Origin of the sequence: Mycobacterium sp. URHB0044, assembly GCF_000620625.1 — a bacterium.
Taxonomy (GTDB): domain Bacteria; phylum Actinomycetota; class Actinomycetes; order Mycobacteriales; family Mycobacteriaceae; genus Mycobacterium.
Map to the genome: position 1 here is coordinate 1 of NZ_JIAW01000012.1, position 57671 is coordinate 57671.

A 57671-nucleotide genomic window follows, 5' to 3' on the forward strand; every position below is an offset into this window, starting at 1 on the left:
GAGGTCGCCAACCGGGCGTGGGAGGCGCACGTCGCCGGCGCCACCGAGGTGTGCATGCAGGGCGGGATCGATCCCGAGCTTCCGGTCACCGGCTACGCCGACCTGGTGCGTGCGGTCAAGGCGAAGGTGCCCTCGATGCACGTGCACGCGTTCACCCCGATGGAGATCTCCAACGGCGTGACCCGCAGCGGCATTTCGACCCGCGAGTGGCTGACCAGCCTGCGCGAGGCCGGGCTGGGCAGCATCCCGGGCACCGCCGCGGAGATCCTCGACGACGAGGTGCGTTGGGTGCTCACCAAGGGCAAGCTGCCGACCTCCGCGTGGATCGAGGTCATCACCACCGCGCACGAAGTCGGCCTGCGGTCGAGCTCGACGATGATGTACGGACACGTCGACACCCCCAAGCACTGGGTCGGACACCTCAACGTGTTGCGCGACATCCAGGACCGCACCGGCGGGTTCACCGAGTTCGTCCCGTTGCCGTTCGTGCACCAGTCCTCGCCGCTGTACCTGGCCGGCGGAGCCCGTCCCGGCCCGACGCACCGCGACAACCGGGCCGTGCACGCGTTGGCCCGGATCATGTTGCACGGCAGGATCGATCACATCCAGACCAGCTGGGTCAAGCTCGGTGTCGAGCGCACGCAGGTGATGCTCACCGGTGGTGCGAACGATCTCGGCGGCACGCTGATGGAGGAGACCATCTCCCGGATGGCCGGCTCCGAGAACGGATCGGCCAAGACGGCGGCGGAGCTCGCCGCCATCGCCGAGGGCATCGGCCGTCCGGCCCGGCAGCGCACCACGACCTACGCACCAGCGGCGAGATCCACAGTGGATACACGGCCTGCTGACTTGCACCCGGAAGGGACCGTCATCGTGCCGGATGGTCTTGGTTACGACTCGTTGACCGTCCGACCGCAGATCAGCTCGGGCTACCAATAGGCTTGTAGCGTGGCCACAGGGGACATCGGACGGTTCAACCGGGCCGCGTTCACGGAGAAGCTGCTCGGCTTTGTCGCCGAGCATGGACTGAGCGAACTCACGATGCGGTCGCTAGGACATGCTCTCGGCGTTTCCCATATGGCCGTCTACCACCACTTCCCCGGTGGCCGTGAGGAACTCCTTCAAGTTACGACTGACGCGGTACTTGCCGAAATCGAGCTGCCGGAGTTCGACGGGGCTTGGATCGAATGGCTCGTCCAAACCGGGCAGTGCACCTTCGATGTGCTGAGCAAGTACCGCGGTGTTGCGGCCTACGTGTTTTCGCGGCACCCGGTGTATGTAACCAGCGGTGTCGTTGAGATCATCGACTCGATTCTGGCCAAGCTGCTGTCCGCCGGCCTGTCTGATGTTGAAGCTGTCGAAGTTTGGACCGTGTGCGAAACCTGGCTCGTGGGTCAATTGTGGATCACCGACGCGATGCGGGATCAGCCAGCGACGGCAGCGGCCGGACTCCAGGATCTCCTTGAGAAGGAACCCGACACCGCCGGCAGCGACAGCTTGCGCCGGGTGGCGGACTTGCTCGCAAGAGAGCACGCCAGCAACCACCTGGCGTCAGGGCTCAGGGACTTGCTGACGGGGTTCGCACGACGCATGGGCCGGCTCGATTGAGCCGCGCTCCGTCTAAGTAGTTCTAGGCAAAGGAATGCTGGCGGAGTCACCAAATGTTTCACTGCCGTCGTGCACTCTCGAAATGACGCAGACGTCGGATGCATCAGCGTTGCGTCCTTGAAGACAAACGTATTTCGAGGGCGCGAGCATTAGCGGTCAACGGGGTCAGAAGACCCGAGCTCGTTGCAAGCTACATTCATTAAACAATGTAGCATTACGCTAGGCTCGCGTTAGCATTCTTGCGCACGGAGATGGGTCCTGAGTTCGGAGGCGGCATGGCAACCCCCAAAGAGGAGGTAGTAGGCCCGGATATGGCGTCAGTCGATGCACTCGAAACGGCGAAACCGACATTCGACCGCCTCAACCTGGCGGACTCTGCCTGAGATGGTCGGCAGCATCGGTACGGCGGGCCAGTTGGGACTGCCGCAGCGGGTGGACGTCGCCGTAGTCGGCTCTGGTGCCGCGGGACTGGTCGCGGCCCTCTCCGCCGCTTTGGAAGGAAGCGCGGTCCTGGTCGTCGAATCGGAACCGCTGATTGGCGGTACCACCGCCATTTCCGGTGGCGCGGCATGGGTGCCGAATCATGGTCTTGCGTATCGAGAACTAACGCCGCCGGCAATGCCGGCGGTGCCGCGACGGGAGGCTTCTATGGCGGCGCAGGCTGCACGATTGCTCTGGCCTTGACCTTCGGTCACATCGCGGGCCGTCATGCTGCCTGTCGGTCCTCGAGATGAGTTGAGGGCAAGACGATTGGATGGCCAACCCGCCAGCAGGGATGTCAGGTTCGTGCACAACCACCGCGAAGGAGCACAGCAGTGATTCTGGAAGCAAAGAACCAGTTCCACACCGCAATGGTCGTCGAAGATCTCGATCGGAGCATGCAGGAGTTGACTGGCCTGTTTGGTCTTCGCTGGAGCCCGTGTATCGACACCGAGGTGCCGATCTGGAGCCCTGACGGTGGCGTTCAGCCGATGCGGTTCGAAGCCGTGTATTCAGTTGAGTCACCGCATCTGGAACTAATTGCTGCCGTGCCCGGCACGATGTGGGGCGGTGGTTCACGGCCCATACATCACTTCGGATACTGGGCGGACGACCTTGTCGCAGAGTCGGCGGAGCTCGAAAAGCACGGCCTTTCATGCGTCGCTGGTGCAATGGTCGACGGCGTGCTGTTCGGCTTCGCCTATCACGCGACTCGGGATGGACTACTCGTCGAACTAGTGGATAGATCAGTATTCCCCGACTGGAAAGGCTTCCTCAACGGTGACATTGCGTTTGGCCAGTCAGCCGATTGAGCCATCTGGAACGTTCGTCCAGGCTTCGGCGTGTTCCTTCTCATCGCGTCGAGCGTGATGTGGCAGGACCGCAACGAAACTCAACCCGTCACGTTGGCTGCTTTCACCGGGTCGTCTTGGTGGCGGTGTGGTGCTCGAGCTGGTCTAGTACCTCCTTTAGCGCCGACATGGCAGACCCGTCGCGTTCACCGGCCGCAATACAGTCGCGCATGATCTCGATGTTCTGCTGCTGCACTTTATTGCCGTGGTGGAAGCGGTTGAAGGCAGACAGATCCATCGGCCACGCATCGTGTTCCATTTTCAGCGCCACCTTCCGTTGAACCCTCTCGGTCATCACGTGCTGCATTAGCCGGCCGATCCAGCCGTGCTGGCGCAACCCCATGATTTCGCCCTGTGCGCGGCGATTGAGCTGCCACAAGGATTTGTTGCCTGCAAGCACCTCGGCTCGGGGCCAGCCTGCGAGCTCGCTTATCGCAAACAGTGGGTACGGCAGTTTGCAGACGATCTCAAACAGGGCGCTGTTCATTCGCTGACAGCGCGAGATGCCGCACCGGTTGTACAACTCACGAAACCTCTTGGCGGGCAGCGTTGGTCGCGTCTCGACCACAATCCCGCGCTTGTTCGAACCCTGTACATAGGCCACGTCGGCCTGGGCGAGAAGTTCAGGCCGTGTCGGCGGACGTATCGGCAGCTGCGCTCCGGCAACCTGGTGGGCGAGTAGCCCGAGAGCGCAACTGAGCACCCGCTCCGATGGCAGTCCGGTGAGTCGTATCACGTGGTCGCGAAGGCCGACCGCCACACCACCGAACATCAGTGTGGCGGACGAGTCCTGGAATGCGGCGCCGATGTCTTTGAGCAGCGTGCTGCCTTCGACCGTTCGCATCGCAGAACCGTCGAGCGTGAGCAGGACGTAGTCCAGGGAACGGGCATCGATCTCGGCCGTGGTCGCCACGGCCCGGTAGTCGCTAAAAGTTCTCAGCTGCCCGTCGCGGTAGTTGTAGAGGCGTTGCGGCGATGCCAGCGCAGCCAATCGCTGCGGCCTCACTAGAAACGTGATCTGGGCACCAGCCAGGCTGAGGTGGTAGCCGATTACCAAGCCCATCGCGCCCGCACCGACGATGAGGACGCCGGGTTTGTCATTCGTCACGTGCTCTTCCCTTCAAAAAGTATTAGGGCGCAGGAGGACTCAGCCAGCAGTCGCCGAACTCGTCTAGAGCGGCACCCGCCGGACTTCCAATGTCCCGCCAGCCTTTCTCCTTATGAGCTGGCTGACGCTACACCGTATCATTTATGTAGCATTTTGGTTCATCGCGCGCTATGTTCTAACGAGCCCGTCAAAAGTGACGTGCGACACAACGCAGTCCCTCTTCGCGAAAACCCACCACTGTCGGCACCATCAGCCCGTCCGCACCAACGGTGCGACAAGCCGCCGACAAGACACTCGGTTCGACCTGGGCCCGAAAGCGCCAGTCACGAGGGGAAGTTCGCGGGGGGCTAAGGCATAGGAGTCAGCTCTTGTCCAAGAAAAACAACCATCGATTGACACACAAGTCGCGTACCGGGCGCGTACTGCGCGCGGCGGCGACCATCGGTGCCGCGACAACCATCTGTTGTGGCACATACCCGTTCACTGCTCAAGCCGCGGTGACCTCTGGTCCCGAGGTCGAGGCACTCAAGCAGTTGAAGATGGACTACGTCGCCAACGTCGACCTGAACAATTGGATAGCGTTATACCAGCAGTTCACTCCCAATGCGCTGATCGACGCCAGCGATTCCTTGCCGGGTGGTCTTGGACCGGTCTTTCACGGCCGAGACCAATTCATCGCCTTCAATGCGCTGGTTCTCGGTCCGCTCAGCACGCACCACGAGGCATACAACCCCCTCATAACGGTGGCCGACGACGGAAAGACGGCTACCGGCGTGTGGCAGGTGAACGACCGGCTCTCCGACCCGTTCAACATCATCGGACTACGCGGCCACGGCGTCTACACGGACACCTACGTGAAGAACGGCGACACATGGGTTGAAAGTGGGTTCACCGAGATCTACCACAAGCAATACATCGAGATTCTGCCCGGAATCCTCAACCTCAAGATCTATATCAAGGACGACGGCACACCCTTCCCAGTCGCTGGACCTGAGGCAGGAGCGGACGCGAACCCGGATGTCGAAGCAATCAAGCAGTTGAAGATGGACTACTTCGCCAACGTCGACCTGAACAACTGGATAGCCCTGTACCAGCAGTTCACTCCCAATGCGCTGATCGACGCCAGCGATTCCTTACCGGGTGGGCTTGGGCCGGTCTTTCACGACCGAAACCAATTCGTCGGCTTCGATGCGTTGGTTCTCACTGCGATCAGCACGCACCACGAGGGATACAACCCCGTCATAACGGTGGCCGACGACGGAACGACGGCTACCGGCGTATGGCAGATGAACGACCGGCTCACCGACCCGTTCAACATCATCGGACTACGCGGCCACGGCGTCTACACAGACTCGTACGTGAAGAACGGCGACACATGGCTCGTCGACAAGTCCACTCTCGTCTACCACCAGCAATACATCGAGATTCTGCCCGGAATCCTCAACCTCAAGTTCTACATCAAGGACGACGGCACACCGTACCCAGTCGTTGCACCATCGACCACCAGCACAACGTCCTTGGTGTCGACCCATGTCGAAACCGCGGTTGACGCGGCACCAGCGCCGCTCACAACTGCACCGCTCTCGAGGGCGATACCTCTCACTCTCGATGCGAACGACGTCAACGACCTGAGCACAGGTGATGCAGTCGGCGCAGACGTCACGTCGACCAATTCGCTGGCGAGCAAACCCAGTGGTCCCGTCGACGAACCATCGGGCGGTGAAACGGCTGACCGTGGCTCACAGCCCGAGAAGACCACTACGGCAACCGGTGCCGGTGGTGAGATCGGATTGACTCACGTCACATCGGGCGATACGCATGACGATGTCATCGACACCGAAGAGAATTCGACGACTGCCGTTAGTCCATCGATCGACGCCGTTCGTAAAGATGATTCAGAAGTTCGCAAACCAGTGCAGCCGGCCACCGTCCAGGCGAAGTCGACGACGGCCCATGAGACCTCCGGTGCGGAGACAAATAATCCGACATCCGTGGGCAAATTGACCGCCGGCAGCAATGGAGAGAGCGGAGGCGACTCAGAAGGGTCGGGTAATAGCGACTGAGTACGGCCGGGTCTGAGAACGCTCATCCCGCAAAGGTCCGCGTATCGTGATCGGTCGATAGTGGTTGCTATCAACGCCAGTCCCGTTGTGCAATGGCGTATTTCGGCGTCGATGAGTAGCTCGCCATCACCTGCCCTCGGTCTGGCGACGGATCACCGTCGTCAGGTACGACGTCTCATTGCGCCAAGGTCCGCAAGTGAGGCCCGGTACGTCCCGAACCATTTGTGGTCGCGGAGCCAGGATATGCGACATAGGTCGTTGTGTGTTGCACGCGCCGCCGCTCGCGCACGCGGCGGACATAACCTCCACTTTGCGAAACCTGTGATCAAATGGAGTAATGGCAGCGCCGAAGAAAGCTCGAACGGTGCCCCGGCCCGCTACATCGACTCGGGACCGGATCATCGCCGCAGCCGAACATCTCATCGCAGAGGTCGGTATCGACAATGTCAACGTTGGAGAGATAGCGGATTACGCCGGTATTCACCGGGTGACGGTGTATCGACACTTTGCCGACCGTGACTCCATTCTCGAGGAAGTGCTGTTGCGAAGGTCAAGGCCGGTGTTGGACCGCGCGGCCGCTCGACTGGCCAAGGCGGATCGCTTTCCAGACGATCTTGCGTATGTCCTAGTAGCCGCTGTCGACGAGGCCCGGCAAATCCCGGGAGTGCTCCAGGCAATGGCGCTTGTACAGGAGGGGGACTCGTTCAAGAGCCCCGCCATGTCGGATCGATTCCGGGCAGCTTCGCAGGACGTAGTAAGGCCCTACCTCCTCTGGGCTCAAGAGCGGGGCGAGATGCGGGCGGACCTTTCAGTCGAAGAGACGGTCAGATGGCTAACCCAGGTGTGCTACTCCTGGCTCTACCTCGCTGAAGACGACAGCCCCGCTAGGCTCCTGGAAGTCTGCAAGACCTACGTCATGCCCGCGCTGGTGGCCAGTCGGATTCGTTAGACCGTCGCCTACTTGCCGAACAGTCCCGGCTTTAGCTTCTTGAGCATTTGCATCAACCGCCGCTGCTCGATCAAGCTTCCAGCCGCCAGTGACGGTTTGAGCGCACTGGCAGCGCTGTAGATGATGACGTGATTCACACCGGCATCGACCACCGGGCGCAGTTGTTCGACGATGTGTTCCGCATTGCCGAACGGGATGATTTCGCGCAGTAACTCAACACTGATGTCTTTTCCGTACTCTCGCAGGCTTTCTGACTCGAGCACTTTGGGATCAAGCTCGATGAAGCCGGTGTAGTCGTCGCCCAGTGGGTGCCGCGCTCCCGCCGCCGTCCACGCTGCCGCGGGAAGGGTCAGCGCCATTGCGTGGACCATCGGCTGCGCCGCGATCTGCTGCATCGCTGCCCGGTTGCGCGCCGGCAACGGTGCGAAGTACAGGCTGCGAGTCATTGCGTTGGGGTCACGGCCGGCCTCCGTGGCTCCATTGACGACCTGCGCGGCAGCGTCGTGCCAGGCGTCGACGCCCGTCAGGGGTATGTATAGCCAACCATCGCCGTAACGGCCAGCGACGCGACATGCACGGGGTCCTTGCGCCGCGACCCAGACAGGCGGCGTGGTGCCGCGCCGCTTGGGAAGCGCGAATGTTGCGTCTTTCCAGCGGTGGAACTCACCCTCATGGGTGAGCGGTTTCCCGCCGGACTCCCATGCCTCTCGAATTGCGCACAAGGTGTCTTCGAGCCGACTAACGCGCCGTTCCATGGACTGCCCGTACGGCACGACGTTCTCGTGTTCGCCGGATCCGATTCCAAGCACCGCATGACCGCGCGTCATGTGGTGCAGCGACATCCAGGACCGCGCCAGGTCTGCCGGTGTGCGTCGAATGGCGTCCGTCACTGACATGCCCATTGTGATCCCGAGTCGTCCGGCCCATCGAGCGATGACGACCGTCGGATCGAGGTACGCGTCCAGCGATGGGATAAAACGGGCCATCGGTGACAGTTTCGGATTCCAAGCCGTCGACGGAAACACCGATCTGACGTGATCACCTACCCAAATGTCGTCCGCGCCCATCAGGCGGGCGGAGGCTACGTTCGCGCGTGTTGCCCACAGCGGCGTAATTGGATCGAGGTAGCACCCCACTGTGACTCGTGATTGGTTGCGATCACTCACCATGCACTCCCTTGAATACACCGGTGTACGTGTCGGGACCAGACATCACACGCCCTCCAGCGCAGGTGCGACGCACTCAGCAACCCACTGCAAGTGCTCGAGGTATTCGCTGATACCGCTAACCGGTGGTGGCGCAACCCAGGTGTCGGTCACACCCAACTTGGCTAGCCGACCGCAGTCGTCGATAACCCGTTGTTGCTCTCGCGGACTGCCCGCAGCGTGCGCATCGCGGGCATAATGTCCGTCGCCGCCTAGGCCGATGTTCAGCGCTGCGAGGGAGAAGAACACAGCGAACGGACGGCCATCGAACTCAGGACATGATCGGATGCGGTCCAACTTCTCGGGAATCTCTGCAGGCGGTGTGAGCCAGGGCGACCATCCGTCACCGAAGCGCGCAGCCCGTCTCAACGTCGCGTCGACATCGCCGCCAATCCAAAGCGGAGGGTGCGGCCTTTGAACCGGCTTGGGCTCAAACACGATGTCGGCGAACGAAGTATGCTTGCCCTCGAATCTGGGACTATCGCTGTGCCAGAGCTCCAACATGGCGCCGAGGTAGTCGTCCATGCGCGATCCGCGCCCGCTCCACGGAACCCCGAGTGTGTGGTACTCGTCTTCTTGCCAGCCCAAACCGACAGTCATGGCGGCACGCCCGCCACTGAGCCAGTCGAGCGTGCAAATGGCTTTCGCCATGACGACGGGATTGTGCAACGGGAGCAGCGTCAACATGGATCCGAGCTTGATACGCGTGGTAGCGCCTGCCATTACCGCCTGTGCGGTGGTGGCGTCGAGGAAATGAGTTCCCGTGGTATCGGCGTGATGGGCACCCACTACGAAATGCTCAGGAATGAGCAGACTTTCGAATCCGAGCCGATCAGCCGCCTGCGCGACTCGCACGACATCCGGCCCAGTGAGGGAGAGTTCCCAGGGCTGGGTGAGCGGCGGGGTGTGGACACAGCCGGGCAAGACGACATGGAACTTCACGAGGACCCCATTGGTCTGTTGGTACGCGCTGTACTGATTTGATTTCGACGATCCGCGCAGCGCGAGCCGGTCGAACTTCGACGCTCGTGATGTCGGGGTGCCGTTGGCGATCTGTCAGTCCCGAGTCGCATGTTTCGTAGCTCCGTTCTTCGAACTGCACTGCCAGGAGGCCTCTATCGGTCGGCGCTGCGATTATCCGTGGCTGTGTTGGTGGTGGACAGGCTGGATTGCTGGCAACCCCGAATCAAGACTACAGATTAGACTGGTTGTAGCATTCCGTCTATACCCTTGCATTGCGCCAGGTGCTGATCGAAGTGCCAGTGGTTGGGTGTGGTCCCTCGGCTACATGGAGCGGACGGCGACCATAACAGCAATCTTGGACGCTACAGAATGCCGAATATGTAGTACGCTTCGTGCAGCTCCAGTTTCGGTCCGCAGCCGATCAACGGCCGAGCCGCCTGTCGGCGGTGGGCGCGTAAGCACTCGACCTCGGGAAGGATCATCTGGTCACCATGACCTTGGAAACCGTTACAACGGCCCCGTTTTATGCGCCGTCCGGCAACGAGATCGAGATGTTTGAGGCGGCTCATCGTCAATCGCTGCCGATCATGCTCAAAGGCCCGACGGGCGTCGGCAAGACACGGTTGGTCGAGGCAATGGCTTACCGACTCGGGCGCGAATTGATCACGGTTTCCTGCCACGAGGACCTGACCTCGTCAGACCTCGTGGGACGATTCCTCCTCGAGGGCGACCGCACTGTATGGACCGACGGCCCCCTTACCCGTGCGGTGAGAAACGGGGCGATCTGCTATTTGGACGAGATCGTCGAAGCCCGGCAGGACACGACGGTTGTCCTGCATTCCCTGACAGATCATCGGCGAATACTGCCGATTGACCGCTTGAATATCACACTTCAGGCGCCACCCGAGTTCCAGCTGGTGGTGTCCTACAACCCGGGATACCAGAGCCTGTTGAAGGATCTCAAGGACTCGACTCGGCAACGCATGGTGGGCATCGAGCTTGGCTTTCCATCCGAGGAGGTCGAGCTGGAGGTGCTGCGGCACGAGACGGGCATCCCGCATGCGGCTGCACAGCGTCTGGTGCGGATGGCGGCCGCCATCCGGCGAGTCGAAGCATCGGGCCTACGCGAAGTGGCATCCACGCGCACTTTGGTCACTGCCGGCCGGCTGATGGTCGCGGGCGTCGATGCGCGATCAGCCGCGTGGGGAGCCCTCGGCGCCCCGTTGACCGATGATCCTCAGATGTCTGAAGGGCTGCGGGTCCTGATCGACAGTTATATGGGCGCTGCGGAGTAACACTTCACCAACCGCACGGTTCGTGACGGGTGGCGCGATGGGATGGACAGATGACTGTCGGCAGTCGACCGTGAACTCCGGCATCGTGATGTCGACTAGAGATCGCATCATCTTTGCCGCCGGCGACTGCGTTGACCGTCTCGGACTGGAACGCTCCACCGTTGCTGCGATCGCGGAATCCGCCGGCGTCCATCGTGTGACGATTTATCGCCATTTCGCGGATCGTGAAGCAATCATCGTCGAGCTGCTGGACCAGAGATCTGCACCGTTGATGCAGAGGGCCAAGACGAAACTCGTTGGCTTGGAACCATTTCCCGACAAGCTTGTCGACGCCGTCTCCGGCGCTGTCTACGACGTGCGCATAACGCCAGGTCTGAAACAGGTGATGGGCGTCTGGAATGAGGGCGGCTCATTTCACTCCGCAGGGATGTCCGAACGCTTCAAGCAGCGAGCGATCGACGTCACCTCCCGATATCTATTGCAGGCCCAAGAGCACGGTTACGTTCGAAGGGACATATCGGTCGACGACATGATCCAGTGGCTGCTGGACGTAAGCCTCATCCTCCTACTGTTCAAGCCTGACTACGAGCTGGACGAAATCCGCCACCACATACGAACTTACGGGCTACCTTGCCTCCAAGCGACAGTGTGCCCTGGCTCTTGACCCAACCTCGCCCTAGCGCTGAGGCCCGGTACACGCGCTGTACGCTACATATTGTGCATAGTGTAGCGGCCGCGTATAGTTCGGTCCGTGTTAGGCGGTGATACAGCTCATGTCGACGGGCCACGAGGGGTCCCGCTGGCAACCGATATCGCGCGGTACTCACTGCTCGCAAGCGCCATCGCTGGGCGCAGTCTGGCGGTCAGTGTGGCTGGTGCTACGACCTTGGCCTATACCGATGCTCAAAGGATCTTCGTCCCTGCCGACTGTCCACTGTCCGAGGTCGTCAATGTGGTCGTACTGCATGCCAGCATCCTCAGCGCCGGCACCTGTCGTCCCGACCTGGTTCACCGGCTCAAAGGTCATCCGCGCCTCACGCGGCGCTATTTCGCGCTCGAAGCACGCCGCGCGACAACAGAATTGGGTGGGCTGATTCCTGCCATGTCGATACCCCTGGTCGGCGATACGGAGGCATCGACTCGGTCCGCAGACGAGTCGCTGGCATTTGCCATGAGTCGACGAATGGTCGTGGAGCTACCCACGTCGCTCGGCGAACTACGCCCCAAGGCGTTATTGCGTCGGTTGGAGAACCCGACGTCGTCGACCGCGCCCATCACGCTCAAGTCTGGCGCACCCAAATTCGAAGAGAGCGACGCCGACGACGATGAAGACGCTGAGCGATCACGCTTCCTGGAGCTGATGTCGTCACCGCTGGGCGGTAACGGCCGATTGGCAAGACTGTTCGCAGCCCTGTCAGGTGCCTCGCGCAAATCTGCCAAGGCTGGGGGAGGCGCCAACGACGACTCCCCGACGAAGAGCGTCTACGGCCGCCGCTGGACCGGAGGCGGAGTGCAGGTGCCCACGCGCCTCGCGAGCGCGTCTTCGACCGAAGATGCGCTGTCCGACGGTGGTGCCCGTTACCCGGAATGGGATGTTTATCGACGTCGCTATCGCGAAAACCATTGCGTAGTACGTGAACTCGATCCGATAGGCGAAGGCGACCGGATTGTTGACGCGATGCAGCTGCGCTATCCCCTCGGACGATTCAACTTGGACCTGCGGCGGTCTCGCCATGAGAGTCAGGGCGAAGAACTCGACCTCGATGCGGTCGTGAGAGCGCGGGCCGATGTACGAGCAGGACAGACACCCGACGATCGCCTGTATACCTCCATACGCAGGCTCGGCCGTGACTTGGGCGTGTTGATCCTCATCGACGCATCGGGTTCGACCGCCGAAAAATCGGCGATCGGCCGAAGTGCATCCGAGGCCCAGATGCACGCCGTGGCACGGATTGCCCGCACGCTGGAGATGCGCGGTGACCGGTTGGCGATCTACGGATTCAACTCACGAGGCAGGGCCAACGTCTACCTCTATCCCATCAAACGCTTTGAGAAGCCGCTTGATTCGCGGTGGCGGACGAACATGGCGCGTCTGTCGCCGGCAGGCTTTACGCGGATGGGTGCAGCGATCAGGCACGCTTCGGAGATCCTCGCGAAGCGTTCGGGGACCTCTCGAAAGGTTCTGGTGGTGCTCTCCGATGGGTTTCCCTACGACGACGGGTATGAGGCCGGCTATGCGATGGGTGACACGCGGCGCGCCCTCGACGAGGCGCGCAGCAGCCGAATCGGTTCGGTCTGCTTGTCGCTGGGCTCACAGAGCGGCGATTCAGACCTGCAGAAGGTATTTGGCTCATCCGGCTTCGGTCGCGCCGAGAGCATCGAGGGTCTCGGGACTGACCTCAACCGATTGTTCAATCACGCGATTTTGACCGCGGAGCGCGCGGCCGATCGGTCCAAGTCCAACAAGTACGCCCGCTCACCGCGACGTCGGGCGACGCTTACCCATCTACAGAAGGAACAGGTATGAGTATTACGGAGCCGCGCGGAACGACCCAAGGGGCGGCGGCCAATCCAGCGGAGACGAGGCGGATAACGCCCGTCAAGGCATGGGCGTTGGTTGGCCTCGCATTCACTATCCTGCAGCTGTACATATACATCCGATGGTTTGGCTCACCGCAATTCCATGATCCCCAGACGGGTGCCGACGCGGTGCCCGGCATCGTCAAGTTCTGGGCGTGGTTCGTGCAGATCGCGACGGTCATCGCCATCGGAGCGGCTATCGTGTGGGCCGTTCGCCAGGCGCGACGTGAGCGCCGACTGACCTTCGACGGCATGCTGCTGATCGCGTGGTTCAGCGTGATGTGGCAGGACCCCGTCCTCAACTACATCCGCCCCACGTTCTTCTACAACAGCTACCTGATCAGCTTCGGATCCTGGGTGGAGCAGATCCCCGGCTGGATCAGTCCCGACGGCGGCAATCTGCCATCGCCACTGCTGATGTCGGGTTTCGGTTACCTGTCCTGCCTGTTGTTCAGCATTGCCATCTCAACGGCGATGCGCAAGGCGAAGCAGATCCGACCCAGCATGGGAGTGCTAGGTCTGGTGACCGTCGCGATGACCGCCGGATTCTTCATGGATCTGGCGTACGAGGTGTTCATGGTCAGGACATCTCTCTACGCCTACAACGGCGCCGTGTACAGCTTGTCGCTGTGGGGCGGCGAGCGCTACCAGTTCCCGCTCTATGAATCGCTCTTTTGGGGCTTCGTATGGGCGTCGAGTGGCATCCTGCGGTACTTCCGCGACGACAAAGGGCGCTCAGTGGTCGAACGCGGCGCAGAATCGCTGGCCGTCTCACAACGGACCCAGACCGCTGTACGCACGTTCGCGATCATCGGGTTCCTCAATGTGATCTACGTGATCTTCAACATCGCCATCAACTTCATGGCACTGCAGATAGACCCCACACCTCGGGGTTACCCGACCTACCTGAGAAACGACATGTGCGGCGCTGGCACCGAATACGCCTGCCCGGGCCCAGAGGTACCGATCCCGATGAGCCCCGGCGCAGTGAACCAGCCTGATCCAGGAACGACCGGCTAGCATGACCGGGACGTGATGAGTCGCTCGGCGAGAGGAACCTCCATGCGCGCGATCCGACTCCACGGACCCGGTGACATCCGCCTCGAGGACGTGCCCATCCCACGGCTGCGTCCTGGCACGGTCATGATCAAGGTGAGTCATGCCGGAATCTGCGGCTCCGACCTGTTTCTGCTTCGCGAATCACCCATTCCGCAGGAGTACACCCATCCGCTGACGGGGGAGCGTGGACCGCACATCCTCGGCCACGAGTTCTCGGGGCTGGTGACCGAGGTGGCCGGCGACGTCGGCGACATCGACGCGGGTGCGCTCGTCGCGGTGGAGCCGATTTTGTTCGACGGGTCGTGTGCTGCGTGCCGACGCGGGGACACCAACCTCTGTGACGCCAACGGATTCATCGGAATCCACGGGTGGGGCGGCGGAATGTCTGAGTACGTCGTGGTGCCCGCGGACCGCGTGCACGTCATGCCGCCGGAGCTCACCGCGGAGACCGCCGCGCTGATCGAGCCATTGGCCGTGGCGTGGCGTTCGGTGAGCCGATCGGGGTTGCGGCCCGGTGACACCGCGTTGATCTCGGGGGCCGGTCCGATCGGTCTGGCGCTGCTGCTCGTCGCCAAGGCGCGTGGGGCAGGAGCGATCGTGATGAGTGAGCCCACTGCGTCTCGGCGCGCTGCGGCAGACGGCTTCGGCGCACACGCCGTCGTCAATCCCATGGAAGACGATGTGGTCGCTCGTGTTCGCGCGGTCACGGGCGGTCAAGGTGTCGACGTCGCGTTCGATGCCTCCGGCGCGCCAACGGCGTTGGAAACCATGTTTCGTGCGCTCCGCCGCGGAGGCACCGCGGTGGCGGTAGCTGCCTCCCGTCCGCGAGTCTTCGACGACAACGTACTGATGCAGAAGGAGCTCGCGTACGTCGGTAGCTATGCCTATGCCGGCGACGACTTCGCGCAGGTCGTCGAAGCGGTGCGCAGCGGCGCGATCGATCCTGAAGGCTTCGTGTCGACGCGCGTCGCCTTGAACGATGCGGTGGAGCTGGGCTTCCACGCGCTGGTGACCGAGCCAGGCAATCACTTGAAGGTGCTCGTGCAGCCGTAGGTTCTACGCCGCAGCCGTCAGCCGACCGGCTCGACGCGGACCTCGACGATGCCGAAAGCCGGTGTCCCCGACAGCGGATCGATCGCTGCATCCGCGACCAGAGCGTTGCGGTTCACGCCGTGCGACTCGGGCAGTTCACCGCCGTGCGGATCGAAGATGCGCGAACCCCACCCATGGCCCAGTATCGCGACACCGCGTAGGGGCGCCGCGCTGACTTCGGCAGTGCACTCGAGCGCTGCGGAAGCGGATGACACGCGCACGGTGTCTCCGTGGGAGATCGCACTGTTGGCGGCATCGTCGGGGTGGAGATAGACGGTGTTGGTCGGTTCTCGACGGAGCGCAGTGGGGGTTTCGTTCAGCCAGGAGTTCATCGACGACTTCCAGCGCTGACTCGACAGGAGCAGCGGCCGATCCGGGGAAGGCTCGGCTAGCGGTTCGGCGAGGAGGCTCCGGACACGTGCGACGAACGCCTCCGGTGCGAGTCGTACTGCACCGTCGGCCGTGGCGATGGCCGTGCCAAGCTGCCCGTACTGCTTTTCGCCGTAGATCACCCCGTGTGGTGATGCTTCGAGTTCATCCCACGACAGCTTGCCGCCTCCGTTAACCATGTTCTTCCACATGGTTAAGGGCACCATCGATTCGGTTCCGGGGCCAAACAGCGAAAGGCCCAGCGCCACGGCCAGTTCGCGGAAGAACATCCATTCTTCGCGCGCCTCGTCTGGCGGCTGCACGACCGCATGTGCGAACTGAGCGAACGGCTGATCCTCGAAGGCCGAGTAAACGGGTAGCAGGTCTTCGCGCTCCAGGAAGTGCGCCGCAGGAAGCAACCAGTCCGCATGTTCGTGGGACTCGCGCTGAACCATGTCGATCACCACCATGAGGTCCAGCTCCTCGAGCGCGTCGGCGAGGCGCGGGCCTTGTGGTCCACTGATGACCGGATTGCCGCTGTTGCAGATCAGCGCCCGGATCTGTCCCTCACCGGGAGTTTGGATCTCGTCGGCCAACTCCGCCAGCGAGCGGGCTCCGGCGATCGCGGGCAGCTTGCGCACGCGACTTGGCTGTGCGGGGCGGGTACCGAACAGCCCCGCCACGGGCACGTAGCCCGGCTCGAAACGCCGACCGCCAACGGTGTCGAGCCGACCGGTCACGGCATTGAGCACGTGACTGAGCCATTCGGCCAGCACGCCTTCGCCGCTGTGGGAAACTCCCGTGTGTGCGACGCACATGGCCGTTCTCGCGGAAGCGAATTCGCGCGCGATCGACGTGACGACGTCGCGGGGGACACGGCACCGTGCACAGAGCTCGGCGATGTCGATGCCTTCGACGAGTTCGGTCAATTCGCTGATTCCGGCCAGCGGCGGCTGCGTCGGGAAGCTGGCCCAGCCCTCCCGCATGATGGTCGTGAGGATTGCGAGCAGCAGGGCCCAGTCCTGCCCCGGCCAAACGGCGACGTGCTGGTCGGCTTTGGCACTGCTTGGGGTGCGGTTCGGATCCACGATCACGACGCTCGCACCTTGGGCCTGGCGCGCCAACACCCGGCGCCAGCCGTCCGGGACGTTGTGGATCCAGCCGAACGTCGACACGGCCGGGTTCATCCCGACGAGCAAAAAGAAGTCGCACTCGTCGACGTCTGGAACCAGCGGTACCAGCCAACGTCCGTACATTTCGAAGCACACGCGCTGGAGATTGTTCTGGTCGACCGACGATACCGAGAACATGTTGCTCGTCCCCAACGCGCGCACGAAGGTGGCGAACCACGTGGCGTTGGAGCCGTTGAATCCCACGGGGTTTCCGAGATACGCTGCGATCGCGTCCGGTCCGAAGCGATCCTTAATCGCACCCAGCCTGGTGGCGATGTCTTCGGTCGCTTCGGCCCATGTGGCGCGCTGGTACTGGCCGTTGACTCGCCGCAGCGGCCAGCGCAACCGGCGAGGGTGGTACACCACCTCCGCCGCTGAGCGGCCCTTCGAGCAGAAGTCCCGCCACGAGTACGGGTTGGCCTTGTCGGGGCCGATCCGCTGGATGTGCCCGTCGCCGACGGTCACGTCGATACCGCAACGTGATTCGCAGATGCGGCAAAACGTCGAGACGACGGATTCTCCGCCAGCAGACTTCGTCATCGCGGGCTCAAGCGTGTGTGGATCGCATGACGGACAGCACGGGAAGAAGGTTGGCGGCGGCGTCTTCGTGCATTTCCGGTGACGGGTAATACCAGTTGTGCCTCCAACGATTTCGCATGCGTGGATCGAGCACCGAGTTATCTACCTCGACTGGCTCGCCGGTGAAGCGACTGGTCAACGCGTGCTTGTGGTTGCGCGTACTGGTGCATTCCACGTAGTGGTCGCACTGCGCGGCAACGGTGTCGACGCTGGCGCCCTCGACCAGTTGTGGGAACGGTTCCAGCATTGCGTGGGCGTTCGGTGCGTCGCGCGCAACGGTGATGTCCTTTTCCCTGACCGAGAAGAAGAACAGGACCACCGGTACGCGAACGTGGCCCAAGAGTTCGCGGTAGTCGTCGGTCCAGCTCTTCTGGGACTCGGCGATGTAGCGGTCGAGTTCTGCGGGTTCTTCGTCGAGGATGCGTTGCCACGCCATGTGTGCGGGAATCTGGTCGCCGTGGCGGCTGTCGTGCACGAGATCGGTGCCGAGTTGCTCGAGTCGAGAATTGGTTTCCTGGCGCGCCGCCATGACTTGCAGGACGAGCACTTGACCGCCATTGATCACCTCCAGCAGTCGATCGTTGGAGGAGAAGACACTTGGTGTTGCCGAGCCAAGCCCAAGATTCACCACGCGCATGCCGAGTTGTTCGGCTAGCAGGGTGGGATATGGCCGGGCCACGAAGCAGCCGAAGGTTTGCGCGGCACCCGCACAGACCAGGTAGGGGGCGGGGTCCTCGAAGTTCACCTCGGGGCCGCGAAACCGGATGCCGGAACCGGGTAGTTCCCAGTACCCGTAGTCGACGATCTCGTGGTCGCGAAGCGAATAGTCAGGCTGCCAGGGATTGCTCATCAAACCTCCAGTGGCACATCGAATTGCTCGATGTATGGCGCGAATGCCTCGGTGATTGCTTGCCGGGTGATGCCGAAGTCCCTTGCGGCGTAGCGGTGACTGCCGGGCGGGTGGTGCCAGTCGGTCTCGAGGTAGCGGTGCATGCGCTCGTCGAGTTCATCACCGCGTGCGAGACCGATCCACGCGCGCAATGCGGTGACTTGTCCGATGGGGTCGACCGCCAACTCGCGTTGATAGACGTGGTACACCGGCACGTCGGGATGTCGCGTGACGAAGTCAGCCGAGCGAAGCGCGGACTCGAGCACCTGCCGGTAGGTGGCCTGAATCAGGTCGCGTAGGCCGACCTGATTGCCGCCGACATCGTGAATCATGGTGGCATAACTGCACATCGACACCAGGGCGGGCATCGGATCACGGTGCGTCAGCACGAAGCGCGCATCGGGGTAGACGGACAACAGTGCATCGAGATGGAGAGCATGAGAGGGGAGTTTCAGCACCCATTGTCCGTCGGCGCCGTTGGATTGCAGCACCTGCAGGGTCCTACGGTGATGCTCATAAGCGGAGCGAAGGTCCGCCGTGCCGAGGAACCAGTCGTTGTAAAACGTGGAACCAGTGGACGTATGCCACGTCAGCGACTTGAAGTCTTGGGCGAGCACGTGCACGCACTCGACCGGGTCGGTCGGGCGTTCCAAGTGGGGAAAGTGCGCCAGCTGTTCGACCAATGGCGCCATCTTCGCGGACTTGGCCGCTATCCGAGGATCGTCGCCGAGGCGATTCGGAGCGACCGGCGGTACCGGATCGTCAATCTCCCAGTGCCACAGCACCCGAGAGTCCGCGAGGTCTTGAGCGAGCAGGTTGACCAGGACGGTGGTGCCGGTCCTCGGCATGCCGATCACGAATACCGGGCGGATCACCTTCTGTTCGCCCAAGTCGTGGCGGTGCCACCAATCGTCGATGCGTAGCCGATTCATCACCGCCCGCCGGCACTCGGCGAACAACCGGGCCTCACGCTGTGGTGTCTGAGGATCTCGATTGATCGCGTCCACCACGACATCCAGACCTTCGTGGAACGAATCCGTATGGAGCTCTTGTATTCCGGTGCGCTTCTGCGCCGCTTCGATGACGTCGTCTGCGTTCACTGGTCTTCTCCCAGCAAGGCCGTTGTGTAGTCGCCGATTCCTCCGCCGTTCAGGGTGGTGCCCCCGTCGATCGTGAAGTTCTGACCCGTGATCCATCCGGCCCGACTCGACAACAGGAAGACGATCAGTTCGGCGACGTCTTCTGGGCTACCGATCCGGCCGAGCGGGATGGCCTTACGGAGCAGGGCCGCGTCGGCGCCCAGCATCGGTTCGGTCATCGCGGTATCGACGACGCCTGGCGAGACGGCGTTGATCCTGATGGCCGGTGCGTACTCCAGGGCAGCGGCCGCAGTCAGTGCCAGTACGCCGGCCTTCGAGGCGGCATAGGCTGCCTCTCCCCGTGATGGTCGGATCCCGCTGATCGACGCAACGTTGACGACGGAGCCGCGCCCGGATTCGGCCATCAGCGGCGCGGCAGCGCTGAGGCCGTGGAAGACTCCGGCGAGGTTGACGCTCATCGTCCGATCCCAGGCACGTGACGATGTCTGGTGTAGCCGGGCCAGTCCACCAGTGCCCGCGTTGTTGCACATGGCGGTAAGCCCGCCAAGTTTCGACGTTGCGTCACCAACGGCCCGCTGGACCTGTTCCTTGTCGCGGACGTCGACCTGGAATGCGATGCCACCCACTTCGCCGGCGACGGCTTCGATCGATTCGCTTCGTCGTCCGAGGACCGCGACCTGGCCGCCTTCCTCGACGACCAGCCGGCAGACGGCTGCTCCGATGCCCGATCCTCCACCGGTGACGATTACAAGTTCACCGCTCATCGAATCGCTGCTCACCGGCACCGCCCGGAGTTCGTTCCGCAAGCACCATCCATGGTGATCTGGTCAGGATTACCTAGATGGAACATGATCTGACGGTACCTCTTTCGGGTATGGCTAGACAAGACTCTAACGCTGAATCATTTATCGGATTTATGATGCACATCACCCTGGGTATGGGTGGATGACTCATGGCGGACGCAGGGCTGTGTCTGATAAAGTGCCACCCTGGCATAAAACAGCCACTCGCCCCGACGTAGGAGTCACCATGGCCCTGATTCAAGACACCGTCGGCCAACTGCCGTACAAGTTGGTGGACTTCGATCAGCACTCGTATGAAGCCAAGGACTGCTTCACGCGGTTCATGCCCAAGGCGAAGCTGAACACCGCGGTACACCTCATCGACACCCCGGCGGGCGGCAAGGCGCTCCTGGCCAACGAGCGCATCGTCACGGCCTTCGAAACCGATCCCGACGTCGCCTACGTCCCAGGCTCTTTGGTGGAGATGCTCAAACAACGTGCCTCCGGCGACGCCAGCGACGCCGAGCGATTCTTCGAGCCGATCCAAAGTGAGTACCTGGACAAGAACGCACGGCTCAAGCAGCTCGCCGAACAGCAGATCGAACGCTCGATCATGTATCCGGGCGGCTGGGCGCTGCTGGCCGAACCCTATCTGGACGGCATCGACCCGCTCTACGACAACTTCGAGTCGTTCAACAAGTGGATAGACGAGGACTGGGGTTTCAACTTCCAGGACACCATCTACGCGCCTGCGCTCAACTCGCTGCGCGACCTCGACCGCGCCGTCGCGGAACTGGACCGGGTACTCAACGCGGGTGCCCGCTTCATCTACCTGTGCACCGGACCGGCCTACGGCCGCAGCCCAGGCGACCCATACTTCGATCCGTTCTGGGCTCGCATCAACGAGGCGAAAGCCGTCGTCTGCTACCACATCTCGGAGAATCACTACCAAGAGCACGTGGCGTCGCAGTGGGGCTGGAAGATGGGGCCGCCGTTCCAGTTCTCGGCCTGGCAGTGGCAGAACACCTACGGCGAGCGGCCGATCACCGACACGTTGTCGGCGTTGATCTTCGACAACCTCTTCGGCCGCTTCCCCGACATCCGGGTGCTCGTCAGCGAGTTCGGCGCCTCCTGGGTGCCGCACTTCCTCCGACACATGGACAAGAGCCGGGGCATGGCGCGGCTTGGTCCGTGGATCGGAGGCCCGCTGACAGAGCGTCCGAGCACCATCTTCAAGCGGCACGTCAACGTCGTGCCCTACCCGGAGGACGACACCATCTCGCTCATCGACGAACTCGGCGGGACCGAGGCGCTCGTCATGGGGTCGGACTGGCCGCACGCCGAGGGCCTGCGCGAGCCGGCCGAGATGTATCTCAAGGTCCAAGGTCTCGACGAGAAGCTGCGCAAGGAGTTCCTGCGCGACAATGGGCTCGCGCTGTTGAAGTAGGCGCTGTTGACCTGAGCAGAGATGGAGACGCTGTCGTGGATGCGGCGATTTCTGGTCCGGGCAGGCCCCGCGACCCGTCGACGGAAGAGCGCGTCTTCGCGGCGGCCAAGCAGGAGCTGGCCGAGCGCGGCTTCGAGGCGTTCAGCATGCGCAGCGTGGCTAGACGCTCGGGTGTCGCCCGACCCAGCCTGTTGCTGCGCTGGCCGACTCGCGATGCGCTCATCTTGGAGACGATGCAGCGGCTGGTCGAGTGGCCGCTGCCGGAGCCGAACGCCAATGCGCGTGACGAGATCGACGCCATCATCGCCCGTGTGGGGCACTTGTTGGGGCCGGACATGCTGCCGATCCAGTTGCGCCTGATTGCCGACGCCCCCCAACACCCCGAGCTGTACGCCGCGTTCCAGGAGACGGTCATCGCCAAGGCGGGCCGGCGGCTCACCCAACTGTTGCAGCGGGCTGCGGCCGAAGGTGACCTACCCGCCGGGACGGACGCTCGATGGGCAGCCGACGCGTTGATCGGCGTCATGTACATGCGAACCATCAGGTCGCCAGGTCAACGGCCACCTTCGCGAGCGGCGCAGCGCGAGATCGTCGACGCACTTTGGGCGACGTTGACCGTGGCACAGCGGTAAGCGGGGCCGACCGGGCCGTGACCTCCATCGTTTCCCGCCGTCCTCCCCGTCAGGGGCTAGCCGGGTGGCTAAGGTAGCCCGATGGCGGTGAACGCGGACGACAATGCCAACGACGATGGGAAGCCGGTCGGACGAGCGGCGGACGTCATCGCCCGACAGTTGCGTCGCCGGATCATCCGAGGTGAGCTCGTCGAGGGTGATGGGTTGCCGAGCGAAGCCGAGCTCCTGACGCAATTCGGGGTGTCGCGGCCGACGTTGCGAGAAGCGATCAGAGTGCTCGAGTCCGAATCGTTGGTGGTCGTCAAGCGTGGGTCGCGAGGCGGTATCGAGGTCAGTGTGCCTCGGGTCGAGAAGGCGGCCCACTACGCCGGCCTGCTTCTGGAATATCGTCAGGCGACCACCGCCGACGTCTTCACGGCCGCAGCAGCCATCGAGGGACCGTGCGTGGCGATGCTCGCCAGGACCCGCGCCGCCGACGACCTCGAGCGGCTGCGCGACGCGGTGTCCAGCGAGCGGGACGGGCGTCAAGAGGCCGGCCAACTCCTCGAGCTGCAAAACGACTTTCATCGCCTCGTCATCGAGCTGGCGGGCAATCAGACACTGACGGTGCTCAGTGACGTCCTTCGGCACATCATCGAGCTCGCGACCCAACGCTACATGGACGACCAAACCGGTTCGGACACTTCGACGTCCGCGAGTACCGCGGCGGCCACCCGCACTCACGCGAAGGTCGTCGACTTCATCGCCGCCAAGGATGCCGTGGGTGCAGAAGCATTGTGGCGCAAGCACATTCTCGCGACGAGCGCTCGCTTGCGTAGCTCCGGTATTGCCGAGTCGGTCATCGACCTGCTGGAGTGATCAGAAGCCCATTCCCTTGCCAATGATGTCGAGCATGATCTCATTGGTGCCGCCGTAGATGCGCTGGACCCGGGCGTCTCGCCAGAGTCGGGCGATCTCGTATTCGTTGATGTAGCCGTATCCGCCGTGCAGTTGCAGGCACCGGTCGACGATGCGCCACTGCGTCTCCGTCGACCACCACTTGGCACCGGCGGCCTCGTCGGCGGTGAGCTCCCCGTTGTTCACCGCCATGATGCACTTGTCGATGTAGGTCTGCATCACGCTCAGTTCGGTTTCCATCTGTGCGATGGCGTGCCGATTCACCTGAAAGGTGCCGATCGGCTGCCCGAACGCCTTGCGGTCGTGCGCGTATTGCGTCGAAAGGTCCACGGCCCTGCGTGCCGCCGCGGCGGCGTGGATCGCAATACCGAGTCGCTCGGCAGGCAGGTTCCGCATGAGGTGGTAGAACCCCTTGTTTTCCTCGCCGAGCAGATTCTCGGCGGGCACGCGCACGTCCTCAAAAATGAGTTCAGCTGTGTCAGCAGACTTTTGGCCGATCTTGTCGAGCTTACGACCTCGCGAGAAGCCCGGCATGCCCTCCTCGACGACGATGAGGCTCAGGCCCTTGTGGGGCTTCTCCGCGTGGGGGTCGGTGCGGCACACCACGACGACGAGGTTCGACAACAGACCGTTGGAGATGAACGTCTTCGTGCCGTTGACGATGTAGTCACTGCCGTCGCGGCGGGCAGACGTCTTGACGTTGGCCAGGTCGGAGCCGGCGCCCGGTTCGGACATGGCAATCGCCGTGATGATCTCGCCGGACACGTATCCGGGAAGCCACCGCTTCTTCTGTTCCTCGGTGGTCAGTTCGGTGAAGTAGCCGGCGAGGATGTCGTTCTGGACGCCGAGTCCCAGCCCGACGCTACCGGTGAGCCAGAACTCTTCGTTGACGATGGCGTTGTAGCGGAAGTCCTTGATGCCGAGCCCGCCGTACTCCTCGGGCACCTCCCAGCCGAGCAAGCCCAGTTTTCCGGCCTCCAGCCATGGCTCTCGGTCGGTGTAACCGCGCTGCTCCCACTCCTCGGCGTGCGGAACGCACGCGGTTTCGAAGAACGAGCGCGCGGTAGCGCGGAACTCGTCGTGTTCGGGCTCGAAGATGTCTCGGCGCACGGCATTTCTCCAGTGTGTTGTCGTCGACTAGATTAAATTAGTTTAATGCTATAACTATATGGCGGAAGGCGCGACCATGGCCTCGCTCATCCGAGTGACCAACGCCCACACCCCGTCGGGGGACTCGAGCGCGAGCTCGCCGAGCAGTTGCTGCCATTCGCGTTGGCCGCCGAACTCAGCTCGCCACGCCAGGGCGCGCGAGGTGAAGTGCCGCAACCGGTGGTCGAGCGTGAATCCGATGGCCCCGTGTACCTGATGTGCGTTGCGCGCAACCAGTGTTGCCGCGCGCGATGCCTCGATCTTGGCGACTGCTACGGCGAATCGACCGTGCGGTGAGTCGAATCCGTATGCGACGACGATGCCGGTGGCGAACTCCGCGGCCGTCTTCGCCAGGGCCACCGAGCTCGCCGCGTTGGCGATCAGTGCTTGCACCGCTTGGAACTTCGCGATTGGGCGGCCGAATTGTTCGCGGTGCTGCGCGTGCTCACAGGCCAGCTCGAGTGCGCGGGTCAGTGCGCCGCAGGTCTGCAGGGACCGGGCCAGTGCGCCACGGAGCCGGAACTCGCCCGCGACGTCGTGGTCGATCAGGCGGAACTGCCCCGGCTCGAGTGCCACGTCGACGTCGATGCGGGCGCTGGGCTGGCCTGCGATGTCCACTCGCGCCTCGATCGTGGATCGAGCCAGCGGCACGACGGCGACGAACCCGTCACCCCCAACGACCACGGACTCGGCTGCGTTGGTCCACGGCACGGGGTCGATGCTGGCCGTCAACCGTCCGGCGCGCAGCGGCTGATCGGTGACCGCCGCCGTCAGCGGGGCTGCGTCCACAGCAACGTCGGAGAGGTCGGCGACGCCGAGCAGCCAAGAGGCCAGCAGATCGTGCTCGGCGAGCGGGACCGGGGCCGCGTGGTAACCCGTGCTCTCGAGGACGACCGCCAGTTCACCGAGTCCCGCCCCCGTTCCACCCCGCGACTCGGGAGTGGTCAGCAGAGTGAGACCGGAGTCGGTCAGGGTCTGCCACAAGCCGGGCTGGTAGTCGAGTCCGACGCTCTGGACGTCGAGCATTGATTCGGTGCCGGAGCGCAAGATGTCGTCGGCGAGCTCGCGTACGGCGAGCAGGTCGGCGGAATCGTTCGTCGTCATCGTCATCGGAGCCCCAAACCGCGGGCCACGACCCCGCTCAGAATCTCGTTGGTGCCGCCCCGCAGCGTGAAGCCCGGCGCGTGCAACAGGCCCTCGGCCAACAACCGGGGGAGTGCCTCGTCGGTGTCGACCTCGGGCCGAATGGGAGCCGACTGTCCCGCGACGTCGACGACCGCGGCCTCGTACCGTGTCCCCAAATCCTTGATGACGGCGGCCCCGACGCCGACCGATTCGCCCCGGCTCAGCGCGGCAGCGACGGACGCCGACATCTGACGCAATGCCACGAGTTGGGACACGAGTTCGCCGAGTTCCACTGCTGCCCAGGGAAGTTCACCCGGCGAATGCGCGTGAAGTTCGCGGGCCAGCTCCTCGAGCAGCGGGTGGGTGGACAGGATCCGCTCAGGGCCGCTGCGCTCGAAACCCAGTTCGGAGGTGACCTGCGCCCAGCCGTCGCCGATGTCGCCGAGCACCATGTCGTCGGGCACGAACACCTTTGACAGCACGACTTCGTTGAAGTGGTGGGCGCCCGTCAGAAGCTTGATGGGCCGAATGTCGAGGTTGGGGGAGTCGAGTGGGACGACGAACTGGCTCAGCCCCTCGTGCCGTTTGGTGACGTCCAATTCGGAGGTGCGCGCGAGCACGACGAACGCGTGCGCGTGGTGTGCACCGGAGGTCCACACCTTCGTACCGCTCAGCTCCCACCCGCCGTCGACGCGGACGCCCTTGGTCTTGACGCTGGCCAGGTCCGAGCCGGATTCGGGTTCGCTCATGCCGATCGCGAAGTAACACTCGCCCCGTGCGATGGCGGGCAGATACCGCTGGCGTTGAATCTCGTTGCCGTACTTGAGCAGTGACGGCCCGGCCTGCCGGTCGGCTACCCAGTGGGCCGCGACGGGCGCTCCGGCGGCGAGCAGTTCCTCGATCACGACGAAGCGCTCGACGTGACTGAAGCCTCCGCCGCCGTATTCGGAGGGAAACGTCATGCCCAACCAACCCTTGGCGGCGAGCCGTCGGCTGAAGTCGGGATCCCAGGACGCGATCCAGGAGTCGACGCGTGGCGACCAGCCGTGTTCCGCTCGGTCGGCCACGATGAATTCACGCACGGCGGTGCGCAGTTCCTCCGTGTGCGCTGGCAACGCGCGAAACGGCGGAACCAGTGCACTGGTCATCGGCTACTCCTACCCACTGTCGTGTTCATTGAGATTATAGATTAACCTGATTTGCATCTAGCACGGAGTCGCGATCGGCGCGACCGCTTGAGGGAGGCGTGACATGCGGGATGCAGTCATCACCGCCGCGGTGAGGTCACCGATCGGCAAACGCAACGGCGGGTTGGCCGCGATGCACGCGGTCGAGCTGTCGGCACTGGTGCTCAACGAACTCGTCGCGCGAGCGGCACTCGATCCGCTCCTGGTCGAGGACGTGCACTGGGGCAACGTGATCAGCATCGGTCAGCAGTCCGGCAACATCGGACGCATGGCGGTGCTCGCCGCGGGCTGGCCGGAGTCGGTGCCCGGCTTCACCATCGATCGGCAGTGTGGGTCGTCGCAACAGGCCATCTCGACGGGTGCGGCCGCGGTGATCTCAGGGCAGGCCGACGTCGTCGTCGCCGGCGGCGTGGAGATGATGTCCGGAGTGCCGATGGGCGCTGCGACCGTCGCCGGCACCGGTGAAATGGGTGGTCCTGCCGTCGACCGATACGCGTCCGAGCTGACGGCTCCCGGGTTCGATGGCCGGTTCAATCAGGGCGCGGGCGCCGAGCTGATCGCCGAACGCTACGGGTTGTCCCGCGCGCAGCTCGACGAGTACTCCGTCGAGTCCCACGAACGGGCGGCCGCCGCGCAGGACGACGGGCTGTTCATCGAGGAAACCATGTCGGTGTCCACCCCGGAAGGTGCCGTCACCGCTGACGAGGGCATCCGCCGCGGCTCCACGGTCGAGAAGCTCGGCACCTTGAAGGCGCCCTTCGTTGCGGACGGCAAGATCACGGCGGGCAATGCGTCGCAGATCTCCGACGGCGCCGCGGCGGTACTCATCACCACCTCCGAACGGGCCGCCGAGTTGGGCATGACGCCGCTCGCCCGCATCCACACCGCGGTGTGTACCGGCGACGACCCGGTGAAGATGCTGACGGGTCCGATCCCCGCGACCCAACTGGCGCTCAAGCGCTCGGGGCTCTCGCTCGACGAGATCGGCTTCTTCGAGGTGAATGAGGCCTTCGCGCCGGTACCGCTGGCCTGGCAGGCCGATACCGGCGTGGCACGCGACAAGCTCAATCCGCTCGGCGGCGCCATCGCACTCGGCCATCCGCTCGGGTGCTCGGGGGCCCGGCTGGCCACCACGCTGATCTATCACATGCAGCGCACCGGGAGCCGCTACGGCCTGCAAACCATGTGCGAGGGCGGCGGCACCGCGAACGCCACCATCTACGAACTCATCGACTAATCGGCTGCGCCGAAATCTGCGTCCGGGTCGTCGAATCGGCCCGATCACAACCCGTGTGCAGATTTCGGCGCAGGCGTGGCGAATGCAGGCTATCGACGACGGTGGTTGCCTGCCGCGGGCACCGTCTCGCCCCAGGCCATGTGCAGTACGGGCGTGCGGGTGTCGTCGACGCGATGCATGCGGCCCTCCTGCTGTGGGTTCGGCATCTTGCCGAGTCCGCGCATGTGCCCCTCCGGATCGGGTTCGCAAACCCACTTAACGCCGTCGATGTCGTAACTGATGCCGTCGTGCCAGTACCCGTCCTCGGCCCGGGTGATGTCGATGTCCATGCTGGCCGCCGACGTCACCGTGCCGTCACTGTGCGCGGTAACGGCAACGTGAAAGTCACGCTGGCCGAACAGGAAGTGACCCACCTCGCAGCTGCCGTCCTCCCACTGATTCGCCCACGAGTACCACGTCATGTATTCGGCGTCGTGCAGCGGTTCCTTCTGGCGGTAGAGCTGGCCACCTGGGTACATCCACGCTTCCTCCCAGAACAGGAACCCCCGCGCGGGCTTGCCAAGGATCGTGCCGTCCACCAGCCAGGTCTGGGTGATGTAAAGCAGGGAGGCGTCGCGGCCGGGGAGGTACCACTGCAACGGATTGACCACCATGCGCCCCGACATGTCGATGACGCCTTCCTCGACGTAGTGGAAGTCGTCCTTGTTGAGCACCAGTTTCATCGGCTGACCTTCGGCGTCCGGGGCCGAGGTCATCGTTGCGGTGTCGGCGTCGGTCAACTCGATTCCGATCTTGGCGCTGTCGACGGCGTAGCGCGGTTCCTTGCGGATCTGCAGACCCGGGCCCCGGTCGGTTCCCGAACTCACGACGATGAGCTTGCCGCCGAGCGAGGACCTTCCGTCGTCCTCGGCACCGGCGACGGGCGGCGCGATGCGGCGCATCGTGCTGTACAGCGTGCCGTCCTCGTCGCGCAGCGTGCCCCACATGTAGCCGCCCTCGCGTTGCAGACCCAAGATGGATTCACCAGTGACGAAGTCGGCGGGGTCGAACACGCGGCCCGACGCCAGCGCGCCGGAGTAGAAGCTGCCCGTTCGTTCGGCGGACGTCATCGTGGGGGTAATCAGCGTCGGGGTGTTCATCGGTGCCTTTCGGTTAGGTGAGTCGTTGGTTTGGCGAACTGTGCTAAAGCGCTTGGCATGCCTGCAGTTTGGAGATGTCGGCGTCGGACTTGCCGAGCACCGTGCGCAGTACCTCCTCGGTGTGTTCGCCGAGCCGCGGCGGGGCGAGGTAGGAATCCAGCGGTGTTTCGGAGAACTGGATGGGGTTGGCCAGCAGGTCGAGGCTGCCTCCATCCTCGGTCTCGATCGTGCGGCGCATCCGTCGGTGCTGAACCTGTGGGTTGGTGAAGACTCCAGCCATCGTGTTCACCGGGCTCACGGGGACGTCCTCGGCCTCGAGCCTGCTGATCCAGTGGGCGGCTGGCCGCTGGGCGAAGATGTCGTTGAGCGTGTCGAGCACGCGCTCGCGGTTGGTGATGCGAGCCGACACCGTCGAGAACCGCGGATCTGACGCGAGCTCTGGGCGGCCCAGCGCCGTGACGAGGCCCGTCCACTGCTTGGCGGTCGACGCCACCACGAAGATCTCGTCGTCCTCACACGCGAACGCCTGGGACGGGATTCCGCCGAACCCGCCGTTACCTCGGCGCGGCGCCGCCTCACCAGAGACGAGGTAGTTCTGCACGTAGTGCGACAACGCGGCCACTCCGCAGTCGAGCAGCGCCAGATCGATGAATTGGCCTGTGCCACTCACTATGTCGCGATGATGTAAAGCCGCGAGAATCGCGGACGACGCGTACAATCCGGTCAGCACGTCCACCATCGACACACCGACCTTCATCGGTCCGGCACCTGGTTCGCCGTCGGGGACACCGGACACGCTCATCATGCCGCTCATGGCCTGGAAGACGCCGTCGTATCCCGCGCGCTGCGCGTACGGGCCCGTCTGGCCGAAGCCGGTCACCGAGCAGTACACGAGCCGGGGATTGTGCTCGCGCAGGCTGTCGTAGTCGAGGCCGTACTTCGCGAGCACGCCACTGCGGAAGTTCTCGATGAACACGTCCGACCGGGCCGCGAGTTCGGCGATGAGGGCTGCACCCTCGGGTGTGGAATGGTCGACTGTGATCGAGCGCTTGTTGCGGTTGGCGCTGAGGTAGAAGCCGGATTGGTTGTCCTCGGGGTCACCGAAGAACGGTGGTCCGTACTGACGGGCGTCGTCTCCGACTCCGGGTCGCTCCACCTTGATGACGTCTGCGCCCATGTCGGCGAGTAGTTGAGAGGTCAACGGCGCGGCAAGGATTCGGCTCAGGTCGAGCACGCGAACTCCAGCCAGCGGACCGCTCACGCCGACCTCTTGGGTTCCCGCGGCAGTCCGAGCACGCGCTCGCTGATGATGTTCTTCTGGATCTCGCTGGTTCCGGCATAGATGGTCTCGGCCCGCGCGCGGATGAACGTCCGGCGCACGGCCTCGGCGGTGGTGTCGGGACCCGTCTGCCACTCCGTGCCGAGCAGGGCGTCTGGGCCGAGCACGTCCATGGCGACCTCGCTGAACTGCTGGTGCCACTTCGCCCAGTAGTACTTGCCGATCGAGGCTTCCGGGCCGAACTCGCCGTCGCGTAGCGCCGCCGACAGCGACCGAAGGTTGTTGTAGGCCATGATCTGCAACCCGATGTAGGAGTCGACCAGTTGGTGACGCAGGATCGGGTCGTCGAGCGCGCCCCGGTGTCTCGCGAGGTGTTGAAGCTGACTCATCTCCCGGCGGAATGAGAACTGGTAGTTGAGCACCGAGGTGGCACGTTCGTGGCCCAGCGTCGTCATCGCTGCGGACCATCCGTTGCCCACGTCGCCGAGCACGTTGTCGGATGACGTGCGGGCGGCGTCGAAGAAGACTTCGTTGAAGCCACTATCGCCGAGCATCGTGCGGATCGGCACGACCGTCACGCCAGGTTGATCGAGTGGAATGAGCGTGTAGGACAACCCGGCGTGGCGCGTCGACCCCGGTTCGGTGCGAACGATCGCGAAGATCCAGTCCGCATGATGGGCGAACGTCGTCCAAATCTTCTGCCCCGTCACCACCCACTCGTCGCCGTCGCGTTCGGCGCGGGTGGAGATGGCGGCGAGATCTGATCCGGCGCCGGGCTCCGAATACCCTTGGCACCAAACGACCTCCGAGCGGGCCATTGGCGGAAGCAACCGTTGCTTCTGCGCTGCGGTGCCGTAGGACAGTGCCGTGGGGGCCATGAGCGTCTCACCGTGGAACGCGGCGCGCGGCGGTGCCTGCGCCTTGGCGCATTCCATCGCGAACACGATCTCCTGGGTCATCGAGGCCGAACGTCCGCCGTACTCCGACGGCCAGGACAAGCCGAGCCAGTTGCCGTCGGCAAGTTCGCGTTCCCAGGCGCGGCGCAGTTCCCAGTTGTCGTCGTCGTCGGGTCCGCCACGGTCCGCGGTGCCGACGAAGTCACCAACCAGGTGCTCGTCGAGCCAGCTGCGCACCTCGTCACGGAACTTGCGGTCGGCGTCTGACAGCGGCAGCGACGCGAAGCCGTCCGAGGGGGAGGACATGCCTGGATAGTACAATGAGTTATCGGATTAGACGAGCGTTCTGGTAGACCACGAATGCCTGACTTTTGAGCGCGAGTCGGTGCCTGTGGACGCTCGAATGTTCATTCGACGACGATCCGCAAGCCGCGTGACGCCCGTCCCGTCATGGTACGTTCTATCGCGACTATACAGTAAGATAAATTAGTTGATTATGGCGTGGTGCGGGTGGTGGCAACACGTCCGTCATCGAGCGAAGGAGGCCCCGAGTGGACGACCTGCAGTGGTCGGTGAGCGAGGGCATCGGGACCATCCGGCTCAATCGCCCCCATGCACGCAACGCGTTCACCTTCGAGATGATCGGCGAGTGGGTGCGTCTGCTGCGCGCGGCCAAGCTCGACGATGCGGTCCGGGTGATCGTGCTGACCGGAACCGGGGACAAGGCGTTCTGCTCCGGTGTCGACCTGTCGTCCATCTCCAACGCCAACCCCAACCTGACCCCGTTGCAGCGCAAGAGTCAGCTGCACGACGAAATCCACGAGGTATCGCACGCCTTGGCGGACTTGGACAAGCCGGTGATCGCCTCGATCAACGGCGTGGCCGTCGGGGCCGGCCTCGACATGGCGCTGATGTGCGACCTGCGCATCATGTCCACCTCGGCGCGAGTCTCCGAGGGATACGTGAAGGTTGGGCTGACCCCCGGCGACGGCGGCGCCTACTACCTACCGCGCATCGTCGGCACGTCGAAGGCACTCGAGTTGCTACTGACCGGTGACTTCATCGACGCCGACGAAGCGCTGCGGATCGGCCTCGTCAATCGGCTCGCCAGTCCGGAGATGCTCGCCGAGGAGACGCTGCGGTTTGCGCGTTCGATCGCCGACCACGCGCCCGTCACCGTTCGCATGATCAAGCGCGCCACCTATCAGTCCGCTGACGTCGACCGCCGCACGGCACTCGATTTGATCTCGTCCCACTTCGCGGTCGTCGCGGCGACCGAGGACGCGGCCGAGGCGCTGGCCGCCATGAAGGAGAAGCGCCCACCCAATTACGTGGGCAGATGAGGGAGCTCCGATGACCGCTGACGCCACCGAAAGCCCGGACGTCTTCGACGCCTGGATCAACCTGCCCTACCTCCCCGGCGAGGTCACCCCCGACCCGTCGGTGGTGGCGCGATTCAAACGCGGCAACAGTGCCTACGAGGGCGGCGAGACCATGGCGGACGTCATCGCCGAGATGGATCGCCTGGGTATCGCCGGTGGCGTGCTGTCCAAGGCGCCGCGCGACATCACCCCGCCGTTCGTGCACGGCACCAAGACCGGGGAGCAGGTGTTGAGGGAGACCTGCGAACGGCTCGCGAAGATCCAAGCTGAATACCCCGGCCGGTTCGTGACGAGCGTAGGCATCGATCCGCGCCTCGGTTACGAGGCGGCTCAACACGTGCGGATTGCGAAGCGCGAGTATGGGATCAAGTGCGTTCGCATCATCCCGATGTTCACTGGCATCGCCATCGACGACAAGCTGGCCTATCCGCTGTACACGGCGGCGTGCGACGAGGACGTCGTGGTGTCGATCAACGTGGGCGTGCCAGGCCCGATGAAGCCGGCCAAGCTGCAGCGCACCATCCTCGTCGACGAGGTTGCGTTGGCCTTCCCGGAACTCGCGATCGTCATGAGCCATCTGGGTGACCCGTGGATCTCCGAGACGGTGGCGATGCTGATCAAGCACCCCAACGTCTACGCGATGACCGCGGGATGGGCGCCGAAGTACGTGCCCGACGAGATCGTGCGCTTGGCCGAACGGCGGAACCCGCGAAAGCTGATGTGGGCGTCCGACTATCCGATCCTGCCGTTCGACCGCACCATCACCGAGGGCCGGGCGTTGCCGCTGACCGGTGACTCTCGCACCGGCTACCTGGGTGCCAACGCGCGCGCGGTCTTCGGATCGCCCTAAAGGAAAGAAGACAAACACCATGGGTTTGCACGACGGACGTGTCGTCATCGTCACCGGCGCCGCAGGAGGCATCGGTCGCGAGCACGCACTCGAATTCGCCCGCCAGGGTGCCAAGGTCGTCGTCAACGACCTCGGCCCGGCTGCTGACGTGGTCGCCGAGATTGAATCGGCAGGCGGAGAAGCCGTCGCGAACGGCGACGACGTGTCGGACTGGGACGGTGCCGGACGGTTGGTGCAGACCGCACTCGACTCGTTCGGTGACCTGCACGTGCTCGTCAACAACGCAGGGATCCTGCGCGACAAGATGTTCGTCAACATGGACATCGACATGTGGGACGCCGTGATCAAGGTGCACCTGCGCGGTACCTTCGCCCCGACCAAGCATGCGGTGGCCCATTGGCGGGAACGGCACAAGGCCGGCACGCCGGTGGAGCACCCGCGCATCGTCAACACGTCTTCGCCATCGGGGCTGTACGGCAATGTGGGACAGTCTAATTACGGCGCTGCCAAGGCGGCCATCGCCTCGTTCACCGTCATCCTCGCCGATGAGTTGGCCCGCCTCGGGATCACCGTCAACGCAATCGCACCGAGTGCGCTGACTCAGATGACCGAGGGGCTGGACGCCTACGTGGCAGCCATGGCAGAGGTCAAGGAACGCACCGGTTTCGATGCGGGTTCGCCCGCCAACATCGCGCCGCTCGTCGTCTGGCTGGCGTCCGCGGAGGCCGCCGAGGTCACCGGGCGGGTGTTCAACGTCAAGGGCGGCGCCATCTCCGTCGCCGAGGGCTGGGTCGCAGGTCCCGGCGTCAGCCGCGAATCACGTTGGGATCCCGCGGAACTCGGCGAGATAGTCCCCGGCCTGCTGGCCGAAGCGCGGACGAACTCCGACGGGTCGGGCAAGCCGCGTGTCTGACGCCGTCGACGGCATCCGCGTCGAACGCGCGGATCGAGTCGGCACGGTGTGGCTGGACCGGCCGGACCGCGGGAACGCATTCACCTCGGCGATGCAGGACGAATTGCACGTCCAGCTGGAAGCGCTCGACCGGGACGAGGACATACGCGCGATCATCGTGACCGGCACGGGCAAGCTCTTCTCTGCCGGTGCCGACATGGAACCCGGCGGATCCACCTTCGCGTTCGACGAGGACCGACACCGGCAGGCACGAGCCACGATGGGTGCCCGGCCGCGCCCGTGGCGGATGCGCACGCCGATCATCGGGGCGCTCAACGGATCCGCCGTGGGTATCGGCCTGACCTTTCCGCTGCAATGGGACATCCGCATCGTCAACGCGGATGCCAAGTACGGCTTCGTGTTCACCCGTCGCGGCCTGACACCCGAGCAGAACTCCCTGTGGCTGCTCCCGAAGCTGGTGGGCGCGGGCTCCGCGTTGGAGTTGCTGTTGACCGGCCGAATCTTCACCGGTGCCGAGGCGCAAGCACTCGGCCTGGCCACCGAGGCGGTGCCCGGCGACGAGGTGCTGGCCCGTGCCACGGAGATCGCGCGCGACATCGCCGACAACACCGCGCCTGCTTCCGTCGGCGTCACCAAGGAACTCTTCTACGCCATGCTCGAGGACACCGACCGCGAGTCCTCCTTCTACCGCGAGTGGGAGGCGTTCCGCTGGATGGGGCGCGGGAGCGACTCGTCGGAGGGGGCGCAATCGTTTCTGGCCAAGCGGGCGCCACGGTTCACATCGTCCAAGCATGAAGAGCTACCGGTGGTTAGCGGCGGATGGGGCACCGCTGATGGCTGACACGGTGCGCTACGACCTCGACGACGGTGGCGCTGTGCTCCTCACGCTGAGCCGACCCGATCGGCGCAACATGTGGACCGCGCAGATGGAGACCGAGTTCTACGACGCACTGGATCGCGCAGCTGCCGACGACGGCGTGCGTGCGATCGTCGTCACCGGTGCGGGCAACTCGTTCGTGCCTGGGCTGGATCCTGCCGTGCTGTCGGACGTGTCGAGCGGCGGCCGCTACACCACCAACCGGCGACCGCAGACCTACCCGACCACCGTTCCGAAACCGATCATCGGTGCCATCAACGGCGCCTGCGCCGGCATCGGGCTGGCACAAGCGCTCACCTTCGACTACCGATTTGCCGTCAGCGGAGCGAAGTTCAGCACCGCCTTCGCCAAGCGCGGGCTGCCCGCAGAGGATGCGACCGCGTGGATGCTCGTCCGCCTCGCCGGACCCGCGCACGCCTTCGACCTGCTCGCCTCCGGGCGCGTATTCCTGGCGGAGGAAGCTGCCGAACTCGGGGTGGTGCAGCGGCTTTCGCAACCCGGTCAGGTGGTCGCCGATGCGGTTGCCTACGCCCACCAGTTGGCGTCCACCGTCTCGCCCGTCGCCATGGCCATGATCAAGTCGCAGATCTGGCGTGACAGTGAATCCTCGATGGAGGCGGCGCGCGTGCGTGCCCAATACCTGTTGACATTGGCGAAGGCCCAGCCCGACTTCTCCGAAGGGGTGGCCAGTCTCACCGAAAAGCGACCGCCGGAGTTCCCTCCCTATCAACCCCTCAACATCTAGCTGAGTCCATGGAAATTGACATCGCCCCTTCGCATTCCGGCTTCCGGGACGAGGTGCGCACCTGGTTGGCCGAACACCTCGTCGGCGAGTTCGCCGAACATCGCGGAGTCGGGAGCCCCACCGACGACACGGCGTGGGACGTGCGCATCGCGTGGGAACGCGAGTTGTCCGACGGAAACTGGCTCGGACTGACCTGGCCCCGCGAGTACGGCGGCCGCGGTGCCGGCTTGGCCGAGGAGATCGTCTTCGAGTACGAGTACGCCCGAGCCGCGGCGCCCGCGCGGGTGAACACTCAGTCACTGGACTTGCTCGGCCCCACTCTGCTGGCTTTCGGCAGTGATGCACAGAAGAGCAGGTTTCTCCCCAAGATCCTTGCGGTAGAGGAGACGTGGGGACAGGGCTTCAGTGAGCCGGGAGCCGGATCGGACCTGGCCTCGGTGCGGACGAAGGCAGTCCTCGACGGAGATCAGTGGCGCGTCGACGGGCAGAAGATCTGGATGACGTTCGGCGACCACGCCGACTGGCTGTACGTGCTGTGCCGCACCGACCCCGATGCCGCCCTGCGCCACAAGGGCTTGAGCCTGCTGTTGGTGGAGGCCGATCAGCCCGGTGTCGAGGTTCGTCCCATCGAGAACCTGATGCGGTCCGCCGAGTTCAGCGAGTGCTTCTTCAGCGACGCGCGCACGGACGCCGACATGGTGGTTGGCGGCGTCGGCAACGGCTGGCGGGTGGTCATGACCACACTCGGCATGGAGCGCGGAAGCGCACTGATGCCAATGCAACTCGCCATGGAGCGCGAGGTCGGCGACCTCATCGCGGCGGCCAACCGGTCGGGCATGGTCGACGATCCGTGGATCCGCCGGCGCCTGGTGGACGCCTATATCGGCGTCAGCGTCATGCGGTCGTCGAACCTACGAATCGTCGCCGACCTGTTGAACGAGGACGCCGTAGAACCAGGCAGCGCGACGGCCGCCGCGGCCGCGGCAAGCAAGTTGTTCGCCTCGGTACACCACCAGCGGATGGGCGAGCTGGCCATGGACGTTCACGGCGCCGACGCGGTGTACGGCGAGGCCACCGATGGCGTAGCCGAAGCCAGGAAGCTCTTCCTGCTGTCGCGCGCGGAGACCATCTACGGCGGTACGTCGGAAATCCAACGCAACATCCTCTCGGAGCGCCTGCTCGGGCTTCCCCGCATCTGAACGACTACAAGAAGGCAGGTTGGCTCATGGCGTTGATCACGACGGCCGAGCAAGAGGAACTACGAACCGTGATCCGGGAGTTCCTCAAGCGGTACTCCTCGGAGGCGGACGTCCGCAAGCAGATCGACGGCGAGCTCGGCTACGACCCGCAGGCGTGGCGGACTGCCGCCGAGCAGATTGGCATGCATGCCTTGGCGATTCCCGAGGAACTCGGCGGTGCGGGGTACGGCTTCGACGAACTCGCGGTCGTGCTCGAGGAGACGGGCCGCGCGCTCTTCACCGCACCGGTGCTGCCGAGCGTGGTGCTTGCGCCCGCCCTGCTTCTGCGCTCCGGAGACGAGCGGGCGTGCGCGCGGTACCTACCCGGAATCGCCGACGGTTCAACGGTTGCCACCGTCGCCGTCAGCGAGCGCGCAGCGAGCTGGGAAGAATCAGACATCAACGTCGCCGCCACGAGGGACGGGGATCGCTGGCTGCTCGACGGCACGAAGGCCTACGTGCTCAGCGGTGCCGAGGCGACGCTGATCCTGGTCGCCGCGCGCACCGCACGAGGGGTTTCGCTGTTCGCGGTCGAGAGTTCCGCAGCAGGGTTCGGCGCGATGCCGCTGCCCGTCATGGACCTCACCAGGCGGTTGGCTCGGGTGACCTTCGAGAATTGCCCTGCCGTCCTCGTCGGCACCGATGGCGAGGGGTGGGACGTGCTCGCCCACGTCTTCGACTACGCGATCGTCGCGTTGGCCTGTGAACAGGTCGGCGGAGCCGCCGCCGTGCTGGACGCCACCGTCGACTACCTGAAGATGCGCGAGCAGTTCGGCAGGCCCATCGGTTCGTTCCAGGCGATCAAGCACCGGTGCGCGGACATGCTCGTCGAATTGGAGTCGGCCCGCTCGGCCGCCGCGTACGCGAGTGCCGCCCTCGCGGCGGGTGCCGACGACGCGTCGCTGTCGGCGTCAATCGCCAAAGTGTACTGCTCGCAGGCGTTTTACCACATCGCCGCGGAGAGCATTCAGATGCACGGCGGCATCGGCTTCACATGGGAGCATCCGGCGCAGCTCTTCTTCAAGCGGGCCAAGTCGGCCGAGACGATGTTCGGTTCACCGTCGGCTCATCGCGAACGGATCGCCAAACTCGTCGGGATGAACTAAGTGACCACGCCGGACTCGACAACGGAAGCCGACGGACTGCTGGCGGGAGTCCGAGTACTCGACTTCGGCAAGCACGTCGCCGGGCCGTGGTGCGCGGCGCTGCTGGCCGACCTTGGTGCCGAGGTGATCCGGATCGAGCGGCCAAGCGGCGGCGACGACCGCTTCATCGCGCCGATCGCCGACGACGGTTCCGGTGCCATGTACATGGTGTGCAACCGCGGTAAGCGTTCCCTCACGCTGTCTGCCCATCGCGCTGAGGCCGCGGACGTCGTCGAGGCGCTGCTCGGCACCGCGGACGTCGTGGTCGCGAACCTGCCACACGAGACCAGGCGCCGAATGGGCCTCGACTGGGACGAACTCCACGAGCGTCACCCACGACTAATCTTGGTGACCGCTACTGCCTTTGGCGATGATGGTCCGTACTCCGAGCGGATCGGGTTCGACGGCACCATCCAGGCGATGAGTGGCGCGATCGCACTTTCGGGAGAGCCAGGTGCCCCGACCCGGTGCTGGGTGCCCTACATCGACTTCACCACGGGCAGTCATCTCGCGTTGGGCGTGCTCGCCGCGATGCTCGCGCGGGAGCGCACCGGTCGAGGTCAGCACGTCGACGGGTCGCTGCTCAATACCGGCCTGTTGATGGGCAATCGGGAGACCGTCGAGACGAGGGTGACCGGGATACGGCGGCAACCGACCGGCAACCGAGGCCAGACGTCGGGCCCATTCGACGTGTTCGCCACCCGCGATGGCTTCGTGATGGCGTCCGTCGTCGGTGATCGCCAGTTCGAGCGGTGGTGCCATCTGGTGGAGCGGGAGTGCCTGCGATCCGAGGAGCGGTTCGCCACCGACACCCTGCGGGGAAACAACGGCGCGGAATTGTCGGCAATCTTCGCCGAGTGGTGCGCCAGCCGATCGACGGACGACGTCATCGCCCAATTGGGCGGGGCGGGGATCGCGGCGGGTCCGGTGCTGCGTCCCGAGCAGCTGCTGGACGATCCGCACGTCACGTTCACCGGGCAACTCGTCGACGTCAGCTATCCCGGCATGCCCCGGCCTGCACCGCTTGCCGACTTTCCCGTCACGCTCTCCGAAACCCCTGGCACCATCCGCGGACCCGCTCCCACGTTGGGCGCCGACACCGATGACATACTGTCCGAACTGGGTTACCCGGAAGACCGGATCGAGCACTGGCGAAAAGCAGGCGTGATTTGACCCCCTGGAGTCCAGTGCACAGCCGGCTTTACCCTTACAATGAGCAAAATCATTCGAATAGATAAGACGCATGCAGCGAGCACGTCGTTGGTCTGGTGCGGGATCTGAAAGGAACGGTTCGACGGGATGCGAAAGTCCGCGATCGTCAAGATCCCGAAGGCCAGTGAGCTCGTTGCTGCCAATCTTCGGCGGCAGATCGTCACGGGCGACCTCGCGCCAGGGGACTTGCTGCCGAACGAGGCCGTGCTGATGCAGGAGTACGGAGTGTCCCGTCCCACGCTTCGTGAGGCATTCCGCATCCTCGAGTCCGAGGCCATCATCGTCGTGTTGCGCGGAGCCCGCGGTGGCGGTCGCGTGCTGGAACCGGACGGTGCGGTCGCCGCCCGTTACATGGGCATCCTGCTGCAGTACCAAGGCGTGCCGCTCAGTGACGTGTATCGGGCCCGCACCGAGATCGAGGTGTCCGCGGTCGGAATGCTTGGTGGCGCCAAGCGCAAGCCTGCGGTTCGAGTGCTCGAGCGGTTGGCTCAGGAGGCCGAAGGCTTGCTCGGCAACGACGATGGCTTCGCCGAGCACGATCTGAAATTCCACACGGCGATCGTCGAGGCGACCGAGAGCACCACCTTGGCCGCGTTGAGCAAGATGCTGTTCCAAATCGTCGAGGCCCACAACGCGGTGTTCATCGCGTCGCACCCCAAGGGCTTCAGCACCTCCGTGAACAAACAGGCCCAACGCGGTTACCTGCGACTGGTCAAGCTCTTGGCGGAAGCCGACATCGAAGGTGCGCAGAAGCACTGGCGGCGCCACCTGGAAGCGGCCGAGTCGTACATGATCGCCGAGGGCGACACCGCCCTCGTCGAAGTGCTTTCCTAGCGCGCAGGGCACCAACTACCGCGCGACGTTGGCTCCACCGGGATAGCCGCCGCCACCGTAGGCCGCGTCGAGGGCGTCGTAGTCGGTCAGCCCATTCACCATGGGAATCGACTCGGCGAACTCGACCGCCTTCGGCTTCTTGTACGAGGCGATGCGGGCTCGGCAATGGTCGATGAGTTCGTCTGCAGTGAGAGTCTTTCCCGGCTCTAGGACCACGATCGCCTTGACCGACTGCGTGAACTGCGGATCAGGGACGCCGATGATGGCTGCTTGCTTCACCGCGGGGTGTCCGGTGAGGCAGTCCTCGACCTCGGGCGGATAGATGTTCTCGGCCGCCGACTTGATCATGCGCGTCAGCGTGCCCATGAACTCAATGGTTCCGTCGGCTTCGCGACGACCTTGGTCGCGCGTGTGCCACCAGCCATCACGCATGCGCGCGGCATTGGTGTCAGGCCGATTCCAGTAACCCAGGTGGACGGTGTCGCCGCGGATCGCGATCTCGCCGGGCGTGCCGTCGGGTAGCTCGTTGCCCTCGGCGTCGACGATGCGCACCGCACACAGTGGAGAAGGGCGACCGGAATTGCCCGTTCCCCGTCCACCCCACGCGTTCAGCACAGCGAGGCCGGTGACCTCGGTCTGGCCGAATCCGCCTGTGTGTCTGGCCCAGAGGCTCGTGTCCGGGGGTAGCGCGTCACCCCACACCGGCTTGAATGGTCCGGCGTGCAGCGAGCTGATGTCATGCTGCGCGTCCTTGTTGAGCTCCAGCATCTTCAGGATGGTCGGCGGCATCAGGAATGCCGAGGTGACGCCCTCGGCGGCGATGATCTGCAGCAACTCCGCCTCGTCGACGCGGCGCACGAAGATGTTGGTGCCTCCCATGACGAACGTTGGGAGCGCGTCGAACTGGAAGTTGCCGATGTGGAAGAGCGGCCCAGAATTGATGAAGACGCTGGTGTGATCCGCCTCAGTAACCCGGCCCGTGAGAGTGGCCATGGTGGTCAGATTGCGTTGCGAGAGCATGGATCCCGCCGGCCGATCGATGATCGCGGCCGTGTAGATCACCAGAAGCGCGTCGTGTGGATCGGCCTCCGACGTCACTGGCTCCGTGCTGAATTCGGCGATGCGTCGCTCGTAGGAATCGGGATCGTCGGAGTCGTGCTGAATCCACACTGCGCTCTGGCCGGCAAGGGCGCGCGCCTGTGCGACCTGAGCACCGATCTCCTCGTCCTGCCACACGATGACCTTGGGGTCGAAGTCATCGATGACGAACGCGAGTTCCTCGCCGGACTGCCGCCAGTTCACCGGGCAGATCATGGCGCCCAACCGGGCGCAACCGATCATGAGCTCGAGGAATCGCGCAGCACCCTGGGCCAGCCACAGCACTCGATCGCCGCGACCGACGCCGTGGTGCGCCAACAGCCGCGCGGCCTGGTTGACGCGATCGTCGAACTGCGGCCAGGTGTAGCGCGTCGGGCCATCGATGACGGCTAGTCGAGTGGGGTACCGCCTGCGGTGCTCACTGCAGATGTCGGACAGTGTGAGATCGGGCATCGCTCTTCCTGGGTCGCATACCTGCCGGGGCGATTACGCCACCGAGCCTAACCTTACACCGTAATGTCGAAGTCGAAGTCGAATCGCTTGACCGAAGCGGCGGAGGCCGCGTTCGGGAGCTCTTCGAAACTACGTCAACTATACATCTAGATAATTGTCCTAGATGCCTCTAAGCTCACTGCATGTGGACCCTCGTCACCAGTGACGGCCGACGGCTAGCGAACATCGCTTCCGAGCACGATGCGCGCCGTACCGTCCACACGCTGGGCACTACGCAGTTGCGTGGGCCCTTTTGTTGGGACGTCGTGGATGAACACGGGCGACGGTTCGTGGCCGAGATCGGGTATCGAACGCGCCGCTCTAGCGACGAGCACACACAGAGAACGATGGAGTAGACATGCAATTCCAAATTGGCGATACGGTTCGCGACGGCACGCACGTCGGTACCGTCACGGACGTCGGAACCGTCCTCGTTCAGGTCGAGACGAATGAAGGCACCTCGCGGGTGGTCTGTCCCTGGGAGCTCGTCAGGATCCGGACCTAGCGCGATGGGCTCAGGACTCGCGTCGGGCCAAAGGAGGCGGTGATCGTGATGCAGAACTTACGAGAAACGAACCTAGCGTGGGCGCTCATCGAGACCGTCAAGCCGCGCTTGAACGCTCGCGAATGCAACGACGTCTTCGTCGTCATCGGTGCCGGCGACACGTTCGCGGCAATCCGACGGTTGTTCAAATTGGTTGTGGTCAAACAAATTCCGCTACATGCCGAACTGGTGCAACGGTGTTCGACGTGGCTCGACACCTATTCGAGCCATGAGGAGGAGCAGCATCTTCGCCGCCTCGTCGCACGGTTCTTGATCGGATACTCGGCGCAACGGTCGACGACTACGCGGGTTGGACTCGTGGCAATGGCCCGGACTCTTCCATCATCGGCACATTACGCTGTAAGGTGATGGCCATCACTGCCGCGTCCACCGGGTGCGTCAGGTCACGCCGAACAACGGCCGAAGTACGCGGAGGAACATGAACACGAGTGCTGACATCGGCACACCGGACGATCGGTTCTTCGAGCCGGGGCTCGAAACGGCCAGCCGCGAGGAACTCACTGCCCTGCAGGAGAAGCGGATCGTCGAACTGGTGCCCTATGCGTGGGAGCGCTCGGCGTTCTACCGCGAACTGTGGTCGGCGGCCGGCCTCGATCCAACGTCCGTTCGGTCGATCAGCGACTTCGTCGAGAAGGTGCCCACCTTCTCCAAGGACGATTTGAGGGCATACCGCGCTCGAACCGGCGATCCGTTCGCCGGACTGCTGTGTGTCGATCGCAGCGAGTTGACCTCCATCACCTCGACGTCGGGCAGTTCGGGCGCGCCCGAACCGATTCCCGAGATCTGGGACGTGGCGCCGCCGTTGCCCACGATCTATTCACGTGACCTCTGGTGTCTGGGGCTGCGGCCCGGCGACAAGGTGTTGATTCCCGCGGGCACGTTCCGCAATTACTTCGACGGCTTCTTCGAGATGCTGGGGGTCGTACCCGTATTCATCGACGGCTGGATCGGTCAGGGCGAACAACTGCTGAAGGCGATCGAGCAGTACCAGGTCAGCTATTTGCAGCTGTTCCTGCCGACGGTATTGGAGTGGGAGAAGCTCGAGCAGAAGTACGACGTCAGGGCCATGCTCTCCTCGCTGAAGGGAGCGTCCTTCGCCGGAATGCCCCTCGGCAAGGCGCTGAGCGCCAAGGTGCGCGACGAATGGGGACTGAACCTGTTCACCTACACCAGTGCGGGGGACACCGGCACGGCCTGGGAGGGCGTCGAACACGATGGCTACCACCTCTGGGAGGACACCATGTTCGCCGAGACATTGGACCCTGTAACCGGAAAGGCCGTCGGCGACAACGAACTCGGAGAGTTGGTCTCTACCGACCTGGACAACTTCGCGGCTCCGTACATCCGGTTCCGGACCGGCGACCTCGTCCGTCTGAACCGCGAACCTGCGCCGAGCGGCCGCACGCACGCAAGGATGTGGGTGGTCGGCCGCGCTGGTGACGAGATGTCCATCGCGAACAAGGCGCTACTGCTCTCCGACATCTGGGAACACGTCGAGTCCATCCCTGAATTCAGTGACGCGATGTTCCAGGTGGTCTACGAAGAGCCGTCACCCCGGTTGCGAATCCGACTCGGCTACTCGCCAGAACTGACCTCGGACGTGGACGAGCTGCGGAACAGGGCGAGCGGACTGCTTGAGAAGGGACTCGGCGTCCCGATCGACGCCGAACTGATCAACGTCGACACGTTGCTCGCGAGCAGCAAGAGCGTGGCGAAGTTCTCCCGGAAGGTGAAGGCGTGAGCAACGAGCGAGAAGCGGAGCGGGATCGCGCATGAGCAGAGCGACGATGACGGCGCGGGCTGCGGAACTGCCCCGTGCACCCATCTACGGCATCGGCCGCTATGAAGTCGGAGCCGAGCCGTTCGACTTCGAGATCGGATGGCCGGAATTTGCGCGTGATACCGCGTGGGCGCAGTCGCAGTTGACGCGAGCCGGCCTGGCTGCCGGTGACGCCGTGTTGATCACTGCACTGTCGTGTGAGGGCCCTTGGTTTGGGCCGGTGCTACGTGCGATCAAGGCGCTTGGCATCACCTATCTCCCCGCCGAGGTGTACGCGTTCGATGCAGGCCGGTCGGCCTCGCTGTTGCAGCAATTCGACGTCAAGGCGTTCATCGGGCTCGGTGCAGAGACCGTCGACGGGTGGATCGAGAAGGAGCTGTCCTCACAGGACCTGCTCAAGGGCGTGGACGTGGTCTGGGCCCGTCCGGCGGCGCTCGCCAAGCTGGCCGGCGTCGGCGCCCGCGTCGCACCGGTCTTCCCGCTCGGGCCGGCGTTGGCGCTGGGGATACCCGGTGAGTCGGTTGCGGAAGTGAACGGCGCCGAGTGGCGGATCGACGACCAGGGCGGATTGCTGAACGTGTCGAACGTGGCGGACCGTGCGGCGGCGTTCGATCGCTCACCGACTGGTGTTCGCGGCACCGTCGCCGACGTCGACGGACGGCACCTGGTCACCTTGGCGGACTAGGTCGGGAAGGGCGGGCCAGCCTCAATCGCGGGCCGTACCGGCGACCTCCGTTACGATCTGACCGGACGTCATCGAAGGATCGGAGTGTGAGATCGCCGAGAACAATCGGTCAGCTGCTCAGGCTCGCCGTTCCCCAGCACGCAACAAGCTACCTGCGCTGACCGAAGAGCAGATCGTCGAAGCAGCACTCGAAGTCATCCATGACGAGGGGTTGGAAGCGCTGTCGATGCGGCGGTTGTCGCGACAGCTCGGACGCTCCGCGATGGCCGCGTACTGGTACGTGTCGGACAAGCAGGAACTCCTGGACTTGGTGGCGGGAAAGTTGCTCTCCCGAGTCGAGCTGCCCGATCCGGACGCTGGTCCGTGGGATGAACGACTACGCGCGGTCATCGACGGCATTGACGCGCAGCTGCACAATCATCCGGGCATTGCATCGATTCTGCTCGAACGGATGCGCAGCACCGATCGCCGGCTGATGAACGGCATCATCGAGATCCTCGTCAGTGCTGGTTTCGTTGGTCCGCGAGTGTTCCTGTCGTACGCCATGATTCACACCTACCTGTTCGGGCGATATCAGGTCGTCGAATTCGGAGTCGACGTCGAGGAACCTGAACTGGTCGACCTCGAGGACACCATCGTCGAACTGCGGCCTCATCTCGCTGGACTACACGGGCGCGACTTCTTCAGTTACGGAGTCGACACCATCATCGAGGGCTTGCGCGTCCAGCTGGCGGCATCCCAGACGCCGAAGTCACCGAGCAAGCCGCGGGCGGGGCGCGCCAAGAAGTAGGGGCCACTTGCCGCGCTCGGTTTGACGGGTCGGAAGCGGGGGCACAACTGTACGGTGTACAGTCACAGTGGTGCGTACGGAAGGGGCGATGGTGTACATCGAACGAGCGGCAACTGTTCTTTCACTCCTGGCCGGCGGTCGCACCGAATGAGTGCGGGCACACCGGAATCGGATCTGTTGTCCTGGGTGGGCACGGACTTTCAGTCGATGCCCCGCAGCGAGGGTGGCGTTGCGCTGTGCGGCGCGTGCCTGCCTACCGGACGGTGTCGGCTCGGTGTTACGCAGGAGAAATTGAGGGACGACGACGTGCTGACCTCGGACCTGGCCTGCCCAGCCGACCACGAGGGCGGACCGAACGTGGCTCATGGCGGCTGGACGGCCAGTGTCATGGACGAGATCCTCGGTCACGTGCCGATCGCCCACAACCAACTCAGTGTCACCGCCACGCTCACGGTGAACTTCCGCAAGCCGGTGCCGATCGAGCGCCCGCTGCAGGCCCGCGCGTGGATCGACAAGATCGAGGGCCAGAAGTGGTTCATCTCAGGTGAATTGGTACTTCTGCCGAATGAGAGCGTGCTCGCCACTGCCACTGGTATCTGGATCGCACGCGACGTGGCGCACTTCGCTCGTCACGAGGCTTGGCTGGCCGAACAGGATGCTGCGGCGCAGCAGTCGACGTAACGTGACACCCGTCGCCTAGCTCGGCACCGTGCCCATGGCCTGCAGACGCTGATTCGTCCGTTCCAGCCAAGCGTCGTAGTCCGTGGCCTTCCGCAGGAACGACTGTCCCACTCGCGGGTGCGGCAAGGCCAGGAAATGGCCCCGTGCAGCCGCATCGAGTGCTTGCCGGGCGCAGTCCTCTGGCTCCACCACCTCACCGAGTGTTTCGAGATCGACAGCGGTCGGACTCCTCGTCTCGTCGTCCTCGTTGCGGCCAAGCATGCCGGTGTTCACCGCGTTCGGGCATAGGCACGTCACCTGAATTCCGCGATGCGCGTAGTTGAGAGCGGCCCATTCTGCGAAGCCGAGCGCGCCGTGCTTGCTCATCGTGTACCCCATGAACGACGGCCCGGTGATCAATGCCGCTGACGAGATCGTCTGGATCAGCCAACCCTCACCGCGATCCAGCATTCCGGGTAGCACCGCTTGGGCTGCCCAGACGTGGCTGAACATGTTCACGTCGACCACGCGTCGAACGGCTTCGGGCGTTTGGGCGAGCCCGTCACCGCTGTCGCTGTAACCGGCGTTCGAACAGAACACCGAGACAGGGCCGAACTCGCGCTCGGCGCGGACGACCAGGCCGTCGACGGCCTCCTGGGATCCGACGTCACAGTGCAGGCCAAGACCGTCGATGCGCTCGGCGACCTTGCGTGCTCGTTCGACGTTGAGATCGGCCACCACGACCCGGGCGCCGCATGCACTGAGTTCCTCCGCGAGCGCACGTCCGATGCCATGACCACCTCCGGTGACGACGGCGCAGCGATCCTTCAGGTTCATCGTTCAGCCTCCCGTGTTCGTGCTCAGACGTGTCCGCCGTCGACCGCGAGCACCTGACCGGTGGTGAAACTCGCGGCGTCACTGGCTAGGTAGAGCACGGCGCCCGAGATCTCCTCGGGGCGGCCGACTCGGCCCATGAGTGCTGTGTCGCAGGCCCGTTCACGCTGGGCTGCGGTCCATGACGTCATGACGTCGGTGTCGACGGCGCCGGGCATCACCGCGTTGACGCGGACGGCGGGAGCGAAGCGCTCCGCGAATGACTTGGTCATGTTGTTCAGACCCGCCTTCGCCGCGGCGTACACGATCGCGTGCGCCGCACCCACCCGGGCCGAGATTGTGCTGATGTTGACGACGCAGCCAGCACCGGTGGCGGCCATTCGGGTACCGACGAGCGCCGTCAATCGGAAGTGGCCCTTGAGGTTCAAGGCAATCATCTTGTCGAACATCGCCTCGTCGACGGTGTCGACGTCGTCGTAGAGCAGCGACGCGCCGGCGTTGTTGACCAGGATGTCGATCCGGCCGGCTTCGGCGTACGCCTCCTCGACGACGCGATCGCATTCGGCCCAACTGCTGACGTTGGCGGGCAGTGCGTATGCGCGTCGGCCGGTTTCGACCCGGATTTCCCCCGCCGCGCGCTCGCAGGCCTCGGCCTTACGACTGACCACGATCACGTCGGCGCCGGCCCGGGACAGCGTCCCCGCGATCTCGCGACCAATGCCCCTGGTGCCGCCCGTGATTAGGGCCACCCGCCCGGACAAGTCGAAGGGTGCTTGCATCAAAAGAGATCGCCGCCCGCGGCAGCAGCGGTGGTGCCCGAGTGCTCGAACGCCTTCACCACGCTGCGTCCGACCATCCATCGGTGGACCTCGTCTGGGCCGTCGATGATCCGATTCGCACGCGCTTCGTTGAGCCAGGCGGCCAACGGCAGATCGTGGGTGTATCCGAGAGAGCCGTGGATCTGCATCGCAGTGTCGAGGACATCGCACAACATGTTGGCGATGAAGGTCTTGGCGATCGAGTTCTCCTGACGGAGGTCTAGCCCATGCTCCATCTTGTACGCGATGTGCAGAACCATGAGTCTGGCCAGATAGAGCTTCTCGGCGCAGTCGGCGAGCATCCACTGGATGCCTTGCCGGTCGGCCACCCGTTCGCCGAACGTCACCCGCCCGCAGGCGCGGGAAGTGGCCATGTCAAGCGCCGCTTGGGCTTTCGCGATACTCCACATGCCGTGCCGGAGTCGGCCGTAGCCGAGCCGGTGTTGCCCCATCGCAAAGCCTTGCCCGATGCCGCCGACGATGCGGTCCCCGGCCACCTCGAGGTTGCGAATGCGAACCTCTGCGTGTCCCATCGTGATCTCGTCAGCGAATCGCACTTCCGCGTCCTCGCCGAGCACGGGGATGTTGCGCACGATCTCGAAGCCGGGGTCGGGTAATTCGACCAGGAACGTCGAAAAGCGTTGGTGACGAGGCGCCTTGGGGTCGGTCATCGCCATCACGAGTGCCAACTGCGAGATGCTGGCTCCCGAGGTAAACCACTTCTCGCCGTTGAGAATCCAGTTCGACCCGACCGGCACCGCCGTGGTCTGCATGCCCGTCGCGTCCGCTCCGGCGGCCTTCTCCGTCATGGCGAAGCAGACGCGAAGGTCGCCGTTGACGAGCGGAACGAGATAGCGCTCCTTCTGCTCGTCGGTGCCATGTTCGATGAGCGTCAACATGGTCGCGTCCTGCGGGCCCATGCAATTGAGTGCCCACGCGCCGAGGTGAGTGAAGGACCTTCCGACCTCGACTTGGACGACGGCGTTCTCGAGCTGGCTCAAGCCCATTCCGCCGTACTCGACGGGCACGAACGGACACCACAAACCCTCGGCACGGGCCTTGCCCTGCAATTCGCCGACGATGTCGAAGAAGGGCTTGGTCCCGATCAACGGCTCGGCGGGCAGCACGGTCTGATCGATGAAGGCGGCGACCCGCGTGCGCAGGTCCAAGGCCTCCGGGGGAAGCGTGAAATCGATCATGTGTCATAGACTGACAGCGTTGACAGTCTATGTCAACGCCGCCTACGCTGCCGACATGGCCGATGACGTGGCACTCGATTGCGACCGCTTGAACGCGTGGATCGGCGATCGCCTGCCCGGCGAGGGAGCAGCGTTGAGCGCAGCACGCCTTGGCGAAGGCACGGGGATCGCCAATGCGCTATTCCTGGTCACGCGCGGCGACCGCGAGTGGATTCTGCGCAGACCCCCGGCGGTCAAGAACGATCCCACCGCCTCGAATACCGCACGGGAATGGCGAATCCTCGACGCGCTCAACGGAACAGCCGTCCCTCATCCCAACGCGGTGCTGTACTGCCCCGACGCCGACGTGATCGGAGCGCCGTTCCTCATCATGGAGGTCATCGACGGATTCACTCCGGGATTCGAACTACCACAACCGTTCGCCGGCGACATGACCCTGAGGTACGAGCTGGCGATGGCCTACGTCGACGGCATTGCGGAGCTGTCTGCGGTCGATTGGCGCGCAAGGGGTCTGGAGGGCTTGGGCAAGCCCGAGGGGTTCCTCGAGCGTCAGGTTTCACGCTGGCTGGCTCAACTCGACCGCTACCGAACGCGTGACCTACCGCACCTCGAGTTCCTGGCCGACTGGCTCGGGTCGAACTTGCCGACGATGAGCGCGGCGGGGCTCATCCACGGTGACTACAGTCCCTTCAACGTGATGGTCGCCCCGAGGCCGCCCGCCCGACTGGCCGCGATCATCGACTGGGACACCGGCACGATCGGTGATCCGCTCATTGATCTCGGGCACCTGCTCGCCCGATGGACCGAACCCGGCGAGGAACCGGTCATCACCCTGCAAGCCGGGGGAGTGCACGGGTACCCGACACGGGCCGACCTCGCGCGACGGTACGGTGAGCGCACTGGACGCGACCTCAGCGCACTCCCGTACTACGAGGCACTGGCTCTGTTCAAGCTGGCAATAATTCTCGAGGGCAGACACGCCCGGGAGGTCGACATGGGTGCCCCGGCTGAGCGCACGTCGATGGCGACCATCGTGCCTGCGCTGCTTCGTGGGGCGGCCGACTTCGCCACGGGTAGGCGGCAATGACGGAACCGCTTGCCGTACGTCGGCGCCGCCTCCTGCGCGAAGAGCTGGGCCGAATCGCGGTCAACCTGTTCGCCGACGAGGGATTCGACAACGTCACCGTGGCTGACATAGCCGTTGCCGCAGGCATTTCCGAGCGCACGTTCTTTCGATACTTCGAATCGAAGGACGAAGTGGTACTCGACTACGAACGGATCGTGCACGATCGACTGATCGACGCGGTCTCGGCGAGGCCTGGCGACGAAGGCGCCGTGACGGCGCTTCGCGAGGCCTATCTGGTGACCTCTCACGTGGAGCCAGAAGCGCGGGCGCGCGTGGTGCAACTCGCGCGTATCCTCGCCGACGCTCCGGGACTGCGTGCCCGGGCGCATGGGGAGCGCCTCACCCGCGACGACGCACTCGTCACGGAAGTGCACCGACGGCTTCGCCGCGGCAATGCGATGCACGCCAGAGTGGTGGTGACCGCGATGGACGCCGTGGCGGCCGCCGAGTTCCGGGCCTGGGCGCAGTCCGGAGGCACGGACGACCCTGCCGAACGAATTGGCGCAGCATTGCGATTGATAGAGGATGGGCTAGTTAATCTAGATGATTGAGTGAGCCTGACCGCCCATGGCTCCTCACGCCGGAGGATGGGATTGCACCTTGACTGTTGCACCGCCGCGGGAAGGCAGGTCGTACGTAAGCGGACTCGACGAGTTCGTTTTCGTGCCGGCCTCGGTGGGTGACGCGTTGATCGCGCTGTCGGCAGATGCTGCTGACGAACCCGCCTTGATGTGGATCGGTGAATCCGTCGCGGAACAGATGAGTTGGTCGCAATTGGCTGATCGAGCACTACGAGCGCTCGCGACGCTGCTCGAGCTGAACCCGGACCGTCGCCGGGTGGCGTTGGTGGGCCCCAACTCCGTCGACTGGGTGGTGGCGATGTTCGCGTGCGCGCTCGGCGGCATGCCGGTGGTGCCCATCAGCGCGACGGCCACTGCAGACGAAGCACGCCACCAGCTGGCGCGCGCTGCTGTCGGCGTGGTCTTGGCTGACGAGGCCAAAGGCGTTCTGGACCATATACGGGCGACCGCCCCGGCGTCGTCACCATCGCCTGTCGTTCGCGCTCTCGCCGGGCTCTGCGGGACGAAGCCCGCAAGTCCCCTCGAGGTGTCCGCCGACGACGAATTCCTCGTCCAGTTCACCTCGGGGACAACGGGGTTACCCAAGGCGGCGAGCCTGTCGCATCGTGCGGCGCTGAACACCGGCGCAGTCTTCGCGCGGGCGTGTGGTGCGCGCAAAGGTGATCGGTGGTTCAACCCGCTTCCGTTGCACCACGTCGGCGGGCTCGTCACCGGAATGCTCTCGGTGGTGTCCTTCGGCGGCGCCTACACCGTCGTCGAGAGATTCAGCCCGAGAATCGCACTCGACGCCATTCGCCAGATTCAACCCGCGTGGGCAGGCCTGGTGCCCACCATGGTGATCGACATCCTCGGCCTACCTGGCGTGAATGCGGACGACTTCGCGAGCGTGCGCACGGTGGCGGCAGGCGCATCGGCGGTGAATCCACAGCTCATCGATGACATGGAGGCCCGCCTCGGAGTCACGACGATGGTGGGCTACGGGCAGAGCGAGGCGCCTGCGATGGCCGCCAGTTCGCCCGACGACGTACCGCGGGTGCGCACCCAGACCCTTGGCCGATGTCTTCCTGGACGTGAGCTCGCCATCCGGAACGACGCAGGCACCGTGCTGCCCACCGGCATGGTGGGTGAGCTCTGCGTGCGCGGACCCCTGTGCATGTCCGGCTACCTACGGACGGATGGCACCCTCGACCCCGCCGTGGACGCCGAGGGATGGCTGCGCACCGGTGACCTGTGCTCAATGGACGACGACGGCGTACTCGTCTTTCATGGCCGGCTCCGCGAGGTAATCATCCGCGGTGGCCTCAACGTCTATCCGGCGGAGGTCGAACAGGCTTTGTCCACGCACGAATCCGTCGGCGAACTCACTGTTTTCGGGGTCAGCGACCTGCGCCTCGGTGAGCGGGTCGTGGCCGCCGTCATACCCGCTGGGCCGACGGCGGTGGATGTTGGGGAGCTCGCGGCGCTCGCCGATGAGAAGTTGAACAGGTACAAGCGGCCGAGCGAGTACTTCGTCGTGTCTCAGTTTCCTCGCACGAGCTCAGGAAAGGTGCGCAAGCACGTGCTCCAAAAGTGGTATGCGGAGGGCGTTCTAGATCACTAAATGGATGCGAACACCTCGGCCAAGTCCTGCCACTGTCCGGTCGGCAAGGTGCCTGGCGGCGACAGGACATTGAGGCACACGTGGTCCGCTCCAGCATCGAGATGTTCCTGGACGCGCGCTGCGACCGCAGTAACGTCGCCGTGCGCGACGAGGGCATCGACGACGTTGTCGGCCACAGCGGCGACGTCGTCCTCCGAGAACCCGCACCGATGCAGGTTCTTGGCATACACCGGCAGTGCCAGCGGGAGAAACTCTCGGGCCAGAGTCCGCGCCGCGGCGGCATTCTTTCCGAGGACGACTTTCACTTCGGGGACCAGAAGCGGGCCTTCGCCCAGGATGGAGCGGGCGGCAGCGGTATGGGCGACGGGCGAGTTGTAGGTATGCGCCCCCGCACCGCGCTCGCCGGCCAACGCAATCATCTTGGGGCCGAGCGCGGCCAGTATCGGAGCTGACATCGAGGGCGGAGAAACACCGACGTAGTGCGCTGCGTCCATCGCGTCCAGGTAGGCGCGCATGGACTCCAACGGACCGGTGTTCCCGCCGTAGTCTCCTCCGCGAGCGGTTGCCACCAACGGGTGGCTGATGCCGATGCCGAGCATGAAGCGATCTGGGAAAGCCTCGGACAGCGACCGCTGGGCGCTTGCCATCGACTGGGCATCGCGGCCCCAGATGTTGGCGATGCCGGTGGCGATGGTGATGGTCGAGGTGGCGCTCAAGGACAGGGCGCTCAATGAAAGAGCTTCTCGCCCAAATGCTTCGGGAAGCCACACTGTGCCCCAGCCTTGCTGTTCCAGCGACTCGAGGGCCTGCTGGGTCTCCTTCCACGTCACGGTGTCGAATGCCATCGTCCAAACGCCGACTCTGCCAATGCCCATCGGTATGTCCGTTCTTCGGGTAGTTGACTTCCAATGCGACGCGCTCGATATGTGCACGCACACCCGGTGTACCAAGTGGCCACTATTCCGTCGTTGCCACGTACGTCGTGTCGGCCATGATTGCCAGCCGTCCGTCAGGTGCATGCACTTCCGCACGGGCGACGGTCAACCGGCGTCCTCGATGTGGCACTGAAACCAGGCAGCGCGCTCGCCCACCCGTGGCCGGAAGCGGTTTCGGGAATACCGCCCGAATGTCGGCCACGCGAAGTTCTTGAGCTGGTGTGCCCTGGTGCACCACGAGGTCGATCGCGCGTGCAGCCATGAGCGCGCCCATTCCGCCGTGCACGTTGCCGAACAGGTTCGAAAGTTGTACCCCCAATTCGAATTCGACGACGGCCTCGACAGGCGACAGGTGCACGACGTCGGTTCCGAGCAGTGCATCGACGTCCGAGAACCTGCTGTCCGTGGCCGTTGAGCGTTGCGCACCAACGTCGCTGCCCGTCGACAAGAGGTCGGGTGATGGGACGAAGACACCGCCGAGGGTGGCCCGCGCGACCTCATTTCCGAGGCCGTCGTCGATGGACCCGTCGGTGAGCCCGAAGGAGCCGTCGATGTAGCGCACGGTTGCCCCGCAACTGAGCACGGTCGTCGCGGGCCGGACTTGACGCGTGAACTCGATGTGCAGATGCGAAGTGACCATGGCGGTCGGCCGCTCGAAGCCCTCAATCAGTGCCATGCCGAGGCAGCTGTCGGCGAGCACCGCGATGGCGCCCGGCACCAGTGCCCCACCCGGTTCGCACACGGTATCCGTGATCTGCATGTTTCCGGTCAGCAGCTCGCCGCTCATGAACGGGTCATCCAAGCCGCACGTGATTCTCGCAGGGATGTCGGGCATCCTTATGCGTTGCGGTTGCACGTCTTTCGGTTGTGGTACGGGAAGGGCCACGCCAGGCACCTAGATCCCGAGCCGATCGAGCAGCCGCTCGTGGGACAACGCCGGCCCACCGAAGAGCAGGCTGCCCGAGAGGGCCCGCAAGACCAGCGGGACCGTCGCCGAGTCGTCGTCACAGATTTCGGCGACCGCCGTGGTGACGCGTACCGCTGCGCCGGAGCACCCGACGTGGGCGGCCGCCGCGGACGCGGGCGAGGCATCGGTCAGCGCCTGCTGCCATAGTGCACGAGCCGCCGCGTGTGCCAGTACCACCTCGGCAACGCGGTGATCGTCGCCGCCGCCAGTGTCACGCAGTACGCCGATTGCCTTCTCGATGAGGCCCACCTGCTCGCCGGCCAAAGCTGTTGAGGCGCGGTCGATCAACGTCCACATCAGCCTGCCGCCACTGCCCTCCGTGCCAAGCAGGGTCGCAGGCGTGTCATCGAACGTGACGCCGAACAATGGCCGGGTTGGGTCGATGACGTCGTGCTCGGTCACGCGGAGCCCTCTGCTTCCGCCCTCGACGGCGAATAGGGACGGGCCCGCCGTCGACCGTGCGATGACGAAGATCACGTCGGCCGAATCCGCTCCGGGCACGTAATGCTTCTGCCCGCTGATCGTCCATCCGTCCTCGGTGTGCGCAGCGCGCGTCTTGACGAGCACCGGGTCCCACGCTCCGGTCTCCTCGGCCGCGGCCAGCGTTGCGGTCAGTTCATCGGCCTCGATCCGGGCTGCATACCCGGTTGCCACGTCGCAACGTGGCACGGCCGACGCCGCCTGCCATGCCAGTGCCTTGGTGGCGAAGAACGCCGAGTCTGCAAGAGCGTGCCCGTAGGCGCGTGTCGCCGCGCCAAGCCCAGCGCTGCCCTCCTTGGCGACGAGCGCCGACCAGTCAGCCTCGGGCGGATAGTCGATGCCTTCGACATGCGCGGCGAAGTAGCCGTCACCATTCGCCCGGACGGCCCCTCGCGCGGCATGCGCCCGTCTGCTGAAGTGGGTCCGATCCATCGCCAGTTCCAGGAACTGACCGCGTAGCGGGTTACCCGTGTCGGCGACCAGCTTGGGTCCGAGCACCGTCGCCACGAAGTCGGATGCGACGGCCCGCGCCTCGGAGTGCAACGCCGATGCAATTGCCTCGTCGGCGTTTCCGTTGGCGCCCACCAAGCGTGCCGCTTCGACGCGAACGAGAAGCTGGCTCAGATCGCGTCTGAGCGCGCGATCGTCCCACGTCCACGTCGAGCGCATCAACGCCGACAGCACATCCGCGGTGAGCAGTGCATCGACGTCGCGGACGGCCCCGTTGAGGGACGATCGATTGTCGGTGGGCATGAAGGGGTACCTCGCTGTCATGGGCGGTCGGGCATTCGCATGTACGGTCCCAACATTACAGTGTATAGTCGAAGATGAACGAGGTGCCCCGGTCAATGTCCTGACGAGCGGGCCCGGCTAAAAACGCGAAAGGACTTTGGTGAACATGGCCCAGGCAGTTGTCTCTCCGTCAGTGGATCCGACCATCGAGAGCGAGAAGATCTGGGCCCACTCGGGTGACTCCCACGCCATGGAGCCGGAAGACATCTGGACCTCGCGCCTGCCCAAGCACCTCGCCGACCGGGCGCCGCGGTCCGAACGCGGTGAGAAGTACGAGATCACTTACGTCGACGGCAAGCGACTCGACCGGCAACTCAACGACTTCATGGACGCGATGCGCCCGCCCGGCTTCCGCGATCTCGACATTCGTCTGCAGGATCTCGAGCAGGAGGGTGTGCGGTGTCAGCTCGCGTTCCCGTCATCGGGCTTCTGGTCGGCAAACATCGACGACCCCGAGCTGAGCAAGGCTGTCGCCCACGCTTGGAACGAGTGGGCGCGAGATGACTTCATGGGCAAGCAGAACCGGATTTTCACGCCGGCGATCGTTCCGTTGGTAGACGTCGCCGACACGGTGGCGGAGGTGGAGTGGGCAGCGGAGAACGGATTCCAGTCGATCTTCTTGCCCTGCGGCATGCCCGCGGAGCGCGAGTGGGGCCTGGAGCTGTGGAACCCGCTGTGGGATGCGGCGGCCGCCAACGACGTCGTGTTGGCCTACCACATCGGTACTGGTGGGGCGAACGTCGTGTACCGGGGTCCCGGCGGCGCGGTGGTCAACTACATGGAGACCACCTACCCGGGGATGCGCGTCGTGTCACATCTGGTCGCGAGCGGCGCCCTCGATCGTCATCCCAACCTCAAGATGCTCGTCGCCGAAGGCGGCGCGGGATGGGTGCCCGCGATCGGTGACCGCATGGACGAGGCATACCGCCAGCACGGCATGTTCGTCCGGCCGCGTCTGGACCGGCTGCCGAGTGAGATCGTTCGCTCCCAGGTTTACACGTCGTTCCAGCACGACATCAGTGCGGTCCAGGTAATCGAGGACACCAATTACTGGAATGTCATGTGGGGCGACGATTACCCGCACCTCGAGGGAACCTACGGCCACACGCAGCAGACGCTGCACGACATCTTCGACACGGTCGATCCGAAGATCAAGGATCGCGTCTTGCGCGGCACGTTCGAGGAGCTGTTCGACGTTCCAGCTACCGAAGAGCTGAGCCTGAGGACGTCCTGAGCCGTCGTTCATTTCGTCGCTTGCCAGCTGTCAACACCTCCGAGAAAGTCCGTGCCATGACGATCAGCGACGAAGCCCTCGTCGAACGCTTCCCCGGCCAGCCGATCACCCACGACAATGCGGAGCACTACCGTGGTCGGCTGGATCATCGGCTTCTGCTCGGCAAGTGCCAATCCTGCGGGCGCTGGCAATCACCACCCAAGCCGGTATGTCCGCAATGCTGGTCGTTCGACGTGGAATCGGCTCCTGTTTCGGGGGACGGCACGATCTACATGGCGATCTTTCTGCACCAGGGGCCGCCGGCCCCGGGGGTGGATTATTCGGTGCCGTATCCAGTGGTCACCGTCGAACTCGATGAGCAACCGGGCTTGCGTTTCACCGCGACGGTGGTCGGCGCCGACAACGACGCCATTCGCATCGGCGCCCGGGTTCGGCTGAACTGGATCGAGCGGGCGGGCATGCCGGTTCCGGTCTTCGAGTTGAATGAGGCGGCGAAATGAGTTCTCCCGTGCGAAATTCCATGAAGGATCAGGTGGCCATCGCCGGCGCGGCCACCACCGGTTTCACGACCAAGAACTCCGGTCGCACGCAAACCTCCTTGGCCGCGCAGGCGGCCATCGACGTCATCCGTCAGTGCGGATTGACGAAGGACGACATCGATGGTTTGTGCGGCAGCTGGCCGGCGGCACACGAATTGCAATCGGCCC

Annotated in this window: 55 protein-coding genes and 1 pseudogene (1 of these 56 running past the window's edge); 36 read left to right on the plus strand and 20 right to left on the minus strand. The window is 64.3% G+C overall.

Annotated elements, in window-relative coordinates; genetic code table 11:
• The 4 genes and pseudogenes from cofH to N536_RS39180 form a co-directional block, all read left to right on the plus strand.
• A pseudogene (gene cofH / locus N536_RS39170) lies at window positions 1-810 on the plus strand (5-amino-6-(D-ribitylamino)uracil--L-tyrosine 4-hydroxyphenyl transferase CofH); the annotation flags it as partial.
• Between the two features lie 138 nt (window positions 811-948).
• The gene (locus N536_RS40840; RefSeq protein ID WP_029115691.1) at window positions 949-1608 is read left to right on the plus strand and encodes a TetR/AcrR family transcriptional regulator; all 660 of its coding nucleotides are present in this window, start codon (window positions 949-951) and stop codon (window positions 1606-1608) included.
• 384 nt (window positions 1609-1992) lie between these two features.
• Window positions 1993-2292 carry an FAD-dependent oxidoreductase gene (locus N536_RS0122570; RefSeq protein WP_029115692.1) on the plus strand — a complete coding sequence of 100 codons (300 nt, stop codon included), beginning with the start codon at window positions 1993-1995 and terminating at the stop codon, window positions 2290-2292.
• A 131-nt stretch (window positions 2293-2423) separates the two neighbouring features.
• Complete coding sequence (locus tag N536_RS39180; RefSeq protein ID WP_051574697.1) at window positions 2424-2900, plus strand: VOC family protein; 477 nt, start codon at window positions 2424-2426, stop codon at window positions 2898-2900.
• Between the two features lie 103 nt (window positions 2901-3003).
• Here N536_RS39180 and N536_RS0122580 read toward each other — a convergent pair whose 3' ends face one another.
• Entirely contained in the window at window positions 3004-4047 is a 1044-nt protein-coding gene (locus N536_RS0122580; RefSeq protein WP_029115693.1) for a 2-dehydropantoate 2-reductase N-terminal domain-containing protein, read from the minus strand.
• 497 nt (window positions 4048-4544) lie between these two features.
• On the opposite strand from N536_RS0122580, the gene N536_RS40845 reads away from it, so the two are divergent.
• Together N536_RS40845 and N536_RS0122590 are read left to right on the plus strand one after the other, a co-directional pair.
• Window positions 4545-6110, plus strand: coding sequence for a nuclear transport factor 2 family protein (locus tag N536_RS40845; protein ID WP_051574698.1), 1566 nt, complete (start codon window positions 4545-4547; stop codon window positions 6108-6110).
• Window positions 6111-6447: 337 nt separating this feature from the next.
• Window positions 6448-7059: a TetR/AcrR family transcriptional regulator gene (locus N536_RS0122590; protein WP_081809333.1), complete on the plus strand. Its 612-nt coding sequence runs from the start codon at window positions 6448-6450 to the stop codon at window positions 7057-7059.
• Window positions 7060-7067: 8 nt separating this feature from the next.
• Here the strand turns inward: N536_RS0122590 and N536_RS0122595 are convergent, their stop codons facing one another.
• Window positions 7068-8225 carry an LLM class flavin-dependent oxidoreductase gene (locus N536_RS0122595; RefSeq protein ID WP_197040210.1) on the minus strand — a complete coding sequence of 386 codons (1158 nt, stop codon included), beginning with the start codon at window positions 8223-8225 and terminating at the stop codon, window positions 7068-7070.
• A 45-nt stretch (window positions 8226-8270) separates the two neighbouring features.
• The gene (locus N536_RS0122600; protein WP_029115696.1) at window positions 8271-9206 is read right to left on the minus strand and encodes a TIGR03619 family F420-dependent LLM class oxidoreductase; all 936 of its coding nucleotides are present in this window, start codon (window positions 9204-9206) and stop codon (window positions 8271-8273) included.
• A 512-nt stretch (window positions 9207-9718) separates the two neighbouring features.
• On the opposite strand from N536_RS0122600, the gene N536_RS0122610 reads away from it, so the two are divergent.
• From N536_RS0122610 to N536_RS0122635, 5 genes are all read left to right on the plus strand, one after another.
• Window positions 9719-10522 (plus strand): CbbQ/NirQ/NorQ/GpvN family protein, encoded by an 804-nt coding sequence (locus tag N536_RS0122610; RefSeq protein ID WP_029115697.1) that lies wholly within the window; start codon window positions 9719-9721, stop codon window positions 10520-10522.
• A gap of 70 nt (window positions 10523-10592) precedes the next feature.
• Complete coding sequence (locus N536_RS0122615) at window positions 10593-11186, plus strand: TetR/AcrR family transcriptional regulator (RefSeq protein ID WP_029115698.1); 594 nt, start codon at window positions 10593-10595, stop codon at window positions 11184-11186.
• A gap of 222 nt (window positions 11187-11408) precedes the next feature.
• Window positions 11409-13049: a nitric oxide reductase activation protein NorD gene (locus N536_RS0122625; protein ID WP_155948689.1), complete on the plus strand. Its 1641-nt coding sequence runs from the start codon at window positions 11409-11411 to the stop codon at window positions 13047-13049.
• Window positions 13046-14122, plus strand: a complete 1077-nt coding sequence (locus tag N536_RS0122630; protein ID WP_081809337.1) for a spirocyclase AveC family protein — start codon at window positions 13046-13048, stop codon at window positions 14120-14122. Before N536_RS0122625 ends, N536_RS0122630 begins: the two co-directional genes overlap by 4 nt.
• Window positions 14123-14164: 42 nt before the next feature.
• On the plus strand, window positions 14165-15214 hold the full coding sequence (locus tag N536_RS0122635; RefSeq protein WP_029115702.1) for a 2,3-butanediol dehydrogenase: 1050 nt from the start codon (window positions 14165-14167) through the stop codon (window positions 15212-15214).
• Window positions 15215-15231: 17 nt separating this feature from the next.
• Here the strand turns inward: N536_RS0122635 and N536_RS0122640 are convergent, their stop codons facing one another.
• From N536_RS0122640 to N536_RS39195, 4 genes are read right to left on the minus strand one after another with little or no spacing between them, the layout of a single operon-like run.
• Window positions 15232-17334 (minus strand): molybdopterin-dependent oxidoreductase, encoded by a 2103-nt coding sequence (locus tag N536_RS0122640; protein ID WP_029115703.1) that lies wholly within the window; start codon window positions 17332-17334, stop codon window positions 15232-15234.
• Window positions 17335-17341: 7 nt separating this feature from the next.
• Window positions 17342-18223 (minus strand): DUF6473 family protein, encoded by an 882-nt coding sequence (locus tag N536_RS0122645; RefSeq protein ID WP_029115704.1) that lies wholly within the window; start codon window positions 18221-18223, stop codon window positions 17342-17344.
• A complete protein-coding gene (locus N536_RS0122650) occupies window positions 18223-19362 on the minus strand; it encodes a sulfotransferase (protein WP_029115705.1) in 1140 nt (379 codons plus the stop codon). Before N536_RS0122650 ends, N536_RS0122645 begins: the two co-directional genes overlap by 1 nt.
• Entirely contained in the window at window positions 19359-20126 is a 768-nt protein-coding gene (locus N536_RS39195) for an SDR family NAD(P)-dependent oxidoreductase (RefSeq protein WP_064751581.1), read from the minus strand. Before N536_RS39195 ends, N536_RS0122650 begins: the two co-directional genes overlap by 4 nt.
• A gap of 265 nt (window positions 20127-20391) precedes the next feature.
• On the opposite strand from N536_RS39195, the gene N536_RS0122660 reads away from it, so the two are divergent.
• From N536_RS0122660 to N536_RS0122670, 3 genes are all read left to right on the plus strand, one after another.
• On the plus strand, window positions 20392-21591 hold the full coding sequence (locus N536_RS0122660; protein ID WP_029115706.1) for an amidohydrolase family protein: 1200 nt from the start codon (window positions 20392-20394) through the stop codon (window positions 21589-21591).
• Between the two features lie 35 nt (window positions 21592-21626).
• Window positions 21627-22223, plus strand: coding sequence for a TetR/AcrR family transcriptional regulator (locus tag N536_RS0122665; protein ID WP_029115707.1), 597 nt, complete (start codon window positions 21627-21629; stop codon window positions 22221-22223).
• A gap of 81 nt (window positions 22224-22304) precedes the next feature.
• A complete protein-coding gene (locus N536_RS0122670; protein WP_029115708.1) occupies window positions 22305-23081 on the plus strand; it encodes a FadR/GntR family transcriptional regulator in 777 nt (258 codons plus the stop codon).
• Here the strand turns inward: N536_RS0122670 and N536_RS0122675 are convergent, their stop codons facing one another.
• Genes N536_RS0122675 through N536_RS0122685 form a run of 3 tightly spaced genes read right to left on the minus strand, consistent with a single transcriptional unit; the run spans window position 23082 to window position 26542 of the window.
• A complete protein-coding gene (locus N536_RS0122675; protein ID WP_029115709.1) occupies window positions 23082-24230 on the minus strand; it encodes an acyl-CoA dehydrogenase family protein in 1149 nt (382 codons plus the stop codon).
• 54 nt (window positions 24231-24284) lie between these two features.
• Window positions 24285-25379 (minus strand): acyl-CoA dehydrogenase, encoded by a 1095-nt coding sequence (locus tag N536_RS0122680; RefSeq protein WP_029115710.1) that lies wholly within the window; start codon window positions 25377-25379, stop codon window positions 24285-24287.
• Window positions 25376-26542, minus strand: coding sequence for an acyl-CoA dehydrogenase family protein (locus N536_RS0122685; RefSeq protein ID WP_029115711.1), 1167 nt, complete (start codon window positions 26540-26542; stop codon window positions 25376-25378). The genes N536_RS0122680 and N536_RS0122685 overlap by 4 nt, the downstream gene beginning before the upstream one ends.
• A 103-nt stretch (window positions 26543-26645) precedes the next feature.
• Between N536_RS0122685 and N536_RS0122690 the strand changes: the two genes are divergently transcribed.
• Entirely contained in the window at window positions 26646-27818 is a 1173-nt protein-coding gene (locus N536_RS0122690) for a thiolase family protein (protein WP_029115712.1), read from the plus strand.
• A gap of 89 nt (window positions 27819-27907) precedes the next feature.
• Here the strand turns inward: N536_RS0122690 and N536_RS0122695 are convergent, their stop codons facing one another.
• The 3 genes from N536_RS0122695 to N536_RS0122705 are packed head-to-tail and all read right to left on the minus strand — an operon-like array spanning window position 27908 to window position 31438.
• Window positions 27908-28957, minus strand: a complete 1050-nt coding sequence (locus N536_RS0122695; RefSeq protein ID WP_081809340.1) for a hypothetical protein — start codon at window positions 28955-28957, stop codon at window positions 27908-27910.
• Window positions 28958-29000: 43 nt separating this feature from the next.
• Window positions 29001-30218 (minus strand): CaiB/BaiF CoA-transferase family protein, encoded by a 1218-nt coding sequence (locus N536_RS0122700; protein WP_029115714.1) that lies wholly within the window; start codon window positions 30216-30218, stop codon window positions 29001-29003.
• Window positions 30215-31438 (minus strand): acyl-CoA dehydrogenase family protein, encoded by a 1224-nt coding sequence (locus N536_RS0122705; protein WP_029115715.1) that lies wholly within the window; start codon window positions 31436-31438, stop codon window positions 30215-30217. Before N536_RS0122705 ends, N536_RS0122700 begins: the two co-directional genes overlap by 4 nt.
• Before the next feature lie 245 nt (window positions 31439-31683).
• Between N536_RS0122705 and N536_RS0122710 the strand changes: the two genes are divergently transcribed.
• The 9 genes from N536_RS0122710 (at window position 31684) to N536_RS0122750 (ending at window position 40328) form a co-directional block, all read left to right on the plus strand.
• Window positions 31684-32475 carry an enoyl-CoA hydratase/isomerase family protein gene (locus tag N536_RS0122710; RefSeq protein WP_029115716.1) on the plus strand — a complete coding sequence of 264 codons (792 nt, stop codon included), beginning with the start codon at window positions 31684-31686 and terminating at the stop codon, window positions 32473-32475.
• Window positions 32476-32485: 10 nt separating this feature from the next.
• Window positions 32486-33364 (plus strand): amidohydrolase family protein, encoded by an 879-nt coding sequence (locus N536_RS0122715; RefSeq protein WP_029115717.1) that lies wholly within the window; start codon window positions 32486-32488, stop codon window positions 33362-33364.
• A gap of 19 nt (window positions 33365-33383) precedes the next feature.
• Window positions 33384-34277, plus strand: a complete 894-nt coding sequence (locus tag N536_RS0122720) for an SDR family oxidoreductase (RefSeq protein ID WP_029115718.1) — start codon at window positions 33384-33386, stop codon at window positions 34275-34277.
• Window positions 34270-35118 carry an enoyl-CoA hydratase-related protein gene (locus N536_RS0122725; RefSeq protein ID WP_029115719.1) on the plus strand — a complete coding sequence of 283 codons (849 nt, stop codon included), beginning with the start codon at window positions 34270-34272 and terminating at the stop codon, window positions 35116-35118. Before N536_RS0122720 ends, N536_RS0122725 begins: the two co-directional genes overlap by 8 nt.
• A complete protein-coding gene (locus N536_RS0122730) occupies window positions 35111-35899 on the plus strand; it encodes an enoyl-CoA hydratase-related protein (RefSeq protein ID WP_029115720.1) in 789 nt (262 codons plus the stop codon). The genes N536_RS0122725 and N536_RS0122730 overlap by 8 nt, the downstream gene beginning before the upstream one ends.
• An 8-nt stretch (window positions 35900-35907) precedes the next feature.
• On the plus strand, window positions 35908-37098 hold the full coding sequence (locus tag N536_RS0122735; RefSeq protein WP_029115721.1) for an acyl-CoA dehydrogenase family protein: 1191 nt from the start codon (window positions 35908-35910) through the stop codon (window positions 37096-37098).
• 26 nt (window positions 37099-37124) lie between these two features.
• Complete coding sequence (locus tag N536_RS0122740; protein WP_029115722.1) at window positions 37125-38243, plus strand: acyl-CoA dehydrogenase family protein; 1119 nt, start codon at window positions 37125-37127, stop codon at window positions 38241-38243.
• A complete protein-coding gene (locus N536_RS0122745; RefSeq protein ID WP_064751578.1) occupies window positions 38244-39455 on the plus strand; it encodes a CaiB/BaiF CoA-transferase family protein in 1212 nt (403 codons plus the stop codon).
• A 126-nt stretch (window positions 39456-39581) separates the two neighbouring features.
• Window positions 39582-40328 carry a FadR/GntR family transcriptional regulator gene (locus N536_RS0122750; protein WP_029115724.1) on the plus strand — a complete coding sequence of 249 codons (747 nt, stop codon included), beginning with the start codon at window positions 39582-39584 and terminating at the stop codon, window positions 40326-40328.
• Window positions 40329-40343: 15 nt separating this feature from the next.
• Here the strand turns inward: N536_RS0122750 and N536_RS0122755 are convergent, their stop codons facing one another.
• Complete coding sequence (locus tag N536_RS0122755; protein ID WP_029115725.1) at window positions 40344-41879, minus strand: AMP-binding protein; 1536 nt, start codon at window positions 41877-41879, stop codon at window positions 40344-40346.
• 397 nt (window positions 41880-42276) lie between these two features.
• On the opposite strand from N536_RS0122755, the gene N536_RS42285 reads away from it, so the two are divergent.
• The 6 genes from N536_RS42285 (at window position 42277) to N536_RS0122785 (ending at window position 46419) form a co-directional block, all read left to right on the plus strand.
• Window positions 42277-42423, plus strand: a complete 147-nt coding sequence (locus tag N536_RS42285) for a mechanosensitive ion channel domain-containing protein (protein ID WP_155948691.1) — start codon at window positions 42277-42279, stop codon at window positions 42421-42423.
• A 48-nt stretch (window positions 42424-42471) separates the two neighbouring features.
• Entirely contained in the window at window positions 42472-42831 is a 360-nt protein-coding gene (locus N536_RS39205; protein WP_231514613.1) for a hypothetical protein, read from the plus strand.
• 70 nt (window positions 42832-42901) lie between these two features.
• The gene (locus N536_RS0122770) at window positions 42902-44224 is read left to right on the plus strand and encodes a phenylacetate--CoA ligase family protein (RefSeq protein ID WP_036437313.1); all 1323 of its coding nucleotides are present in this window, start codon (window positions 42902-42904) and stop codon (window positions 44222-44224) included.
• Window positions 44225-44255: 31 nt separating this feature from the next.
• On the plus strand, window positions 44256-44948 hold the full coding sequence (locus N536_RS39210; protein ID WP_051574701.1) for a hypothetical protein: 693 nt from the start codon (window positions 44256-44258) through the stop codon (window positions 44946-44948).
• Between the two features lie 172 nt (window positions 44949-45120).
• Window positions 45121-45738: a TetR family transcriptional regulator gene (locus tag N536_RS39215; protein WP_255358487.1), complete on the plus strand. Its 618-nt coding sequence runs from the start codon at window positions 45121-45123 to the stop codon at window positions 45736-45738.
• 147 nt (window positions 45739-45885) lie between these two features.
• Window positions 45886-46419, plus strand: a complete 534-nt coding sequence (locus N536_RS0122785; RefSeq protein ID WP_081809342.1) for a PaaI family thioesterase — start codon at window positions 45886-45888, stop codon at window positions 46417-46419.
• Window positions 46420-46434: 15 nt separating this feature from the next.
• Here N536_RS0122785 and N536_RS0122790 read toward each other — a convergent pair whose 3' ends face one another.
• The 3 genes from N536_RS0122790 to N536_RS0122800 are packed head-to-tail and all read right to left on the minus strand — an operon-like array spanning window position 46435 to window position 49249.
• Entirely contained in the window at window positions 46435-47235 is an 801-nt protein-coding gene (locus N536_RS0122790; RefSeq protein ID WP_029115728.1) for an SDR family oxidoreductase, read from the minus strand.
• Between the two features lie 23 nt (window positions 47236-47258).
• On the minus strand, window positions 47259-48011 hold the full coding sequence (locus N536_RS0122795; protein ID WP_029115729.1) for an SDR family NAD(P)-dependent oxidoreductase: 753 nt from the start codon (window positions 48009-48011) through the stop codon (window positions 47259-47261).
• Entirely contained in the window at window positions 48011-49249 is a 1239-nt protein-coding gene (locus N536_RS0122800; protein ID WP_029115730.1) for an acyl-CoA dehydrogenase family protein, read from the minus strand. Before N536_RS0122800 ends, N536_RS0122795 begins: the two co-directional genes overlap by 1 nt.
• Before the next feature lie 19 nt (window positions 49250-49268).
• On the opposite strand from N536_RS0122800, the gene N536_RS0122805 reads away from it, so the two are divergent.
• The 3 genes from N536_RS0122805 to N536_RS0122815 are packed head-to-tail and all read left to right on the plus strand — an operon-like array spanning window position 49269 to window position 52556.
• Complete coding sequence (locus N536_RS0122805; protein ID WP_231514606.1) at window positions 49269-50336, plus strand: phosphotransferase family protein; 1068 nt, start codon at window positions 49269-49271, stop codon at window positions 50334-50336.
• The gene (locus tag N536_RS0122810) at window positions 50333-50926 is read left to right on the plus strand and encodes a TetR family transcriptional regulator (protein ID WP_029115732.1); all 594 of its coding nucleotides are present in this window, start codon (window positions 50333-50335) and stop codon (window positions 50924-50926) included. The genes N536_RS0122805 and N536_RS0122810 overlap by 4 nt, the downstream gene beginning before the upstream one ends.
• A 49-nt stretch (window positions 50927-50975) precedes the next feature.
• Window positions 50976-52556 carry a class I adenylate-forming enzyme family protein gene (locus N536_RS0122815; RefSeq protein ID WP_231514607.1) on the plus strand — a complete coding sequence of 527 codons (1581 nt, stop codon included), beginning with the start codon at window positions 50976-50978 and terminating at the stop codon, window positions 52554-52556.
• On the opposite strand, the gene N536_RS0122820 is transcribed toward N536_RS0122815, so the two are convergent.
• From N536_RS0122820 to N536_RS40850, 3 genes are all read right to left on the minus strand, one after another.
• Window positions 52553-53431, minus strand: coding sequence for a TIGR03620 family F420-dependent LLM class oxidoreductase (locus tag N536_RS0122820; RefSeq protein ID WP_036437316.1), 879 nt, complete (start codon window positions 53429-53431; stop codon window positions 52553-52555). The genes N536_RS0122815 and N536_RS0122820 overlap by 4 nt on opposite strands.
• An 82-nt stretch (window positions 53432-53513) precedes the next feature.
• On the minus strand, window positions 53514-54278 hold the full coding sequence (locus N536_RS0122825; RefSeq protein WP_197040211.1) for a hotdog domain-containing protein: 765 nt from the start codon (window positions 54276-54278) through the stop codon (window positions 53514-53516).
• Between the two features lie 108 nt (window positions 54279-54386).
• Window positions 54387-55691, minus strand: coding sequence for an acyl-CoA dehydrogenase family protein (locus N536_RS40850; RefSeq protein WP_051574703.1), 1305 nt, complete (start codon window positions 55689-55691; stop codon window positions 54387-54389).
• A 145-nt stretch (window positions 55692-55836) separates the two neighbouring features.
• Here N536_RS40850 and N536_RS0122840 point away from each other — a divergent pair, with 145 nt between their 5' ends.
• The 3 genes in view from N536_RS0122840 to N536_RS0122850 are tightly spaced (at most 56 nt apart) and all read left to right on the plus strand, a layout consistent with a single transcriptional unit that may run on beyond the window.
• Window positions 55837-56964 (plus strand): amidohydrolase family protein, encoded by a 1128-nt coding sequence (locus N536_RS0122840; protein WP_029115736.1) that lies wholly within the window; start codon window positions 55837-55839, stop codon window positions 56962-56964.
• 56 nt (window positions 56965-57020) lie between these two features.
• Window positions 57021-57464: a Zn-ribbon domain-containing OB-fold protein gene (locus N536_RS0122845; protein WP_029115737.1), complete on the plus strand. Its 444-nt coding sequence runs from the start codon at window positions 57021-57023 to the stop codon at window positions 57462-57464.
• Window positions 57465-57472: 8 nt separating this feature from the next.
• Window positions 57473-57671, plus strand: the 5' end (the start) of a protein-coding gene (locus tag N536_RS0122850; protein WP_231514608.1) for a thiolase family protein. The gene runs 965 nt beyond the window's last position; only the first 199 of its 1164 coding nucleotides appear in the window; it begins with the start codon at window positions 57473-57475; the stop codon falls past the right edge of the window.

Bases quoted from the DNA above. Each gene is read 5' to 3' on its own strand.
- N536_RS0122645 (WP_029115704.1), bottom strand. From the start codon at position 18,223: ATGAGCAATCCCTGGCAGCCTGACTATTCGCTTCGCGACCACGAGATC.
- N536_RS0122690 (WP_029115712.1), top strand. From the start codon at position 26,646: ATGCGGGATGCAGTCATCACCGCCGCGGTGAGGTCACCGATCGGCAAA.
- N536_RS0122570 (WP_029115692.1), top strand. From the start codon at position 1,993: ATGGTCGGCAGCATCGGTACGGCGGGCCAGTTGGGACTGCCGCAGCGG.
- N536_RS39205 (WP_231514613.1), top strand. From the start codon at position 42,472: ATGCAGAACTTACGAGAAACGAACCTAGCGTGGGCGCTCATCGAGACC.
- N536_RS39210 (WP_051574701.1), top strand. From the start codon at position 44,256: ATGAGCAGAGCGACGATGACGGCGCGGGCTGCGGAACTGCCCCGTGCA.
- N536_RS0122770 (WP_036437313.1), top strand. From the start codon at position 42,902: ATGAACACGAGTGCTGACATCGGCACACCGGACGATCGGTTCTTCGAG.
- N536_RS0122795 (WP_029115729.1), bottom strand. From the start codon at position 48,011: ATGCAAGCACCCTTCGACTTGTCCGGGCGGGTGGCCCTAATCACGGGC.
- N536_RS0122640 (WP_029115703.1), bottom strand. From the start codon at position 17,334: ATGACGAAGTCTGCTGGCGGAGAATCCGTCGTCTCGACGTTTTGCCGC.
- N536_RS0122630 (WP_081809337.1), top strand. From the start codon at position 13,046: ATGAGTATTACGGAGCCGCGCGGAACGACCCAAGGGGCGGCGGCCAAT.
- N536_RS0122845 (WP_029115737.1), top strand. From the start codon at position 57,021: ATGACGATCAGCGACGAAGCCCTCGTCGAACGCTTCCCCGGCCAGCCG.
- N536_RS0122825 (WP_197040211.1), bottom strand. From the start codon at position 54,278: ATGAGCGGCGAGCTGCTGACCGGAAACATGCAGATCACGGATACCGTG.
- N536_RS0122680 (WP_029115710.1), bottom strand. From the start codon at position 25,379: ATGACGATGACGACGAACGATTCCGCCGACCTGCTCGCCGTACGCGAG.
- N536_RS40850 (WP_051574703.1), bottom strand. From the start codon at position 55,691: ATGCCCACCGACAATCGATCGTCCCTCAACGGGGCCGTCCGCGACGTC.
- N536_RS0122720 (WP_029115718.1), top strand. From the start codon at position 33,384: ATGGGTTTGCACGACGGACGTGTCGTCATCGTCACCGGCGCCGCAGGA.
- N536_RS0122735 (WP_029115721.1), top strand. From the start codon at position 35,908: ATGGAAATTGACATCGCCCCTTCGCATTCCGGCTTCCGGGACGAGGTG.
- N536_RS0122590 (WP_081809333.1), top strand. From the start codon at position 6,448: ATGGCAGCGCCGAAGAAAGCTCGAACGGTGCCCCGGCCCGCTACATCG.
- N536_RS39195 (WP_064751581.1), bottom strand. From the start codon at position 20,126: ATGAGCGGTGAACTTGTAATCGTCACCGGTGGAGGATCGGGCATCGGA.
- N536_RS0122705 (WP_029115715.1), bottom strand. From the start codon at position 31,438: ATGTCCTCCCCCTCGGACGGCTTCGCGTCGCTGCCGCTGTCAGACGCC.
- N536_RS0122800 (WP_029115730.1), bottom strand. From the start codon at position 49,249: ATGATCGATTTCACGCTTCCCCCGGAGGCCTTGGACCTGCGCACGCGG.
- N536_RS0122785 (WP_081809342.1), top strand. From the start codon at position 45,886: ATGAGTGCGGGCACACCGGAATCGGATCTGTTGTCCTGGGTGGGCACG.
- N536_RS0122670 (WP_029115708.1), top strand. From the start codon at position 22,305: ATGGCGGTGAACGCGGACGACAATGCCAACGACGATGGGAAGCCGGTC.
- N536_RS42285 (WP_155948691.1), top strand. From the start codon at position 42,277: ATGCAATTCCAAATTGGCGATACGGTTCGCGACGGCACGCACGTCGGT.
- N536_RS0122685 (WP_029115711.1), bottom strand. From the start codon at position 26,542: ATGACCAGTGCACTGGTTCCGCCGTTTCGCGCGTTGCCAGCGCACACG.
- N536_RS0122635 (WP_029115702.1), top strand. From the start codon at position 14,165: ATGCGCGCGATCCGACTCCACGGACCCGGTGACATCCGCCTCGAGGAC.
- N536_RS0122660 (WP_029115706.1), top strand. From the start codon at position 20,392: ATGGCCCTGATTCAAGACACCGTCGGCCAACTGCCGTACAAGTTGGTG.
- N536_RS0122840 (WP_029115736.1), top strand. From the start codon at position 55,837: ATGGCCCAGGCAGTTGTCTCTCCGTCAGTGGATCCGACCATCGAGAGC.
- N536_RS0122820 (WP_036437316.1), bottom strand. From the start codon at position 53,431: ATGGGCATTGGCAGAGTCGGCGTTTGGACGATGGCATTCGACACCGTG.
- N536_RS0122790 (WP_029115728.1), bottom strand. From the start codon at position 47,235: ATGAACCTGAAGGATCGCTGCGCCGTCGTCACCGGAGGTGGTCATGGC.
- N536_RS0122715 (WP_029115717.1), top strand. From the start codon at position 32,486: ATGACCGCTGACGCCACCGAAAGCCCGGACGTCTTCGACGCCTGGATC.
- N536_RS0122730 (WP_029115720.1), top strand. From the start codon at position 35,111: ATGGCTGACACGGTGCGCTACGACCTCGACGACGGTGGCGCTGTGCTC.
- N536_RS0122695 (WP_081809340.1), bottom strand. From the start codon at position 28,957: ATGAACACCCCGACGCTGATTACCCCCACGATGACGTCCGCCGAACGA.
- N536_RS0122610 (WP_029115697.1), top strand. From the start codon at position 9,719: ATGACCTTGGAAACCGTTACAACGGCCCCGTTTTATGCGCCGTCCGGC.
- N536_RS0122755 (WP_029115725.1), bottom strand. From the start codon at position 41,879: ATGCCCGATCTCACACTGTCCGACATCTGCAGTGAGCACCGCAGGCGG.
- N536_RS0122810 (WP_029115732.1), top strand. From the start codon at position 50,333: ATGACGGAACCGCTTGCCGTACGTCGGCGCCGCCTCCTGCGCGAAGAG.
- N536_RS0122750 (WP_029115724.1), top strand. From the start codon at position 39,582: ATGCGAAAGTCCGCGATCGTCAAGATCCCGAAGGCCAGTGAGCTCGTT.
- N536_RS0122740 (WP_029115722.1), top strand. From the start codon at position 37,125: ATGGCGTTGATCACGACGGCCGAGCAAGAGGAACTACGAACCGTGATC.